Genomic DNA, 52,932 nt, shown 5'->3' with positions numbered 1-52,932 from the left:
GACAGTCTGATTCACATTCTGGGAAACATCCGCCGATTGGGTTGCAATAGCGCTTAACTGCTGCGACGATGCCGCCATATGCTCAATCGCCATGCTTAACTTCTGGAGAAGCGCAGAGAAGGAATTCAACATCTCGTTGATGTTCTGCTGTACGTCACCCATCTCATCCTGCGATTGTACCTTTAACCTTCTGGATAAGTCTCCTCCGGCGATGCGTTTCATCATAGCGGAAATACCGAGAAGAGGCCTCAAAATAAACGTAGACAGCCAGATAGCGGCAGCTACTACAACAATAGCGGATACGAGAACGATTATCTTGGCGACGAAGTTTACCTGATCAACCTGGGAATAAATTTCGTCCGAGTTTCCTGTTACAACTATGCGCCAGCCAGGAACCTTGATTTCTTCGTAAGCCGCGACCTTACTGGTATTATCCTTTTCCTTATAAGCCACTTGTCCCTGCTCTTTAACAAGTACCGTTTTATTGAAGAGCTCCAATCTTTCCGGAGTCGCTATATCCGATAACGGCTTACCGATACGGTCAGTCTGGGGATGAACCAAGTAAATGCCATCTTTGGACATAAGATACGCATATCCGGTCGCGCCAATCTTTACCTTGTTGACCTGATTGATCATCCGGCTCGGATTTATCGCGGTTTGCAGCATACCTGCGAATTCTCCGTTTGCCCCTATGACAGGCGCGCTGACTTTCAAAGAATACTGATTGGAGCTGGAGTCCTTAATAATATCGGACACAACCCGTTTCTTCGTATCTTTAACACTTTTAAACGTCTCGTCATTTGCAAGACTGCTTTTCTTGCCGTTCTGATCGACCGCCTGTCCGTCTTGATCCGCAAACAGAGCAATCTTCACCTCGGTATCGTTTTCCGACATCGTTTTAAGAATCGCGATTTTTTGGGCCTCCGTTTGAGTGCCAATTTCAGTATGATTTTGGATCACACTCTGAACCGTAGATACTTTCTGAACAAGTGTCGAAGATATGTAATCGGCCGTGTACGTTGTTATCTTCACTTGATTCTCCTCTATGCTTTTCCGGAGTACCGATGTGAATTGATTACTGAGAAAATACTCCGAGACAAGCAGCGGAACCAAAGCCAAAATTAATAAAAGAAGCGGAATCTTCACCTTTAGCGAGTTCCGGTTCAATCCTTTAAAACTTTTCGTTAGCATTTGTTTTTTCATCTCTTTAATCCCCCTCTTTCTGTTTAAACGTCTATGTGTATTTACTTAAAAGAGATAACATCCATTTTCTATGTCCTAATCAATTATATCGGTTTAATAGGGTTAAATGTTTTGAACAACGGTCAAAAAATACACATAAAATTTACATCAAATAACATAGAAAGTGAGGTATTTTATACAGAAAAACACTAAAAATCCGATCAATAAATGTATGATAACCCTTTCATAATTCGTTTTAAAAAATATGGAGCTCATCGCTTAAACTTAGATTACGAGGTATATTAAGCACGCCACAGGCTGAGGTAAAGAGGAAACAATAGCATCTTCCAAGAAAAAAGCGTAGATAACAAAAGAAGCGCAGATCCTGTAAGATCTGCGCTTCCTGTGACGTCCCAGGAGGACGTATTAATATGCCGAAAAAGCCTGTTGTATCAAGGTTTTGGCGAATCCTTGTGTAAAATTTGTGTAAAATCATGTTTTTTTGATTCCGATCTCCAGATAATATTTTAGCCTTATGGTTACTTCCGCTTTTACAAGCCGCCAAACCATAGACATCCGTTCTTCGTAGCCCGAAAAGGCGTACATACACCGCAGGCTGTTTTCGTCTTCCGTCACAAAGTAAATTTTAATGCCTATTTCCCGCAGCTGCTTTTTTATCTCCGTCAGATCATGCGTCACCGTATCCATCACTCGATCATAAAACCAGACAAACGCCTCGGGCACTTTGAAGCCGGGCGTGTTTGTCATTATTTTTTTGTTTATCTCCAGCACTGTGAGCACGTACGGGAGGAGTATGTATTCTTTGATCAAGTGTCTTTCTTCGGCGTTAAGTCGCCCGTTAATTTTGTCCATAAATACCACCGCCACCAGTAGTTGAGCCGGAAGCCAGAGCCGCTTTCTTCTCCGGCTTCCTTTCCTCCGACTCAATAATAACTACTTCCGATAGCCGGCGGCCCATAATATAAACGCCCTTCCGCAAGCGGTCCAGCGCGTCAGCCAGCTCAGGAGCAGCTTTTCCAGTCTTCCGCTCCAGTTCTTTCAGGTCCGGCATTCTTCCGTTACTCCTTGAAAAATTAAAAAGTATCCGCAGCACTTTGCGATCCAAATCAGCCAGCATCCTTTATCACCCTTATTGTGCGCGGCTGCGCAGGCTCCCAGTTGATCCGTCCTTTTCGTTTAAGCTGCTTAAGCAGACTGTGAATAGTGCTTGTCGAGCTAATGCCAAGCTCCGCCCCCAGCTCTCGCGTCGAAGGCGCGTATCCGTGTCGGTCTATAAAATGTTGAATCGCATCCAACGTTTCAGTTTGTCTCCTGGTTAACTCCATGTTGTCACGTCCTCTCTCGTTGTGGGCATCGCTGATAAGATATGATCAAGGCGGAAGGTACGCGGGGAATTTTTCCCCAAACAGAACGCTTTTATGCTCTCGCCCTCGATCTCGTTTACCTGGATAGTACGCTTCGTGATTTGCTCTTTGCGGTCCACATAGATAATATCCACCGTTTGGCCGATGTAACGTTGCAAGTTGATAAACATGCTATCGCCTCCGATACGAACGATTGTTCTTATTATAATGCGAACGCTTGTTTGTTTTCAAGACATAAAAAAAACCTCCCTTTCGGGAGATATGAATTAATTTTTCGAAGCTTTAAGGGCCTCGATCAGTCTATCTTGCCGCTTATCGGCTTTGTACTCGTTAACCACCATGAAAGCATGAATAACACCGGGAACGTAAAGACAAAGCGTAAGAATGAAGCTCATAAGGGCTTGACCAGGCTTACCACAAGAAAGAACGGCCAGCGGCGGAATGAAACAGAGTAAATAACGCAATTTTGTATCCCCTTTGAATTGTGATAGCGCGTAGGACCTACGCACCATCATTTTAATACAATAGTCAGGTTTTGGAAATACTTTTTGTGCCATCATTTAACATTTAGTTGGACTTCGAAATTTTCTTTGCAGCGATTCGCAGTGCTGTTTATAAGTCCTCTCCTGCCTCGTGTTCATTCGCCTCTACCCTATAGGAGATGACCTGTTCAATACGAAGCCCATACACCCGGCAAATTGTTTCTAAAACGTCCGAGCGAACCGGGAATTCATCTTTAAATATTTTCGCAACTGTACGCGGGGCAAATCCGCACTCCTCATACATATCCGTCTTTTTCTTTTTTTGGTTGCCGGAACGTTGCCGATCGTACCAAATGCGAAACGGCTCAAATGTAAGCATGTTGTACCATCCTTTTTACGTTTATTATATTCGTTCGAATATTTTTATTCAATATAGTATATTTTTATCTCATAACGTATTGCTTTTATCTTCCCGATCGTGTATATTTATATTAGGAAGTGAAATAAAAGAGCTTCCCGGGAGGAGGAAAAGCATGAAAGATTGGGTACAGCTTATCACGGCGGTCATTCAGGCAATTACAGCAATCGTTCTCCTTCGCCGCGAGAAGCCAAAGAAAAAAGGAACCAAAAAACGTAGAGCTCGCCGCTAAACGTCAAAGTTCCTTAGGAAAGGTCGGGATGCACCCCGGCCTTTCCACCCAATCTTAACATTCCACACGTGCAAAGTAAATATAAGTTAAAATGAAGTGAACGGAGGGAACGGTATGAACGTGATTACCTGGATTGCTGTCCTAGCGGCCCTGGCTCTTTCGGTCGCTGCCCTTGCTAAAATGTTGCGCAGGAAATAACAATGAATAAGGAGCGAGCATAGAAATGAAAATCTATGTCTTTGAAAATGGCAGCAAGAGCAAACTTATAGCTGTTCTTGTTGAGAAAGACGGTTCTAAACGCGAGTTAGTAAAAACCGATAAAGGCAGAGATGATCTACTGAACCAAATCGACGAAATGAACTTGTCTCACCTGACAGTATCATTCAAGTAGGAATCATAATGACCGGCAACTTTACACCTTCCCCGCTGCACCCCTATAATTTGAGTCAGACCTAAGCAGTGGGGAGGTAAACATTTTTGGCGCTCCGTATTGGGAGGAGCCGTTTGCCCGAACTTCTCCGGAGAGCAGATATGACACAAGCAGAACTAGCCCGACGGATTATGCTTTCCGAGTCATTCATAAGCAAAGTAATTGCTGGACAAAAAAGGCTGTCGGTCATCAAAATGAAGATGGCCGCGAACGCTTTGCAATGCAGTATGGATGATTTGTACGAATGGGAAGACGAATAGGCAAACGGTTGTAGCAGGATTCCTGCTCCTTCCGTCGGCGCAAACCTTGACCCATGGAACAATGTTAACTTACAATTACTGTAAATCGGCAAGATTGTAAGGGCGGTTGAACATGAGAAAGAGAAAGAAGTTTGAAGAAGGCGAACTCGGCGGCCATATAATCGCCTTGGCGTTTATGGCTTATATCTATGTATTTATTTTGATTGCTATTTACCGGGCGTTTCCCGATTAGTCAATAAACCGGAGATACCGGTGAGGCACGAAAGGACGAAAAGAATATGAAGAAGAACGAATATGAAAATTTGCTTCGCGTGTTGATGTTTGTAAAAGGGATGATGACAGAGGAAGGCGAGACGGACTTTTCCGAACTACGGCCCCGTGCAAAGAGGGAAATCTTTGACCATGCGGTTAAAGTCCTTGGATGGGATAATTTCGAGACTGACGGGGATTCCGACGGCTGCGCGGCATTTTACGATTGTGAGATTGGACGCCTTATTTTCTTCTCAAACTCCCAGTCCGGATACCAGGAGGACATTCGCCAAGAATTAACATCTTTTTACGTGGATGATGACCAAACGAGCAATCTACTAGAATCAATTGACACGGTTCTGAACGAGATTAACCGGGCCTATGCAGTTTCTACTCCGCTCGCTCTGCTTAATACCTCCATTATCACCGCGGACGGGGATTTCACGCTCCAGACAATCTCCGCCCAGCAGGCAAAAGGTTTTGTAACCCAGGCCGCACGTTTGGATAGCGCCGTTGGGCACGAGTCTACGGCACAAATCATGACTGCGCTGCTTGGCGTAGACGTCCCGGTCAACCGGCAGCAGTTTGTCCAGCAGCCGGGGCAGCAGGCGCTCGTGTTCAAACTCAACGGCCGGCCGCCAGAGGGAAAGATCCTAACGGCTGATGAAATCGAGCAGATCGGATATAAGTGGCAGATACTCTCAATGAAATAAACCAACCGCAAAGCTGCCTATATCGTGATATGATGTAGGCAGCTTATTTTTTGGATAATTATTGCAGGAGGGGACTATGGGGAGAAAATCTATTGGGCAAAGATTAGAGTCTGCAAAATCGACTATTTCGAAAGAAGCTGCAGCATTCGACTGGGCTGCAAGCTGGAAGAGTGAACATGAGGAATTGGTACGTCAGCTTGAACGAGCTGTACGGACCAATGATTATGACCTGCTATGCAAGGTCACCGGACAGCTAAAGGCTGTCCATGAGAAGAAATTTGAGGCACTGCCGAAGGTTCTTGAAAACCTGCTTCACCATCAGCCGGAATAAAAAAAGCCGCGGGATGCTTCCCCAGCGGCTTTTTTTGTAGGTAGATCTGGACTTAATTTTTAACCCTCGCCCTTATGAGGGGCGACATACTTAAATTATAGAGGGGATGGTCGGTTTTGGCAATAGTTGAAAACTTTTTCTAATCGTCCACCTTTTCCTTTTTTTCATTATAACGTGTATGATAGTAAATTTGGCATTTCCGACAGTGTTTTGGCTTTCCCCGGTGCGTTTTCAGAGGCTCAATCCATTCGCCTCCACACTGACGACATTCGCCGTTTCTTGCTCTTTCCTTGCGCCTTAGCTGCTCCCTCTCGCGAAAATAATCTCTACGCCTTTGGTTGGGCGTTAAAGTATGCTCAACTTCCACGGATACAGGTTGATTCTGCTTCTGACGATCCACGCTCATGTGTCGCTCCCCTGAAATCGGCTTTTGAGCCAAGCCGGGCTCTTCCCATACATGGCATCCGGCCGAATCATGGTGCCATTATATCCTGGATTTAGAGCATCCAAGCCGGCTTGTCTGATGTACTGGGGTGTTTTTCCTAGACGTTCGGCCACATATGGGGGCCCTACATATTCGGGCACTGGAGAACCCACAACCTCCGGATCGATCCAGGAGCGGCCTACAAGGTCCATTCCGTCAGGATTAATATAGCCGACCTGGCCGTCGATATCCCGATAAAATTGTATGAATACCAGTTTATCGGAGTATTCTTTGGCCCAGTTCTTGGCTTGCTCTATCGCTTTGTTTCGGGCGGTATGCTCCGAATGCCGGATAGGATAGGGACTCCCTGCCTCATCGGTTACCGTAACGCTGTATTTGTACCTTGCCACTAGATCCACCTCATCAAATAGGAGGGCCGTAGCCCCCCACTCATGTCATTTTTCCTGTTCTGCCTTTGCCGCTAGATAAATCTTTTCCAAGTCGTCAAAACGGAGCGCTAGGGAGTGTATCACTTTTTCATCGTTTAAAACAGAAATTTTCACAGCAACATCAGGTTCGTTACCAGGAAGGACAAATTCACTCACATCGTATACCGCGACTAGGTTTGTCCTTCTTTCAGGCGAACGATTGTAAATTACTTTTTCCATTCTTTATGTCCTTTCACGCCTCGCCCGGTATCTCCGGTTTGTTGGCTCCGTCTATTTTTTAATTTTTCCACTCTAATTTTCCGCCGTATATGTTCATAATTCTGCTGGTTCCATTCGCAACAACTTCAATTGCCATGTTGCCCAGACTTATGTCATAAATGCGGACTTTACGTTGTGTTGCCTTTTCAACGGCTGTCTTGTAGCTACCCAGGTCAGTTCTTTTCACATATTGTTTGCGAGTGTGCAAGTTCATCTCCTGGGATAAGAGATAAACTTGCATACCGTCAATGTTGTTAATGGCAAAGTATAGAGAGCCGTTCAACTTTTTGATGACTGTAAAGCCGAAGTCTTCCGGCTGCTTAATCTCTTTCCACGCCAAGATAAGAGCTTGGGCGAAGTAATCCTTTACCTTGCCGCCGAATTTTGCAGCTGCTTCTTTGGCAATTTCCCAAGCTCTTACCATGACGTTTTTCATACTCATTCTCTCCCTTTATTTGGATTCTTTCTCTGAACTAAATATAACATTTTATATTTCAAATTACAACTCTTTATGTAAAAGTGTTTTGGGAAAAACAAAAAAAGCCCCCGGCCATTAGGCGCGGGGGTGTGTGCTTTATGCACAGGATATTCACATACTGTCGCGAGCTTCAATTTGAGCGTTAACCGTTTTGACTTCTACGGCGGGTTTCTGGCTGCTGTTGTACTGCATCCAGGCGGCCTCAATGGTCGCAAGCAGCTTTTGGCGGTCTACATTGATCCCGCGCCGCTGCAGTTCCTTGGCCGCGTAGTCGATCGCCTCTTCCATCTTCTGTTTTCCGTCGGTAAAGGCTCCTTGCTTTTCTGCAAAGGCAAAAGCTTCCTGTGCAATCTTAGCGATTAGGTCCTGTTGGGCTGCGTTGGTGTGGGCCTGGAGCCACTTAATAGCGCGGTCCTTGATAACGTTAATTGCTACCCCCAAAATGCCTACAACGGCCATTATGACGGCCAGAAGAAGGGGCTTAAGCATGTCGGCAATTTGTTCAGACATCGGAATCATCCTCCTTGGATTAAAGAATATCGGCAATACGTTTAATCAGCAGCGCCGCATACTCGCCATTGACCGTACCGCCGACCCGCGCGTTGGCAGCCCAGAAGTCGGGCGAATCCATCACGCCGGCCGCGTGCAGCTTTGCCAGCGCCCTCTCTAGAGCAGCATCCGGCCCCGTCGCCGCGGGAGCTGCTGGCAGCCCGAAGGCTTCCGCCAAGCCGTCCGCGGTTGCTTTAGCTACTTCATTCAAAAAATTATCATCCTTAAGCAGCGCGGTATCTACAGCCGTGTCGATAAAGCCGTACTCCAGGAGCGCCGCTGGCATTTTAGTTTGACGCAAAACGGCCAGGTCGCCGGTCTTCCGGCCGCGATCCCGCAGGCCACGACGAGCAAACGCTGCAGATACATGCTTATGGATGGTGGACCGTATCGCTCCGGTGTGGCCGCCATCCGTCCCCGTATAAACGAACGATTCAAAGCCGGTGCCACCGCCCGCGTTGATGTGGATGGACAGGTAATAGTCCGCGTTCAGGTTATTTGCAAAGGCGGCCCGCGCCGAAAGGTCCTTCGCTTTGTTGGTGCTGAGGTCCTTGTCCGTTGTCCGGACGTACCGGACTTCCGCCCGATCTCCAATATATGCTCCGATACGCTGTGCAATCTTAAGAGTCAGGTCTTTTTCACGCATCCCGTTACCTACCGCGCCGGGGTCGCTACCGCCGTGGCCGGGGTCGATTACAAAAATCGGTTTTTTCATGTTATTCCCTCCCATAAATAAGAGCCCTCCGGCAAGCACCGGAAAGCCTCACTCTGATTTATTGCCGCCTTTACTCTTAAGCACGGCGATGATGTTCCGGATCGCGTCCGGCATAGGCAGCCCCATCCGGCCGTAATTTTCGGTCAGACTTATGACCTCATTAGCCGCGTAAAAATATGTGGCCGCGGTCAGAATGCTGTTACCGCTGCCGATTAGCATGTCGATCCGGTGGGCCAACATCAAAACAAAAAGGATCAGCCCTTTGCGGGCCAATCCTTTGAATCCGATCTGGCTGCTTAATCCTTTCCCTTCACTGAGAGAGGCGGCAATGCCTGTTAAATAGTCAGCCATCATCGCAAATAGGAGGAAAGTCAAAGCCTCCGACCATCCCCCGTATGCGTATGAGATGAAGGCCCCAAAAGCCGCGGCTATCGCGTTAATAAAGTTCTGATTCACATGGGTTCCTCGCTATTCCTCATTATTGGGACGCTCTCATAAGGCGTCATTAAGGCTTTTGTCTCCTCATATTCCTGCTGATTGATCCAGCCGTTTTGCAAGGCTTCATTTAGGTACTTTGCATCGTAGGTTTCAGCAAAATATTCTTTGACCGGTTCCCTGTAATCCTCCCGGATGCCCTTGCAGCCGTCTCGCTGCGTAAAGCGGTCGGTACCGTATACGTAAATGCTCCGGCAATATGTGTTACGCAAAAAACTCAGTACTGGCTGTTGCATGATATCCCTCCTATGTGGCAATAGATTCGATCAACTCTTGGAGATCCTTATTCATTTGAGCTTGTTGCCCTTTTAGCGCCGCCTGTTCTTGCATAGCGAATTCCATATAAGACTGGAAGTCTTCATTCTGCCGGGCGATTTCCTGCCGAAGTTTCTGGTTTTCCGCTGCCAGTTCGGCCACCGTCGGCGGCTTGGGCGGCTCCGGCTTGCTGCCGACCAGGAGCGCCGCCCCGCGCCGTCCCTCGGCCTCGGCCGTCACCTCGTAGTAGGGGTGTCCGGTCAGCGTAACAGAAGAAACGCCCTCGATCACCGAGAGCGTTTGCTGCTTGCCGTTTATGGTTAGCTGTACGTCCGCATTGTCCGGCACTGGCTCTCCTACATAGTCGTAAATGCTGACGGTTAGGGTAACGGTATCCTGTGCCGTATCCGGCTGCTTGTCAGCGGACAGGCGGACATGGGTCAACATGTCATAAAAGGACTCCCCGAACGGCTCTATGACATAGACAAAATTGTCCTCGATGCGGTAATCACTCATGCCGGGACACCTCCTGCAAAGTCAACGTCCACACTTGTCGCGACGCTTAAGCAGGTCACCTCTACGACTAGTGTAGATTTAGCATAAACAGGCTGTGGTAGTACGGCGTAATATGTGCTTCCCAGTACGCCCGGGCTAGGAAAGTCGTTAGGACGTGCCCACCAGTTGCCGGAGCCGGTTCCCCCAATGCTCCTGGCTTGCGGCCCCGAATCGGGTGCGTAAGTTTTAACATAGCCGCCATCAAAACCGATATCGCTGTTTTGCAGAATACCACCAACCGCCCCCGCAATCACTGTTGTGTCAAGGTACACTGCTCCATCGACAAGTACCCGTAAACGTACAGTATTTGAGTTCGCCAATACTGCAATTTTTGAAAGATAGCATTTGCCCGAAAGATTTATCGCATTGATTGCTTGGTTACCATTTAGCGAGATTGACTGCCTTTTTACAATAGGCTTATATTGCTCCATGCCATTGCCTCCTACCTCCACCCAAGGATACCACGTTGTACTGCCCGCGCTGGATTGTCCCCTTCTTAAGAAAACTTTGTCCGTATAAAAATCATGTGCTATTTGCTTGACCCAATAGGGATCGAGAGAGTGAGTTATCACCTCATAGTAATACCACCCTGTACCCGGCGCATTAGGACAACCTACTCCGTCATAAAATCCCGTCTGCTTGATGTTATTAAGGTCCGTTCCGCTGATTACGGTTGTTTTTCGGGTTAAGAGTTCGTCTCCGTTCCATTTAGCCTGAACCCCTGGCTGGGTGATTAGATTAATACCGCCATCCGTGTATTCGTTGACGATGTGGAGACTATGCTGTCCAGCCCCCGGATAACCGATATAGCCTTTACGCCCCTTAGCCTCTCCCTCGGGATAAAAAGCCTGAAAGACGTGACCGGCCCCTATTAAAGAGAGGGCGTCCCCATCCCCGGTAAACTTCGCTTTGGGGAATTCACTTCTACCCCCACTTCCGGAAGGGGGCATTAAAACTTTCCATGTTGGCGTAAATTCCACCCCTGCGTTCGTTGCAATTCTCCCCGTGTCAAAATACTCGATGTTTCCGAAATTAAGGCGTAATCCCGTTGCGCCTACATTTTGATGCGTATTGGAATACCGATACTTACCGCCCTGATCCACATAACAGTTATTTCCCCATAAGGTTTGCCCGCCGCTGCTTGCGCTCAGGTCCCCCCACATATTGATCGCAAGCTGCCTGCCGGTTTGATTAGATGTATCGATATTTATGGGGCCTTTGACTGTTCCGCCCGTGTTCTTTTCCAAAAATGCGGAGGGGTCCTTACCTTGCAGCTTATCCGCATCGAGTCCGCTACCCGCGCCGTCTACTTTTACGAGCTCCGTTAAAATCTCGGCACCCGTCATCTTGATAACGAGTGACGCGACCTTATCGTCCGTGTACTTTTTTGCCCGCCCCTCGGCGTCCCGGACATCGTCCTGAGTCGCGTAAACGAGAGAGCTGTCTATTGTGGCCGTGACGTTTGTCGCGGTGCCTACGATGACAATGGCGTCGATAGACTTTTCGACCAGATCGGCGCCGCCGGTGGGCGGGATATACTCCGCGTTGGTCCCGGAATTGCCATAGCAAAACAGGATTTCTCCCTCGTCCGGATCTTGCGCAAACACTCCAATCTCCCGAAAATAGAAGCCCGTCGTAATGTCCTGGTTGGACAGCACCGCGCCGATTACGGCCCGGCCTTGCGTCTGGATTCGTAGCTTCGTGATCGGAAGGGACTTTTTCTCCGAAATTAGTTTATTAAGCGTCGGGATCGACTGCCCGGCGAGCTGGCCGTCACCGATCGCCATCCTTGTATAATTCAGGCGGACGCCCGTCTCTGCCTTTGCTTGCAGGTTTCGCCCTTTGTTCGTTAGCACAAATCCGCCGAATGCTCCCACATTCTCACATCCTTACTGTCATTTTTTCTCCGAAGTGAAAGACGCCGGCCACGATCAGCGGCAGCTCCTCTGTCTGGGAGATAATCACCCGTTCAAGCTTTGCGCTGAGTCGCTTAACGGACTCCACCGCCCGGTAAAATTCCTGCGCTCGGTCCTGCGTCACTTCCGGGTTGTTTGTGATAACCTGGAAACGGAACGGCTGCCCGCCGTATTCGAACCATTCCTCGACCTTCCCCTCCCCGAAAAGCGTAGCGACCAACTCCTCCACGGCCGAAGGCGTGCCCTTCCGTTTGTGCCAATGGAACGCGTTTTTTACAAGTTGCCGCTTTTGCTCAATGGGCAAATCCGGACTGTAAAAATCAACGTGATATTGCCAGGCCAGTTCATCCGCCAATCCGTCGCTTACCTCGTCCAGCCTGTCCGGAATGGACAATTTTCGTATTTTCGGAATCAGAGCCTGCAGCTCATTGTCGAAGACCAGCGCAATTGCCGCGAGATCTCTATCCCGCCGTAGATTGGGCGGCAGAATATCGAGCATGCTGGCGTGTTGGATATCAATCATCAGCTAGACCCCCATAGTTGATTTTGACCCGTGAATCCTGGGCGATCTTAAGCGTCGATAACTCGGCGTATGACGGGCTTATCACGTTGAGCCGCAACGCGCCGGCGGATTTAACCCTCATGATTAGCTCCGTTGGATCAATATCCCGGCCCAGCTTGGACTTTTGCCAAATCCGATATCCCTCTACCGCGTCTATGACCGCCGTTTGAATATTCGCAGATTCGGCCGCCCGACTCCTGGATATCCAATAAGTTAACTCAATATCGTACGCCACGGTTTCCGGCACCCGTACTGTGACGTGATCGGTTAGAGGCCGGACGCGCCGGTCATTAACCGAGTTATATACCGCATCGAGTATATCCTGCGTCGGCAACTCGCCTCCTGCCAGCAGGGGGAGGACCGTCACACGCCCCTCTGACGGCGAATAAACTCCAACGTCAATGATTGCGGAACTCGCCGACTTCGCCCAATATTCGTAAGCCCCCTCTGGTCCTGCCGTTGAAAAGGATTCAGGAGCCGTCCGGATACGCTCTCGGAAAGCGTCGTCCGATTCTGCCTCCGCGCCGCCGGCGCTCTCCGTTGTGTTTCGGACGGACTGGATAAACGGCAGCGGATCAATCAAGACATTAAGCTGCCCTGGAAGAAAACCGTTGCCCGCTTCGCCCGGAATGGAACAAAGACCGGTTACGGTGCCGGTTGTTTGCCCCGGAAGGATCTCAGCCACTTCTTCGGAGGAAAAGAATAAAAGCCCGTTCCCACTTTGTGGGCCTATCCGTGTGCCGGCTGGAATGGTTATGGCCGATGTCATGGGGGCCGATAATTTGAATTCAAGCGTGGTCCGGGCGGCCGCGGCTGGCAGTTCCGTTACTCCTGCAAAGGCTCCCATGTGCTGCAGCACCGAACGAGGAGCGTAGCGGAGATAGTTTTGTTTGGCCGTTTGATTGATCAGTACATTTTGCTGTACGACAAAGCTGGCGAGGGATAGTACAAAGAGGCGCCTTGGATCAGCAGGCATAAGCTGCGTATCATTTAGCGCCTCAAACATGGTCATTATATTGTTGACGGTTGTTGTCGGATCGGCATCCGCAAATATTAAATCGGGTAAATCCGAGAGTTTCAAGTGCCTTCCTCCTCCTTAAGCGTGTACCGCACTACGGGCACGAGGCGGCCGCTTGCGGCGCTTTCAAAATCCGTGTGAAAGGTTATGTCCTGGACGGATGCGCGGGGCTCCTGAGTTAATATAGCTGCCATAACTTGCCCCGTTAACCTGGCCTGAGCAACCGGCAACGGTTCGTCAATGATGTTGAGCGGAATGCCGATGTCGCGGGATAGAGGCGCCGCCCCTGCCGGCGTAGAAAGGATCGTCCGTATATTCTGCTCCACCTCGGCGGCCAGACTGGCGGGGGCAAAGTCAATAGGGACCTGCTGCCGCATATCAACGGTGTAAATCATACATATTCCTCCAGTGAGATATTTGCCGTAGCGGTAAGAACATTCCCCTGGTTGTCGATAGTCCCCCATGACTGTTCCAGACTGGTAATGATCCAAAGTCCTACGCCTAGTCCCTTGCCGCCTATAGTGAGAGACATCGCTTTGCCGGAACGCTCGGTGGCGACCAATTTGTCAAGCTCTTTCCGGGGATTTACACCATACCGCACATCAAAGCGCATAACGAACGAGATCGTATCCAGCCCCGGGCCGACCCACTGGGTTTTTGGCTTTTTGCCCAGAATCTCATGCTTGCCCCACCGGCTGGCGCTGCTCCGCTTAAATTCGTCAAAAGTACGTAGCGTCTCGGCTGTTGCGATAAAAACGATGTCTCCTAAGGCGCCTATCACAGCCGATCACCGCCCCTCGTCAAAGTTCCGGTCACTTCGAGGTCGCCCTCGATGCGCACGCGGCCAACCGCCTTTACCGCAAGTACGCCCGAAGAGCGGTCATAATAGACATAACTTCCATCGTCAAACCAGGTCCCGCGCTGATCGGCGTTTCCTGGCGGTGGCCGGTCCATCGTGGAAAAGGTTCCGAGGCAAACCCCTTCCGCCCCCTTTTCCGGGAAGATGCACACCACCATTTCCCCCGGGGCAGGCAGCGAAACACCCGCTGACCATCCAGCTTGCGGGGAGAGCAGCGGCAGCTCATCGGAAACTTGGTCATCAAGATCCGGAAAAGTCACCCGTACAGATCCGGCGGAATCATTTACTGACGAGACGTAGCCAAATTTCACAAAATTCACACTTACCACCCCAAAACTTTCCGGATCTCAATATCTGTTGAATAGCCACCACTGCCAATCTTATGACCGGCACTTATGATCAGGTATTTCCCGTCAAAGCGGCCCCAACCCTCTATATTGATGGTTACGCCTGCAGCAAGCCGAATATCGCCAGCTAATGATAAACTCGCCTTTCCCGCCTCTTTATTCTTCTCGCGGAGACTTTTTTCGGCCGCGCGGAGAGCTTCGGCTTGGGATTTGGCCTGCTCGTTGATTTTAAGGACAGGACCAGTTTTAGGCGCTCCAGGAGGCGAATAAAATGCTTTAATTGTCTTTTTACTCTTGCTAGTGGTATAACTCACTTCGCAGGCTCGATAAGCCGCATAGGCTGTGCTCCAAGCAAATTTATAGCCCGTCACATCGGACTGGTTCCGGATGATGCTTAAGACAGGCGCTTTTCGCTCAAATTCCCGCTCGTCGAAAAGGACAAGCTGCCCTGCTGTGATCTTTAAAGCGATTCCCTCTTTAATGGCCGTGTCGTTCAAAAATGCGAGGTCGGACTGGGACGCTTGGTCCAATCGGTCATACTTCGGGTTTTCCTTAACCTCGTATTTCAATTTGAGTTTGGCCCTCTTGGCAATGTCAGCGGCAATGGTTTTTAGCGTGACCTTTTCCCAGGCTTTCGAGCGTTTTTCCTGGCGCGCCTCGGAATCAATTGGGAGAGAGACTGCCTTGATAGAGACTTTATCCGGCGGTCCGTCAAAGTCGATGGAATCCACCTCAAAAGTCCCGCACGGCAGCCGCTTTATTTCCCCAGCTTTGCCCCAATTGGTCACCTTAATTTCGGCTTTGATCCGGTCCCCCTCGGCAGGCGACCAGTCCTTTTGCCATTTACGACCGCGGTCTTCCAGGCTTATCTGCAGGTCATCGAGCGAGCCCGGCGCGGCATCGTTGTACGAAAAATCTGTGAGAGATTCGGCTAGCTCCCGAGAAATATTTTTCCCGTTGTACGTGATTACGAGCTCCGCCCGGCGGGCGTCTTGTATGTCATTCATCGTCTTCCCCCCTCTTCCACGGCGGCAGTGTGTCGGACTGTTCTGCCGGACGTTCCGGAACGATTAGCTTCACGCCGGCCGAAAAGATTACGGTCGAGGTATGGGCTGGGTTGGCCTCCAGCAGAAGCGTCATGTACCGCTCCGTCCCATAAAGTAAAAAAGAGATACCGTCCCAGGTATCTCCTTGATTTGTGGTGTATGTCATGCTAAACTCACCCGCTGCCTTTGGCGTTTATATTCGTTAAATTCCCGCGAAAAGTCGCTTCTATTTTGTTGGTCCATTTGTCGCAGGGCCGCTTGATCGGCGTTTCCCTGGATAATAAACGTTGGGTTGTATACAAAGTTCCCGCCTCCTGAGGGCTGCGCTGCATCCCCCGTCCCGGTCGGTTGCCCCAACATGCGTCCGGCAGCCTCGTATAGACCTCGGCTCCGCTGAGAGTTGTTAATCGGGATAATGACCTCTCGGTCTCCACCCTCACCGACCCAGGCGATTTCTGGGCTGCTGACGATCCCCCCTTTGGCGTAACCCCCGATTGGCTTAATCTCGGGAATATCTATGCCGAAGCTTTTACCGCCCATGCCTGGCACCCAATCCGGGATATCGACTTTAATTGTTTTAATGGACCTGATCGCCTCATTAATGAGATTGATCACGGCGTTGATAGGAGCAGTCAGGAGAGAGCCCAGCGAGGAAAAAATCCCGCCAAAAATATCTCTTACACCTGTCCAGGCTTTCTCCCAATTGCCGCTAAATACACCCGTCACAAAATCAATAACCCCGCCTATTGTCGTTATGATTCCGGATATGATGCCCCCTATGGCGTCAAAAGCGGCCATAACAACCGCCTTGATAGCCGGAAAAGCGATCTGAAAGGCCATAAATAGGGCGTCTATAATCGGCTTTACAAAATTGAAAATAGAGGTCACGGCTTCACCAATTTTTGAGGTGACGGCCGTTATTTGTGGCAGTACAGCGGTAATAATGCCGGCTATTTTGGGGTAAACCTGGGTTGCAATGAAATTGAACAGCTGCGCGATTACGGGCCAAATCTTACCGGCAATATAAAAAACGACGGGCTGCAGGGCCTTTAAAACCGTACCGGCAACATTCATGAAGGTGAGGCCGATTTTCCCGATAACCGGTAAAACCTGCTTTACAACGCCCATGACAGAACCGAAAATGCTTTTAATGCTCGGCAAGATGTCTTTAAAACCTGCAATCGCGTTGTCTTTGATCGTTGTAAACTTATCAAAAACACCGGCAATCCCACTTGTGATAGCTGCCGCATCTGTCGAGCTTAAGCCGAGCATCTGCGCGTAATTCATGGTGACGCCCTTCATTTCTCCGTCATAACCGTTTTGGAAAAGGTGCATGAGATCCCCGCCGACTTTGCTCATAATAGGACCCACCGTGCTTCCCACTTCCGCGAAACCGCTCTGAATAGCCGGTATCGCCTTGCCAATTAGGCCAGATAGCTTTTGCATGGCTGGCAGAGCCAAATCTCCCAGAGGCATGACAAAACCCGTAAGCAACTGACGGCCGATCCGCTTAAACCCTTCTCCGACGGTGTCGAACTTAATCTCTGTGATCTCGCCCATCGTGTTTTTGGTCATGTCAAATTGCTTTTTGACATTTCCGTATGACTGGACAACCCGGGCTTCCAGGTCCTCGGCCTGCGTACCAAACAAGGCGACGGAGGCGGCGTTTTTCTTGACGGGGTCTTTTATTTCGTTTATCGCCTTGACCGTCGTTAAAAAGGCTTGCTGCGCCTCTTTTCCGCCAGCCGCAAACTGTGCGGTCATCTTGGCTCCGTTGAGGCCGATATCCTTATAAGCTTCCATAGACGATTTGGAACCGTCTTTCGTCCGGATACCGAACTCTTTGATTCCGTCCCCAACCTTATCCAGGTTGAATGCGCCGGCTTCCAGGCCGGAACTCAGGATATCGAACATATCGTTAGCCGCAAACCCAAGCTTGGCAAAATAGGGACTATATTCGTTCGCTGTGTCCAGGAGCTCGTTGGACTTATTGAGGCCCTTCTGCGCCCCTTGCGCGAGCAGGTTGTACGCTTCATCCGTCGTAATCCCAAAGTTTTTCGCCATCGTGTCAGCCGCTTTAATGGATTCCTGAACATCTTCCCCGAATACATCGCGGTAAAGCATGGCGTTTTTCGTGGTATGCTCCAGCTCGGCCCCTTGCTGCTTGGTGACCTGCTTTGCAATGCTCATAGATTGAGAGAGATCGGCCCAGTCTTCTCCGAGCCCTTGATTGTATAGGTTCTTGGCGGCATTTTTTAGCTCGACCATATCCTCTTTGGTGGACCCAGTCGCCGCTTGAATCTGTGCCATCGCCTTTTGATAATCATTGGCGTACGAAAATGCCATACCTCCGGCCACGGCGCCAGCAGCAACGGCGGCGCCAGCGGCGACCGCCGCACCGCCCATTACACCAGCTCCCACGGCTCCGCCTCCACGGCCGCCTCCCCCACCGCTTCCGCCACCTTGCGGCCCACGCATGTTTTCTAGCCCACGCATTCGCCGCTCCATCTCGCGGATTTGGTTTAAATAACGGTCCATGTCGCCGCCAAACTGATCGCTTGGCATGCGAATACGCCGGATTGTTTCCAGCAAGCTTTTGAGCTCGCGGAGCTCCGGCATCATTGCCCGCAGGTCTTGACGCATATCGGTAAATACGCCGGTAGGCCCTTGTATGCTCCGGATGGAGTGGAACTGCTGCGTAAGTCTAGTCAAATCCTGCTGCAGCGGCCGGACCATGTCGCCAGATAGTCGCATTTGATCCATACGGCGGGCTTGCTGCTCCAACTGCTGCATGTCGCGTTGTGCCCGGCTAAAAACCTGGTTGTATGTGCTGTCCATTTTAGCCGCCAGCTCAAACGCGATTTTATACTGTCTTGACATTTGGCTCCCCCTTCCGCATTACCGCCTCTACCGATGCTGCCCAGTCCAGTAACTCGGTCATTGTCATATCAAGGTAAAAGGTGACGGGCGTACTGGACTGTTTAGCAAGGATCGCGACCGACTCGCGGAGCGAATGCAGTCCCTTACCCATCCCTATCCAAACAAAAAATTTTGCGCCCGCTGCGTGACCTTGGAAAAGTCACTCGCCGGAAGTTCCTCGAAAAACTCGTACGGCAGGCCGGACGCTCGGGAAGCTACGATCGCCTGGTATCGGCTATCAACTCCCTTGACCGGAAGAAACTCCTGGGGCCCGATAATGGATTTGAGTTGCTGCTCACAGGAAAGCAGGTCCTTGCCCGTCAGTTTGTCAAAATCCAATATGATCTTGGTGTACTCCTGGCCCTCAAAAGTAAAAGGCCGACTGAGTTTATAAACCCGATCGTCGGCCGCCTCGTTGATACCTTGTTTTTTAGTTTCCATGTTCATTTTTCTCCTTTCGATTATAGGGCCAATTGATCTCTGACGGCTGCCAGGCGATCTTGTCCGTTGACCACAAAAATATAACTGAATTTATCAAGCTCCAGCAGCACTTTCCCGCCGATCGACACTTTTAGGTAAATGACCTCGAATTCCGTCGAACCATCCATAGCAGCGCCAACTTCCAGGCTTCCGAGTTCGCCCGTTTTGGGAATGGCGCGGACCGTGATTTTCGCCCCTTCGGTTGCGTAAACACCCGACGCCGAATTAAAAGATTGCTGAGACGCCCGGAAGTCCAGCGCGTGGGCCTCCGGTGCAAGCAGTTCATACGCAGCTGGGTCCATTGTATTCCAGCTGAGAGAGCAGGTCATGGAGCCGAACTGGCCGATTGTCGGACTTTCCACCTCGCCAGCGATGCCAGCCCCCTTGATGGTCTCCGACAAATACTCCAGGCTGGGGAGTTCGACGGTCGCAACGCCCAGGTATTGACTGCCGTTCCTGTAGACCGTATAACCCACGATTTTGTCTCTGACTTGTTTTGCCACTGTGATTCCTCCTTATGCCGCGATTGCGGCCAAATATTGCGCGTCGTATTCGACCACAAACTCGATTTCTTGTGCAGGGCTCGGCGGCGTTATGAAAATACGAAATTTCAGCTTGCCGTTCATTAGATTTACATTTGGGTTGTCTGAAGCTGAAAACTCGACGCGACCGCCCAGGATGTATCCACTCGCCTGTAGTCCATTCATCCAGATATTAAGGGAATCCGTCACGGCCTCGATAAGACGCTTATTTGTTGGGTCGTCTACGTATTTCCAATAGGTCAGAATCACAGAATTTTGAATCCAGTCGAACATACGACGCACCGCAATAAAGGCGGTTTTGGGATCAGTTTTTTCCGGAAAGGCTGCGGTTCGGTTGCCCCATGTCTTCCAGCCACCTACGAAATTAATCGCGGTCATAATGCCCTGGTTATTGAGATATTCGCCCTCATCTGGACCGAGCGGAACTTCCTGGCCGGAGTCCATAATTGCGCCGTCCGCTTGCATGGTCTTATTGGACGGAGACTTGTAAGGGACGCCGTCGTTTTCCGCGTCGGTTTTGCAAATAACGCCGGCCAGGTGGGTCGAGAAATGATAGACCTTGCCAGCCTTTGTGATTTTGGGATAGGCGTCAATTTGTCGCTCGGACGTATACGCATGGTCCTTTTTCCACACGGCCAGATCCGTGTACAGGATATCCGTCGGGAGGTCCGTCAAAGCAACCGCCTTGAAGTGCCCGTTTATGTTCTCGGCCTTTGCCGTCATAATTGCCCCGACCACTGGGTCGTGCGAAAAGCCAGGGGCGAGCAGCAAGCCCGGGACCTGCTGGAAACGCGGAAATACCTGTTTGATTAGCTCCAAGCCCGTTACTTTCCCGGACATTACATCGGTCCCACCGATCACATCAGCAGAGGTGACCGCGGCACGGTCCAGCCTGTCGTAACCAATTTTAAGCGTCGGCGTTGCGCTGGGAATGGTGCCGCCCGGCTTGACGGTCACGAATAAGCGTCCCGCTTTGTCAAAGAGCAGCGTATAGTCCTTGTCCTTGACGTACGTCGTCGCACCATCGGCAGAGGTAACTGTCACCGTGTCCTTTAAAATCCCTGCGTCGGGCAGCGTCGTCGTCCCTGCGGCCAGCGTAAACGAAGCCAGCGGCACGGCCGCTTTATGCTTCGCCGGGTCCATCACATTGACCAGGACCACGCTCGATAGCTTGTACAACCGGAAGTGGGAATGCATGTACTCGGAGAGCGTGTAGGATTCCCAGTCCTCCGAATAGCCGAAGGCATCGACCGCATCCTCCCAGCTTTTGCAAAGGATCGGCGTATTCACCGGTGCGGCGGCCAGCTTCGAAAGGTGAATGGGAGCTGTACCGAACACAACCGGAATAGTGGCCGACGTTGACACCGCCGTAATAGCGGAGGATTCCGCTTCGCTCGTGGAGATTCCGTGTCTTTCTGTCATGGTTACGCGCCTCCTTTCAGATGGGCCTCAACCGCTATATAAGCGGCATAAAGCGGCTTTCCGGGGTCGGAAACTTCTCTTTGCCGTGTCGCAAACTCAGCCACCGGAATAAAAAGAGCGTCCGCAGCTGGGACGCTCTTAAGATAATCCACAATATGTGCTGGCTTGCCTCCCCGGTATGTCATGTACCGACTCAATCCGATAGGCAGCGTGGGGCCGATGTAAATCAGATGTTCCTCTTCAAAAGCCGTTTGCACCGGCGTATTGACCACCGACTCGCGAAGGTTTGTCTCCTCGGCGGCCCCTGCAGCCGTCTTGTCTTCCTTTTGTCTACTCAAAATCATCTACCTCCCTAATAATTGCAGGCATCGTCCAGGTCGTAAGGATCTCTCCGATCCATTCGGGGTAAGGCTGTTCTTCGAAAAGCTTCCATTTTAGCGGGCGTTGTATCTCAAAGCGTTGGCCGATGATGCCCGATCGGAGCACCCCCAGCCGGATTGTCTCAAAGAGATGGATTATATCGAGATATCCGTCACTGTCCTTGGATTTTGTGCCCACTAAAAATTTGATTTGTGCGGTTCCGTTTCTGTCCAGATCCTCCCCAGCTAGAGCCCGAATGATGATGTATGGGAACTCACTTTCCGGAACGGGAACGGGCGGCACCGGACCTTTCGGCGCCTCTTTTGCCGGGAGCCAGCCCAGATGTACGCTCACCTTCTCATTGGCTTCGCCAAAACTAAGACCCTCCGTCAACCGTTCCGTAAATTTTTTCAGTTCTATAAGCAGTAAAGCGTTCAAGTTGTCACCTTCCCATTATTCGACCGATCTCGTGATCCAGCCGATCGGTCATGCGCCGCTCAGTCTCGTCCATGACATGCCGAACAACCTCACGGGAGCCCAACATGACAGGCACAGCTGGGGCGAAAAGTTCTTCGATCGGAAGTTCAGGACGGTCGCCCTTGGCATTTTTGGGCCGAGCTCTTGTGACGCCTGGAAACTTGCGTTTATACACGCCGACATGGCCGCTTCCGAGGCGAGCGACAAACGCCCGGGAAACTGTCTTGCTTTGACCGAGGCGCACCGCAGCTTTAACAGGCCGCGACCGCCGTCCCGGTGTCGGTTGCCTGGGTGTCACTTTAAATCGGGTCAGAGGGAGGCTACCGCCCTTTGCAGTTACTTCGACTATCCCAGACTGCGGGGAGGATAATGTAATGCGCATGGCTGCCTTGACCTCTTGGGCCTTTATGCTATACATTTCCCTGACTTTCCGCGTTGCCTCCGTAACCACGCCCTGTCCGGTCCGGTTGAGAGCTCGGGAAACGGCCTGCGGCATTTTTTCGGTCTTGACCCGTAAACTTTTGCGCAACTCCCGTATTCCCTCGATATTCATCCGATGTTCGCCTCCAGCGTGATCTTGATAATGCCGGCTAACGGATCACCGTTTACATCCCTTCCCGTCTCCTCTACATCAACGGCCGTAACCTCATATGTCTGGCCGTCCAGCGTACTCATTTGGCCGCGATCGGGGATGTATCCAAGTTCTGTGAGGTCGATGTGAATCACCTTTCGATACACCGAAACCCCTTCCGCATATGGAAGAGGTTCTCCGTCACGAGTATAGTTTTCCACGATCATCCAGAGAGCCCGATCGTCCAGCACATGCACATTCGCAAATTCACGCTGATTCATAAACGTTCGGACATCGGCGGCCATTATGTCTTTAAACCTAGACATTCGAATCATTCGCTTTGTTCGCGAACCACTCGTTATACTGCTTGATTCTTTCCGCTTCCTTGGATGCCGGCTCGATACCGATAGACTCCAAAGTTTCCTTTTGTCCATCAGGCTTCAACTTCGAAAATTCGTCAGGGGACATGATATCGAGCCCGCTGGGATCGTTCCCGGCATCAGGGTTGCCCTTCGTATTCTCCAGGTCATTGGTTAAGGTAATATCCCCGCCCCTTCCCTTGGCTCCATCGGGTTCGTCTGACGCTATGACTTCTCCGCTCGGACCATACTGGCAGATTCCCTCTCTGATTAGCTGCCGCGCTTCCTCTTTCGAAAGGCCCGGAACGGTTTCACCCGTTTTATACACTTTGTTCCCGTCGTCAATTTGCCCATATTTTACGATTACGTTCATTTGCCCGCGCCCCCTTAGTAAACTTTCGCGACAAACCATCCATCAACGTCATCCGGGATCGGAATCGGCCGGGAACTGAGTCGAATCATGAGCGCATCTGCGTTCTGATCTGCCCATTGTTTAGGGACTCTCGCGCCTTCATACGTACGGAATTGACGGTCCCCTTCAAGCTGGGTGACAGCTCCGTAAGCAAATTTGCCCAGTCGCGGACGGGCTAAAATAACGTGGTCATCTGGAATGTATGGCTGCTCAATACCATCATCGTCGATAAACCAATCATCGTACGTGTACAATTCCAGGCCGAGAGCAGGAAGTTTTCCGTAGTAGGTCAAAGCTTCATCGACAATGTTCGGGTTCATAAGCGCCAATGTGGCGTTTTGTTGTTTCAGCATCTCTTGAATTTGCGGATCTGCCATAAACTCCGCCAAAGCACCCCGCCCAAAAATAGCAAAGGTCGGAGCGTATCCTGCGGATTGGATAACGTTCAAGCGCCACTGTTCCAACTGGGCGTATTTTTTCCCTTTGGAATTCTGGCTTTTCCAACTCGCATCCCCTACCAAAGCTACTTTATTGGTGAAACTGAAATCAATTTCATCCTCAATAAAATCAGAATCTTCTTTATCAATATAACCCTTCACAATAATAGGTTTACCGAGAAGGAGTTCGCGGGACATCCACTCGATTCTGCGTGTAATCATATCATCCAGTTCGGATAAATCTTTTCCTAAGAGTTCCAATTGACGTTTCTCAGGCGTTTTCTCACTGATAACACTTTCTCCCATGCCGCGCATAACCAAATCATCGACTGTGAGAATGCGCTGAGGGGCAATCTTAGGAGCCGTGTACTTTTTTGTTTTAAAGCCATCACGGGCCACTGTAATTCCGCCGACGCGCCGGGCTACAAACGGAGCCATCTTCCGTTTGCCTTTCTTGTAATCAAAAAGCACGTCCTCCGTCACGAAGGTTTCAACCCTCGGAAAGAACGTGCTTGTGAAAAACTTTCTGAGTGGCAGCATTTTTTGTACTGCCTGTAGCATTGTAGTTGTTTTATAGATATCCATATTCATCGTGGCATCAACCCCTGTTTAATAGTCTAAAACGTCTTTCATGAAGATACCGAGGGCGCGAAGATGCGTCTCGTGCTTGTCCGCCGTGTCAGTGCCGCCAAATTTCAGCGCCTTTCGGTTGAAAGAGCCGCTGGAGTATGCGGTTGCGACGACGTTCTTTGTTGCCCCGGTTGCGCCGGTGTCAATGCTGTCGGTCAGGATAGAGTCAGCCTGCTCGCTTCCGTCCGTGGCCGTGCTGTTAACCGGAACAGCGAGTCCGGACGCCGTAATCACTCCGACCACCGTCCCCCACTCCAAAACGCCTTGTCCGGCTTTGAGCGTGACGGACTTGACGTCGGTCGGGTGGGTCGTGTCAAAAAACAAGTTTCTTGGCGTTGTCGAGCCGTAATTATCGTTGAATAAATTTGCCATGTTATCGAGCCTCCATTCCGCGGACCGCATTGGCTGCAGCTGCGATAAAATCAATATTCTGGGCCTCTGTTTCCTTTTGATGTTCTTCCTTCGATTTGTTCGTTTCCGGCTGAATACCTGTATTGAGTTGCAACTCCTTCTGGCGGTTCTCCAGATGCTTCAAACCGTTTTGACCATCATGTTTCATCGCCTTAAATGCCAGGTCGGCAGCGGAAATAGGCTCGTCATATTTAGCCGAAGCTACCAGCTCGTCCGCGATGCTGTTAGAGATTTCGTCAATTGACTTCATCCGCTCGCGTTCTTCTTGCTTCGCAGTCGCTACAACTTGATTGTAGATATCCGGAAAACCAGTCTTGAAGTCGTCAATATTTTTAATTTCCAAGGTGCGTACACTCTCCTTTGATTTATTGGATAATAGCGGGATCGTTGGGAAGGAAACGGTCGGCTCTTTGTTCAGGTTCGGACGGCTTAAGAACTGCGTCATGTCATGAGCAACGGAGTTCACCACCATGAACCGGTTATCGTTCGTCAGCGACGCCTCGACCTTCTCCTCAAACAAAATTTCATCGACAAATCCCTCGGCCTTTGCCTCTTCCGCGGTCATCCATTTTTCTTGTGTCATCATGGCGGAAAGTTCTTCTCGATCCCGCCCGGTCTTGTTGATGTAGGCGTTCATGATGCTGTTCTTGGAGGTCTCTAGAATCGCCTTCATCTTGTCCATGTCCTCCGCGTTGTACATGCCGTACAGCATGAGCAGGGGATCATGAATCATGACCTGCGCCGCCGCCGGAGCCTTCACGACATCGCCGGCCATCATAATGATGGTTGCAGCGCTTGCGGCCATGCCTTCGACGATAATGGTTACAACGGCCGCATGACTTTTCAGCCTCGTATAAATGGCTGTCGCTGCGGAGACGTCACCGCCCCTTGAATTGATCCGGACAGTAATTTTTTCAACGTTTCCCAGGCTGCTCAGATCGTTACTGAATTGGCGCGGGTAAACACCGTCATCACCTTCACTCCACCAGGGTTTTTCTGAGCGAATATCCCCGTATAAAATGAGTTCCCCCTCTAAAGGGCTTAAGCTATTGAACTGCCAGAAGTTATTGGTCTTCTTCATCTTCTTTTTTCACCTCCTTCTCAGGGTCTACCGATTTGGGGATGTTTTCATTTTTTGAAAGACCAGCTTTTCGCATGGCGCGTTCCTCAATCTCCAAGTGCTGGACGTTCGTCCAATAATCACTCCCATTTGTTTCAATCGCTTCGCGCTCCCGAGTACTTAATCCCAGTGCTATCTTGCGTTCGGAAGCCTCCACCTCTTTAACAGGATCAAGCTGCCCCGGAGCCGGCCCGTTCCATTCTGCTTGTGACCAGGATTTTCGAATAATAGGATCGCTAAAAAACCCGGGCGCCTTAATGCGGCCGAGTGCGATCGCTTCCGCGAGCCATTCTTCATAGATGGGCTGGCAAAATTCTTTAGCCGTCCATTGCCGGCGCATGCGGAACATCTTCCATGCTTCCAGTAGCGCGGCTCTCGACGCGGAGTATGATGACTGAAAGGATTTCAGGAGCAATTCGACCGGAATTTCTAGCGCCGCGCCAATGTACCGGCAAAGCGCGCTGACGAATGGATCGAAATTCGCGTTTGGCCGTCCCGGGTTGGCGATCTCGATTTCTTCTCCGGGCTCCAGCACGTTAATAGCGCCGGCGCCCATTTCGTAGGAGGTCGGATCGGTTGACGCGACTTGCTGTTCCAGCGGAATCATACTACCGAGCGGATTTTCATTCGTTGCTCCTTTTGTTTTGACAAAGACGGTGAACAAACCCGCGACAACCGCCGCTTGCAGCTCCGCCTCTGTATAGCGTGTGATCTGCTTCAACGTTTCAATGACAGGCGCCAGCATAGGGACCCCGCGCCGCTGTTCTGCCCGCTCCGTATCCATCAGGTGCAGAATATTGGGCCGCCCTGTTTGCTCGCCGTACGCTTCGATACGAACCCATTCACGAATTTTCCCGGTGTTATACTCCCGGGCGTAGGAGTTCGCGACATGATAGGCGACTAATGCCCCTGTATCGTCAATTTCGACCCCTGAAATGATCCGGTTCCCATTCTTGTATGTGCCTTCGACTGTATCACCTAGAGTTCCGGAAGAGAACGGCGTACAAACGCGATCCGCTTCGAATAAATGCAGTCTTAAGGAATAGGGCATCCAGGGTGTACGTTTCCCTTGCCTGAACGCCGCGAAGGAATCGCCGTTCATCAGCATGCCGAGGAAGGCGACACCCTGTTGATCGTAAAAATCATTCATCCTGAGCGCGTCCGAATGCTTGGATTCCGCCCACAACGCAAATTCTTTCTCAACGATCCCGCTCCACTTGTCTGCCTGTTCCGGCGTCAAGCCCAGTGTCTCCGCGTCAATTCGAGGTTTTAGCCTGAGTCCCAACCCGATTACGTTTGTCCGAGTAGTTTTCAGGGCCGCGGTGCCGATCGGTCCATTCATGTAAAGGTCCCGTGATCTCCCCCGAAGGGTATCAAGGGAAGGGTCGATGTCGTCTTTCGGGCTGAGAGCACTTGCTATCCAGCCGCGCATACTCCTTTTTTGATGACTGGCGCCGCCCTGCTCATATCCGTTTAACACTTTGGTTACTTCTCGCGCAGCTATGCGCCGCATCCCGGCTTCCGGATTGAAAAACGTAACAACGTGATCAACGATATTAATCATTTTCACCTCCCCTCAGAAGCAAGAAATTAAAGGTCACGCGGGATGACGCCGAAAACCTTGTTCCGGCCGCCGCCGAGAGCTTTGGCGTTCTCCGCGGCGATTTCTTTCTCCAAATACTCGATCATTTTCGAGATTTCGGATAAATTTGCCCGCGTAAGAGACCTTCCAGCGATGGAATAAGACTGGGCCCCGTCTAAAATGGCCGCTTCCGCCGTGATATAGAGCTCCAATCGAGCTATTAAGCCTTCCAGCCTGTTCACAGATAGATCACTCCTTTCATCAAACTTCGATGCCACGACTCGCAACGCCGACGCGTTTACGCCGCTGCGCCTCCACGGAGACGGCCGGGTCCTCGTTCATACAAAACGGCTGCATATTGTCGAGGTCCGTCTGCAGGATTTCAATGGCGGCGCGGTTATAAACCGCCAAATCAAGTGGTTCGTTCCGGGCCCGGACCTTGACCCAAACCTGATAAGGAACGCCCATTTTCATTCGGGTATGGAGGGCTTCGGCCGTCAGCCCTTCGAAGTACTCCCGCCGCTCATAACCGCGCTGTTTTCCTGGGGTGTCGATCGGAAAGTGACAGTAACCGCGGGATTTCTCTCCGAATTCATTGACCATCGGGATTTTTAATGCGCTTGTGACTTTGGTTTTGCCCTCGTTAACGCCCAGGCGGAACACTGTAGCCTTATAGATATTGTTGGTCGAAGTCCCGGCATACAACGGAAGGTATGTCCCGTCACCCGGGGATTCACCCTTAATAGGGAATATCCGGCGGGACATCCGAGCCTTGCAGAACTTGTACACTTCGTTGGTAAAGTGGCCTCCGGAATCCATGCACGTCATGGCAATCGGAAATTTTTTACCCTCGGCATCCTCCCATGTCCGGGAAAGAAATTCGTCGAGGTCCTTCCAGACCTGTAGCTGCTTAAGATCGCCGTAAATCACGTGATATTGAATGCGCCAATTCTCGTGACCCTCACCCCAGCCTTGGACCTCTACCTCGAACCGGTTATCCTGGGTATCCACGGCGGCCGTTAGGATCTTCACGCCGTCCGGGACGTCGGCATGATACATTTCCCGCCGGTTGAATAGGACCTCTTCGTCCAGCTGCTCGCCTTTTTCTTCCCACGTCTCCCCAAGTGTCGTGTTAACCCAGACTTTCAGGGTTTCCGGACCATCGCGTTTCGCCTTCTTAAATTCCTCGATAATGGTTTTCCAGCGCTTCCAAGGGCTCGCCATCTCGTTCAAGTGGAAGCCGCGGACCTTCCGATTCGGGTTCCGTGCAAACCATTTCCCTGCCCCGGACTTCCACTGAATTTCACCATTGAGGGAGCCGCAAAACTTGCAGGCCATAGTCGCATCTTCGAACTTGATTTGTTCCCAGGATAAGGGCTGATATTCTCCGCAATCCGGGCAAGGAAGGCACCACTGTTCCATGCTGCTATCATTGTAGGCTTTCTCGATTCGGGAGGTTCCCTTAATGGTTGGTGTGCTGACCAGTACCCTTTTTCGGTTGTGGAAAGTGGTCGTCCGCTTCGACACAAGCGTTACGGGGTCGCCCTCCGTGCCAGCAGATACAGGATACCGGTCCACTTCATCAAGCAGAACAACGCGTATCGGACGGGATGCCAAAGAGGCCGGCGAGTTGGCGCCGGCCATTGTGATATGTCCTCCTGGGAACGTCTTGTGCAGCATCGTATTCCCGCTGTCTCGGCTCTTTGCGCTCGCCATGCGTCTTTTCAATTCAGGACAATCCCGAATCATCGGCGACAACCGGTCCTTTGAAAAGGTTTGGGCCATATCAAGCGTAGGCTGAACCAACATCATCGGGCTAGGATCTTGATGAATATAGTAGGCGATAATATTCAGAATGATTTCTGTCTTTCCCACCTGAGCGGAAGACATGACAACAACGGTTTCCGTGTCGTCGTCGTTCAGAGCGTCCATGATTTCGCGTTGAAATGGAGCCCTATCCGTCCTCCATTGTCCTGGTTCCGATGAAGCTTCAGAGGAGAGGCGCCGATAAAGATCCGCCCAATTTGAGACAGTCAGGCTTGGCGGAGGCGCCACAACTTGGGATATCTTCCGGAAGAGAGCTTCGGTTTTCAAAAAACTAGGAATCGCCATTAGAAACCACCCTCACCTGCTCCTTCCGGAATTTTTCAGGATCATAATCCGCCAGTTCCGTCAATGCCTCGTCCGTCGCCTCGATTATTCGGGCCTTTATCACGTTCAGATCCTCGACTCCAACCAATTCAGGAGCCAAGCGCATCGGAATGGCCCTGATCCGCTGCCGGAAGGCGCCCAGCATATCGTTCATGACGGCCTCGACATCCTCGGACCGGTGTAAATCCCCCTGCATTTCGGCCAGTTCCAGCGCTGCCTTTTCCTTCTTGATGCGCTCATGCTCTGTCTTCTCGTCAATGAATCGGGGCCTTTTGTCGTCCTCCCGCCCCCCGGCCGCATGTTCGCAATAGGCTTGGACCGCCTCGCCAAGCACATATTTACCGCGCCCGGACTGTTTCAGCACGCCGTCGCGGGTCAATTGGCGTACCCATTGCGGCGTTTTGCCGATAATCGCGGATAGTTCCGAGGTGATGATCTCTTTTTCCTGCAGCGCTTCGGCTTTCGCCTTGGGTTTCGCCAATATCCCCGCCTCCGTTTCGTTTGTGGCCGCTTCTCTGCCGCTTTGATTTTTGACCCTTAATTCGAAGGGAAAAATAAAAAAGCTCTCGTTCGGCTGCCTGCCAAGCGAAAGCGAAAGTATTTTTTGAAAATAAAATCTAGCGCGATTTCGGGCTCACGCGCACCCGCACTTTATTTTTTTCCCCAGAGGGACCCATAGGCCACATTTGGCCGAAGCTTTGGCCCCTTCCTGCCCTTTTCATGCCCATTGTCGAGTTCATACATGCCGAAACGCTCTATGACCCCATTAACTCGCTCTGATTACGTGCTCTTAAAAGTATAGTTCCTTGCCTAGTCTTTCCCTTGTAGTCAAATCTGTTCCAACTGTGTACTGGATTCGATGCCGAGCCATCATTGAGATAAGCACCGGCATAGATGCAGCCAGTAGATGCTTTGCCGTCCTCTCGTCGAACTCTTTGTTAAGCTCTGTATACAATTCCCTGGCAGCCTGGGCGATGTCCTTGTTTACATCCCTCTGTTCTTCCATTTCAATCACGCTCCTTGTCCAAATAAAAAAAGGCCACCCGTTAGAGTGACAGCCTTCGAAACTCTTGTTTTATGTTCCCGCACATTTCCAGCAGCATATAATCAAGATGGTTAGATGGATTAACCTCAATTTCGGTAGGTTCCAATAACTTATAGATAGAGTACCCTCCATGTTCCAGGTCGGTATAAATAGTTATTCGGACTTTTAATGCTTTTCCATCCCTTGCATCCTCACGAGACAATCTGATATCACGGTGACTTTCACCTCTCAGTTTGGGCAAGTATTCATCCAACTTTTCCATTAACTTAAAAACGTCCATTCTTCATCCCTCCGTTTATTCGTCAGGCTCTTTACAAACGATCGCGCTTCACCAGGTATAGCGGGGGCCGTTTCTCTTTAACACACGGAAATCGTGGGCAGTATAGACTCTTGCCCGTGAACGTGCCCCATTCGCAACCGATGCACTTGGCGGGTGGCTGCGGCTTGACCGGTTCGGGGATCGGCTTTGGTTTCTTCCTGCGCTTTTGCACCATGAGCGGGTGCCTCCTTTGCTTAAGTAACAGCTTTGTAGCGCCTGAATCCCTTGCGTGACGGGCGTTTCCGGCACCCTCTACATGAGCAAGGTAACAGAACAAGAACGCTGCTATCATCGAAATCTTTAAAGACGGATGGATAAATAAAAAAGCCGCCCAGATTGGACGACTTTGGTTTGATATATTCGGTTGGTCGTGCTTTGAGCTGCGTTTAAACAATGGCGGCCGTAGCCGTCCGCTGCAAAAACGCTTCGCTCTTTGCCTTAAGAGCATACGCACTTTGTTACAAGAGAGGAAGAACAAGGCCATTATAACGAGCTGCTGAAAAGCGTGTCAAAGTGATCGGATGATAAATTCCCTATCTTTAATCCGTCATCCTCCATCAACCTTTAAATTGCTTACTATTTTTATTTTTCGAAATATATTTGCTTATCTTCCCAACAATCGCAGGAACACCGAAACAGATAACGGCGATAATCACGAAAAAAGAAATGCTAAAGGTATTTTCAACAAAAGAGGAGGCTATCGTTATAAGAATTGCGATTACCATTGCGGTTATTACGTCTTTCACGATCACAAAACCTCCTTGCGTATCGAATCAATTAGCCCAACCCATGAACTCAGTCTGTACATGGGTTGGAGTCGTATAGCTGGAGTCTGTATACGATACTTTCGTTGCATAATAAGCATACCTATTATCGGGGCTAGTGTATACTTTTCTGGTCAACATTGTGCAGTATTCGATTTGCCTGTTTTTTAACCGAGCAATTACATCACTTAAAAAAGCTTGAGTAACTGTAGTTACCCAGTGATTTCCGATTCTCGTCGTTACTAGTCCTGATACACCACGGATAGAAACTTCTATGGCGAATTTAGTTACAGAACTATCAAATGCATGCTTTGTCGGCCCTTCAATAACATCACCGTCCCCGAGGTCTGGTAAAGGAATTCCATTGGGTGAAGCAAAATTCGAAAAAGTTGCTTTTTCCTCTTCGCTAAGAGAGTGACGATCGGTGACCGTTATTTCTATACCATTCTCCGTCCAAGATGTTTCAACTCTCTCATCCGTATTTTGACTTTGTGTATTGTTATTGGCATATAGCGGACTTACCGACGTCAAAAAGATACTTGCGGACAACACTCCAACAAACAATTTTTTCATAAAAGCCTCCCTTTCGAATGTCCTTCACATAAATTTTACCATATATGTTAACGAGGAACAATTTTTCAGGTAGAGAGGTTTATAGCAGAAAGGCGAGAAGAGATCCGCCCGTGTTTACCGCACGTTTGCGCCGGGGTTCTCGTTCTCGCCATTTCTACAATTTCATATTACCACGGAAAAGCGGTCATATGAGGTTCAACTTTGGGTCATGTTTGGTTCAGGTTACGGTCACTTTAGGTTCAAAAATCGAAGACGTCTTTTTCGAAGAAGCCCCAGAGCTTCAACGTATTCGCGATTTTGGCCGTTCCTTCCGCGATCTTCCGTTTGACGGTGCTTTCGCTATATGCGGAGCGCTGGAAAAACTGCATCGTCTCCGAATACGAGTACCCGTCTATAAATCTTCGTTCGATCGCCCTTTTGGCTTCCGGATCGCGGATAAGTCCGTAGGCCCTGAAAATCGACCGCGTGTAAAACTTGTACTGCTCATATACCAGGCGTTGCTTTTCGATTAAAATCACGGCGTTGGCCGTTTTATCCGCGTGGAGATCGTCCTGATCAATACGCCGGGCGACTTCGCCGTCCACGGCCACCATCGCGAGTTCCTTCTCATACGCTTCATAATCAGCCATTAAAATCAGCATGTCCTTATATTTATCGAGCAGGAATTTAGTCCGTTGGACCTCGCTGTCATTGGCTTCCGGAAACAGCTCGCTTTGTCCCCATATCATCGCCATTCCCCTTCATCCCCTCGCGTGCTATATTGATAACGAGAGGTTTGTCCTTGCCCCCGGAGCCCGTTCCCCAACGATGCCGAGGGCTTTTATTATGCCTATTACCAGAAAGCAGTCCATTCATAGATCATCTTCCCCGGCATCTTCTTCGCCGAAAATGTCAGCGAAAACCTTGTCCATCATTTCATCCCGCGCTCTGAGCTGCTCGTCGCTCATTTTCCAATCAAGTAGAGAAAAATATCTCGGTTGATATCTCTCCTCGACCTTATCCGGCTCTGCAGCTGCTCCTTCCGTCGCCCTGATGTGGGCCTTCATGCTGTCCAAAGTAATGTTCGCCTTCGCATTGCAAGTAACTGCGCGGGCGAGTGCCTCACCTATTCGTTCCGTAGGAATCTTGTCCATGTTTCCTCCCCTAGTTGATGTTTAAACGGCGCCCACCTGCTGCCGCACTATTTGGGCGACGGTCGGGTGCATTATCAAGGTGCTGCCCATCACAAAAATTCCTTTCTTCGGAATCACATTGAATCCGTAACGCTTCGCCCATTTCTTATTGATTCGACGCTTCCGATGTGTTCGGATTTGTTTTCTTTCAACCATATTTTCATTTTCGATAATTCTGTATCCGCGAAGCATATAAACCCTCCCTTAGTTGATTTTTAGCCGGTTTTCACACTCGTTGGATACTGCAATCATATCTAAGATTATAAATTTCGTGTTTGTTCAACGCCTTTAAATTGGTACGCAGATCATATGAATCAACTTCAAAGCTTGTTTTGTCTTCTACATGGTCAATGACTTCATCCACGTAGCGGAAGAATCTTTCTTCCCCCTCGATCAGGGTCCGATATTTATCGCTTCGATTTGGTTTTTCCATCGGTCTAAACCCTCCCCTAGTCGATGTTTGCAGGGTTACTTGTCAATCCTGAGAGCTTCCTGCGCCCGTTTCCCACCGTCCTGGTCGATCAGAATATGTCCATACTTGTCCAGATGCTCAGTGCTGTAGTTGTAGGGAGTTGCGTACCACTCTAATGCTTCTCTCAAATGATCAATCTCTTGGAAAAGCTCGTCAATGACCGAATCGTAGCTTATGACAACATCTTTAACCCCATAGACAATGCGGTAAAGTTTTGCCGTCGATCCTTCGACAAGCGCGGTCCTTACGTTGCTCAGAAACAGTTCGAGTAGAGGCTTCGACTGCAGGTGCAAATCTTTCAGTTCTTCAATTCGGTTCATATAAAACCCTCCCATTTTTTTACGTGGTATAATAGATGCAATATACAAATCGAATCGAGGTACATCGTGACTAAATCAGATACAACGACCAGTTTTAGATTCGACGATGATTTTATTGAGCTTCTGAATACTTGGTCTTTTATGACCAAGAAAGATAAGGGCGCTCTCCTGCAGGACGCTTTCCGAGAATACGCCCGGCTGGAACAGAACTCGGACGTTGCCAAAAAAGTGAATAGTATCTCGGAAATTTTGAAAAAGGATTGAGTCGCCGGGGGCGGCCCTTTCTTTTTTCAAGGTCCAACCGCCTTCATTTTCGTTTGTCCTTTGTTTCCCCGCTGTATGGAACATACTGACTTGACGGCTGCCACACCCATTTTTCCGTGTACTCGTCGAACATAAGGAATTGCGTCAGGCCGTTTTCAAGCTGCTGGACGGAATAAACCGTCCGTATGACTGTGGTGTTGTAAACTAGCGTCACTTTGAACATGCAAACCCTCCTTTGTGATCTTCCTATTCATTGATTTACAGCCTCGCGGAATTCAAGGACGCTTCCCGCCCAAAGTCTTCCCAGTATTCTCGTTCCATTTCAGATATAATTTTGTGAGCCTTGGCTGACGCCTGAGCATAATTCATCCCATCTTTTAAGATGAACTTGTCAATCAGCTCCGTTCGTTGTTCGGAAAACATCCCGTGTACACCGTCCTTACATTGAGAGCTGCAGCTGCCCGACCTGCTCGCTGTAGCGTTCAAAAGTCATTCTGTTTTTCGATCCTGTACAATGCTCGGGCATGTTCGCCCTTACGAGGGCTTCCGAAAACACCGGCGGAACCGAATTGCCGCAGCGTGCCACCTGGTCGGCCTTTGTGACCGGCTTGCCGTTTACGTTGTAGCCGCTGATGATGTAGTCTTTCGGGAACCCCTGCGCCGCAAACAGCTCGTGTGGCTCCAGCATACGCATTCCGATATCCACGATTTGATATTCCACGCCTTCAACCCTTACCAAACCGAAGCGTTCCTTTGTCGTGACCGTATGGAGCGGGTCGTCCAGCGCCTGGCCGTTGGTGGAGCTGCCGTAGTATTTCAGAAGGAATGATCGGACTTCACCAACGTGTAATCCGCCGGCGGTGATCGTCGGCATCGGCTCCGTGACAGGCTGCCCGTCTTTGCAGGTCCCGCGGAATTTAACAAGGTGCGATGTCACAAGGGCGCTCTTTCCGCCCCCACCTGCTGTCACCGTTCCGATTGGTTCGGGCATTACACTCCCTACCGATTCGCCAAAATGGCGGGCGATGTGTGCCGTCACCAATGCGTTATGATCAATGGTTGTTACCGTGGAGAGTGGATCGTCCAGGCTCGATCCGGGCCCCTTGTAGTTCCCGCCGTAATGCTTCGCCATAAACGCAGTGACAAGCGCGTGCTTGCGGCCTCCAGCGACAACCGTCCCCAGGGGTTTCTGTAATCCTGGCGCTCGCGGACTCTGCCCCGGCCCCTCACCGTAGCCGATCTCTATCAATGTCGGACTGACCATAGTCCACCCGTTTACGGCCGTCACCGTCTGAAAGGGCTTGTCTATTTCTTGTCCTCGGAACTGATCGTACTTATGATTCACCTTGATCACAAACGGCTTTGGATTGTTGATCACGAAGCGCTCAATCCCGCGAGCGATCCGGCGCAAAGTATTCTCGGCCAGCGGTTTCTTCCGTTCGAAGATTGATGGGCAAGGAATCGACCAGTCTATTACCTCCGCAGCTGTCCGCCAGGGTTTCCGCTCTCCATTCAAAACTTCCCGACTGTCCGGCGCTCCGTGTGAGGGCTCCGGCCATGCGATCGGCTGCCCGTCACAGCGGGCGATCAGGAAGAAGCGTTTCCGGATCGTTGGCGCGCCGTAGTCGCACGCTCTCAGCTCGCGCCATTCGACCTCATATCCTTGCCGGCGAAGCGCGTTAACGAACACTCTAAAGGTCCGACCCATCTGGGATTTTATCGGCTTGCCTTCGCCATCGAGCGGCCCCCAATCCTTGAACTCCTCGACGTTTTCGAGCATGATCACACGCGGCCGCCGTGTGGCAGCCCACCGAAGCGCCACCCATGCAAGACCGCGGATCTTCTTTTCACGCGGCTTTCCACCGCGCGCCTTGGAATGGTGGGTACAGTCCGGAGAGAACCACGCCAGGCCAACGGGTTTTCCTGGCATAACCGTTCGCGGGTCAATCGCCCAGATGTCCTCACAGTAATGCCTGGTGTTCTTATGGTTTGCATCATGCATGGCGACCGCGCCCGGGTCGTGATTGCTCGCAACCTCAACGCTCCGGCCGGTCGCCTTCTCAATGCCAGCTGACGCCCCACCGCCACCTGCAAAATTATCGACCATGATTTCATTTTTCCAGTAGGGCTCCCCGGAGTTCAAAACCTTAAGCCAAGTCCTCCGCATTTCACCAACGGCCATTTGCAGCTGCCGTTCACGACGCCATTTTCGTCTTCTCAAAACTCCATCACCTCACCGTCACCGGATTAATAGCCGGTAGCAAGCCGGTCATAGTTGGCTTTGTTCTTGGCGACGTAGGCGGCTGTGATCTGATCGTATGAAAAACCAAACTTATCTCCGAGAGCGTAAAAGGTTGATAGCGCAAACCGGAAATTTATAATGCGGTCATTTTCAGGTTCGAGCAAAATCAATCCTACGTAATACAACAGTTCAACGAACAGTTTTGTCGTCTCCTTGGGTTCAAAATCATCTGGAACAAACAGAACCTTTTCCGGTAAATCCAGCTGCCGGGCGATAGAGAGGAAAAAGTGTAGGCAATCGGCGTATTCTTCGAGCAGGGGGTTTCTCGGTTCTAATTCTCCTGTTCCATCGCATTCGTCGCATTTTTCATACTCCAATCCTTCCTGTCCTTCTAAGAGAAAGTCCACACTTGCCGGCCAGTTGTAATCCCCACTACCTTCACAAACTGAACATTCATTTTTAGCGGAAATTCGCGGTTCTTGATTCTTGCTCCAATGCTTAAACCCGCGCCACTCGTTCGCGAGCTCCGCGATTTCCACCTGCAGCGCCAGGACGGTATTCGGGAGCAGGTCCACTCCCTGCAGGCCCTTTTGTTCGATAATCCGCGCATCGAGCGCCTTCTGCATTTCGTACAATTCAGCTATTTTCACGGCTTCCCGCCTCCGTTTCTCTATTTATTCGTTCTTCCCCGGTCCGGGCTTCGATAATTTCGACATGTTCGGGTTCACGTTCAATCCCGACAAACCCGAATCCCTCGCGCTTTGCCGCTGCAAGGGTCGTGCCACTCCCGGCATATGGATCAAGGGTTGTCCCTCCGGGGGGGCGTAACAAGCCGCACAAGCCATGCCATAAGCTCCAACGGCTTAACGGTGGGATGGGTGTTCTTTACTAGTGATTCTGCCCCTCGCCAATCTAAGTTACGATCTATGCTGCTCGCCTTTTTGCATATTACCTGCGGAGTGACATTAAAATATGGTGAAAAGAAGGCGTCGGGTTCTGTGGTGATACAATTCGCTGGAAATCTGCCGCTATACTCCTTAGCGTTTCGCTTCACGGGTGAAAAGGTATTTGACGTAGCATCATATCCGTCTGAAGCAACCTGAACAAAATGCTTGTCGCCGATCCGACACCCATCAATATTAAGGGCGCCAGTGCTATACTTCTCGACCGTATTGGCAACCGTCCCGGCAAGCGGCTTCCGGGCCACGATAATAGGTTCATGAGCAGGCTTAAGCGCGGTTCCCCATCCGTCCCATTGTTTTGCCAGATCGGAAGCGGGTGCGGTAATAGTATGGGTGAATGATCTGGCATCGCTTTTTATCCATGATCCTGTTTTCTCTTGCTCGGCTCCTGGGACCATGCGCTTTACGGTTGGTCCCTCCATTAGAATCTCCCGTTCGATGCCTGCGCGTTTATCGAAAGCCTTTCCCACATCCATCGACTTCGGAAAGCCGCTAAAGTAAAGCCACTCGATGACATCCCGGATTTCAAATCCGCCGAGCCGGATTGATGTTGCCATTAGATCCTGCGTGCGCGTTCCGGCGAACACAAGGGCGTGGCCGCCTGGCTTAAGGACTCGGTAAACCTCTTTCCAAACATCCGGATGCGGGACGAATGAATCCCATCTTTTCCCCATGAATCCACCGTGTTTATGGTCGTAAGGTTCCCCGGCTATCCACTTGGACAGCACTTCCGTAATGTCGGGTTCCTTTGAGAGCCCGTAAGGCGGATCTGTCACAACCGAATCAATTGAATTGTCAGGCATTCTTTTCAGCTCGTGGAGACAATCCCCGTTGTAAATCTTGTATGTCTTCCCCATGTCGCCACCCATCCCCCATTAAAATGTTTCTTCCAGCGCGAGCATATTTCCGATGCAGCTGGCGCAAACGTTCGATCTTTCGTATTCCGGATATACCTCCGGAGATTCCGCGAACTCTTGAACAACGAGCTGTACGCATTCTCGCTGCTCCCCGCAGCGATTGCATTCACCCAGAACAAGTACCATGATTCCCGCCCTCGCTTTCCGGCCCGCAGGCCGTCATATGGTCATCCAGTATTTCAAAATCCGGGAAGCCCCCGCCACAGTAGGGGCATTCCATCGGATCGTTAGGCCAAAGTGCCGGCATTCATTTCCCTCCGACTTCCGGATTCACTTCTTTATCTGCTCTGAAAAAGTTGCCGTATGAATCCCGGAACGGTAATCCTGTCGAAGTATCGAGAACCGGGTTGGCCGGGCGGACTTTAAGAATGGTCCCGCATTCGTGGCATTCCGTCGTTTTATCTTCTTTTAAAATGTACTGGTTACTGCTGCACTTACATTCTGGGTTGGGGCACCAGTAGCGGCACCGATAATGCGGTACACCGTTCTTGTATTTGATTCCGGATTCGTACCAGTTCGAATGTTCTCCAAGCGCTTGACCCAGTTTTTCCCCCAGATTAGTCGCAAGCGTACGCTCACTGTTTAATAGCTGAGTTTGCCGAACCGGTCGGGAGTCAGGTTGCGGCTCCTTGGATGCCACTGGGGCAATTGGGGAATGCGCTGACGGATTCAGCCTCGGTGCGTTTGCCCCTTGACTCGGCCGGATGGTTACACGGTCAAAAATTCCATCGAATGAGGCACTGAGAATTTGCCTAGCTAGCTGATCAGAAGCATTTAAAACATTGAATTGCAACTTTTTCATTCCGTTGCCTATCGACACTTTTATATCAGTCATGAATGTCACCCTTTTGAAAGGAACAGCTTACGCCGCCCCGTTCCCTTTCCGAATTTCTTCCTTCACGAGATCCTTAAATTTCTTGTATTCCGACTGAATTTTCGAGGAGGAGGCACCTTCTTCTTTAGCCAGTTCCATCCAGCTCATATTTTTCTCCTGTTTCTTCTGGATCAGATCACGGAAGTCGAAGGAAAAGCCGTCGTACTGCGGATCATGCAGCAGGATGTACGCTTCAACTTCCTTCGTTGTGATCTCCTTTTCCTCCGGTTGCTGGCCGGCATCAGCCGCCGTTTGTTCTTCTGCAGCAGACTCTACTGGCTCCTCCCGGACCAGGTGCTCCGATGGAACACCTTGCAACCATTCCGGCAGAACGTCTTCGGCCCCCGTATTTTCGTTCTGAGGCTCGTTTCCTTCGCTCGGCTCCGTTTGTCCGTTTGCTTCCTGTTCGCCGCTCTGAGGGGCCTCCACCTCGTTCAAATCGCTATCCGCAGACGAAGCCTTGTCTTCGGTTTGGTCTTTGGCAGGAATTTGGCCGGCTGCCGGGTTGTTTTTACGCCATTCGTCCCAAGCAGCAGCACTTGGCGCAACGCGCTCTCTGTATTTGTCCAAAGCCATCGTGAACAGCATCGTCGGCATTTCTTCATCGGCAGCTAATTTGATATAACTCTCACCTTCCGCCAGGCGTTGGGTGATCTTAACAAAATCCTGCGGCAAATCTTCGTATTTTGGAGCAAACCCGCTGAGGATAAAGTCGTTAATTACTTCGAGTTCGATTTCGTCGTCCTCTTTCTTCACGTTGACCTTTTCAGGAGCTATTCCAAGTGCTGCATCGGCAGTTAATTGCTCGCCTTCTTCCGTTACCTGGGAAACCACGCCCTTAGCGATATCAACCTTGTATTGGATAAGCGGCTTTTTTGACTGGGCATTAATCAGTTTCGTAAAGCGGATAATTTGGGAATCTAGGCCGCCAAGCACTTCGCAGTCAATCATTTCTGCCAGGGTTTCAAATTGTCCCTTAAGCTCGCTATTCGTAATTTCCAGAACTACAACAACGGTATTTCCTTTTTTTAATTTGGCGTCTTTGACAAGCCCTTTGAAATTGATGTAACTCATATCTATCACTTTCCTCTCGGTTTTTTAGTCTAAAGTGACAATCTTGACTTCGATCCGCGGGCGGTTGCTATACCGCTTACGAACAAAAGCATCGACAACTTGACTGTCATCCTTCCACATGATGCCTTTGAGGGCATCCTTCACGCCTTTAAGATAGTTATCCGCGTCGGGCTTAGATGTCGGCATTATCAGGCCGCTCTCCGCATCCGCGCTTTTCTTTTTGCTGAAGCTTTTGGGGATTGGCCGATAAGCCGTAATGGCAAGTCCGAGCGCTCCTTCAAGGAGAGCAGGTGGGGCATATTTTTCAGCTGCTAGCCGAACATAATCTTTATAGTCACGGGATTTTTTCGGGTCATATGCTCTTGTAAAGCCGCCGACCGTACTAAATTTTGGTCTTCCTTGTGCGACCGGTTCCCCATAGATTGTGAATTGAATCAATTTTCGCTAGCCTCCTATCACATGTAATCCGCTGGCTGTTCCGTCCTGTGATGATGTGCCTTGGATCAAGCACATACACACTTCCAAGGATGTTCCCGCCTTTTTCCGTAATCCAGTACTGTAAAGCTGTCTGAAAATAGGGGTCGAGTTCTTCCGTTTCAGGACTCACCGCGGGTACACCGCCTTTTTGTGATAGTTCACCCGTCGGTGCTGTTTGCGATTGCGGCGTTTAATTTCCTCGGCGGCCGCCTGCCGGTGATGGATCGGCGCCTGTACGTCGTTATAAGCGATCTCGTACAGCTGCGCGCGGGTAGCCTGCCGCCAGTCCAGTTTTTCGCTCATGACGACATCCTCCTCATGTCCGGTACTCGCCGGCCGCCTGGAGGCGGTGCCTGTCCCTGGTGATCCCGCTGGATGTTGGCGAACTTGTTAAAGCTTTTGAGGAATGCCAGTTCCACTGTGCCGACCGGGCCGTTCCGCTGTTTAGCTATGATGATCTCGATGATATTTTTCTTTTCGGATTCTTTGTCGTAGTAGTCATCCCGGTAAAGGAACGCCACAATGTCCGCATCCTGCTCGATGGAGCCGGATTCCCGTAGATCGGACATCATCGGTCGTTTGTCCTGGCGCTGCTCGACGCTCCTGGAGAGTTGGGAAAGCGCGATGACTGGCACGTCCAGTTCCCGGGCGATCTGCTTCAACGTGCGGGAAATTTCGGATACTTCCTGCTGACGGTTGTCTCCCTTACCCCTGCCCTGGATAAGCTGCAGGTAGTCGATAAGGATCAAGCCGAGCCCGTGGTCCTTTTTCAAGCGCCGGCACTTCGTCCGGATCTCTCCAACGGTGATGCTTGCGGAGTCGTCAATGTAAATCGGAGCCTCGGAAAGAAGGCTGATAGCCGTGGTGACCTTCTCCCAGTCGTCGCCTTCGAGGAAACCGGATCTGAGCCGGTTTGCATCAACGTTCGCCTCCGCGCATATCATGCGCTGTACAAGCTGCGACGCGCCCATTTCAAGCGAGAAGACTGCAACGACCTCGTTCTTGCGGATGCCGACGTTCTGGGCGATGTTCAGGGCAAAGGCAGTTTTACCAACGGAGGGCCGAGCAGCCACAATGATCAAGTCGGAGTTTTGAAATCCGTTGGTCAGCTTGTCCAGGTCGGTAAACCCGGACGGCAGCCCCATAGCCGACCCGTTCCCACGGTTGTTGTATGTCCGCTCGATCGTATCGAAACATCCCATTGCTACATCGCTAATCATGTGAAAAGGTTGCTTTTTAAAGCCCTTGTCCGTGAGCTTGTCCGCGCTGGCCTGCATCGTTTGCAGCAACTTCCCCGTGTCTTCGCTTTCCTCGGCCTGACGGAGCTGGCGCCGCAACTCCAAGATTGCCTCCCGGTGCGTAGCCTTGTCCTTTACGATCTCGGCATAATGCCCCATGTTGGCCGATGTCGGTACTGCCTCGATCAACTGATTGAGGTAGCCGATACTGCCGACCGCGCTTAACTGCCCCTTGCTCTGCAGCCGTTCGGCTAAGGAAACGACATCAATGGTCGTTCCGCTTTCGTGTAACTCCTGCATCGTTTCGAAAATCTGGCCGTGCTGCGGGCTGAAAAACTCGTCGCCACTCAAAAGGTCCATAGCAAGATCCATCGTTTCAGGGTCCAACAGCACCGCGCCGAGTACGGCCTGTTCGGCCTCGATGTTTTGCGGAAGTGGTTTAATCTCGTCGTGCTGCAATGCGCTTCACCTCTTCCCGAAACCTTTCGCTCGGCGGCGCCGGTTGCAGCGCGCGCCGCTGGCCGTTTTCCTCGACCATGTGCATGTTTTCCAGCATGAGCCGGGTTTCTGCAGCGTCCGGTATGGCTCGGCCCTCTGCGGCCTGTGCTGGCCGTTTGGCGAGCTGGCCGGGAGTCGGCGGAAATTTGTTCCCAGGGTCCCGCGTGTAGCTATAAAAATTTGCCTCTGCGAGTGTATGGGGTACGTCTTCCAGAATTCGCAACCAGAGCTTCACCTTGAAGTCGTCATATGAGAATCCGGTAAAGACATTATCAATGAGCATGAAGATTTTACGGATTTCTACTTCGTTCACGTTCTTCCGCCTCCCGTATTTCTTGGATAGCTTTTTCGTTCTTCGACAACTGGCGGTTGTTGCTCTTGCGCTGCCTTGGTGAAACAGGTTTATTAGCTGCTTCAATCGCGGCCTTAAAATCATCCCAGCATCCGAAGATTACCGCCTTGCAGTATGAAAATGTTCTGATCGTGTCAGACTCTCTTTTCCGAGTCTTCTTTTTCCGAGCGACTGCCAGGTCGATCCCAAAGTGAATGAACTCGATTGGCATAGGCTCTTTAGCTACCTCCTCGACATGATTCCAATCGGAAGCGTTTGAAAAGGTCCGTCTGGTTTGCTGGAGATAGTAACCTTCGATCTCGGAAAAACGGTTCTCGGATTCTTCCGGATTAAAATCTGTTGGAAAGGTATTAATCGCATTTCTGAGAACTTCGGTTCTCGATTTGAGGAATTCGGAATCTGTTTCAGATAAGTCCTTAATCCATCTATCTATTAATATCTTTATAATATCTTTATTAGATCGGACATTTTTGTCCGGGAGATCGGACATATCTGTCTGATCTCTATTGGAGAGAACGGACATTTTTGTCTGATCTGTTTCGAGAGATCGGACATTTTTGTCCGTTCTCCCGGAAGCCCACTTTTTGGACCTCTTGACCGATAAAATGAGTCCGTATGGAGCCCGAGTAATCCTGATGTAATCATGCCTTTCCAACGACTCCAGCCAGCGGCTCACCGTCTTTTCGTTAACGTCGAATATCTCCGCCAACTGTGACAGCTTCATTGGCTTGTTCCCAAGGACGATGCCCCAGACTATCCCGTCTTTTTCCTTCTCCGTTGTCGTGGAGCTGATGCACCAGAGAAAAAGCCAGATCGCGCTGCCTATTTGCTTGTAGTGGACTGGTTGCAGTAGGCCGGAGTAGGTCGGAAAGGGATAACTGTTTTCGGGCATTTTGATCATCCCCTATACTGCTATGACTTTCTCGGCCTCCGTCTGCCGGTGAACCAGGTACAGCCTGCCGGGCGGCGCCTTGGTTACGAGCCAGTTCGCCGGATCTTCGCCGGCCGCCTTGATTGCCTGCTTTTGCTTAAGAGTCGGATTTTTGCCTTTCATGCCTGCCTCCTATCGGTCCGCGATTCGGACCACTTTCCCAGTGATTTTCTGAATCTCATTTTTGAAAAACTCGGCGTCGCTGTTGGCGTCGCTCAGATGGAGCAGCCAAATTTCCTGAACGCGGCTCATATCGTTGGCCCGAATGAAGTCCTTTACATGATCAAGGCCGAAGTGCGAGCGAAGGAGCCGACTTTTCATAACGGCCGGGATGCGCCCGGCCGCTATGTTGGCGTTTAATATGTCGATAGAATAATTGCACTCGACCATGATGTGTGTGAGGCCAGGGAACCGATACCGGACGTAATAGGTATCTGTGACAAAGAGCAGCTTGTCCCCGGACCGGTTGGCGAGCAGGAAGCCCAGCGGCTCCGCTGCGTCGTGCTCAATTTCAAAGGGAAGAATCGTCCAGCTTCCGACCGTGAACTCCTCGCGGGCTTGAACAACTCGCAGGCGGTGTCCGGACAGCCCGAGAGCTTCCGCCGTGCCGCGCGCGGTGAACACCGGAATGCCGGCGCGCATGACGTCCGCCGCGGCTCGGCTATGGTCGCCGTGCTCGTGAGTGATCAGGCAGGCAGCGACTTCGGACATCCGGAAGCCGACGCCCCGCTGAATCTCCTTGTACTTGATACCGGCCTCCAATAGCAGGGCCGTGTGACCGTCCGTGATCCGGTAGGCGTTGCCGGCACTGCTGGAGCCGAGCGGTTGAATCTCAACCATCAGAACGGGTCCATTCTCGGCGGCTCTGCTGCCTGTGCCCGGTCGGGCTCCACCTGCAGGTCGCCTTCCGGCGGTGCATCCGCGGCGGCTCCGTTCTCTTCCGGCGCTTCCGGTTGGGGTGGGGTCGGGTTGATGTCAATAACCTTGCGATTTGCGTTTCGGCTGATTTCCTCGTTCACTTCCGCCTCGGAAAACTCGCTTTCCAAGCGCAGTAAACGAAGATAATCGTCGTCGATTTTTTGGCTATCGATTGCGATATCGCTATAAGCCGCGCGAAAAATAGTTTTCCAGCACATTCTTTCGGGCCAGCCCGTCACAGTTTCCGTGCCTACTTTCTGACCTTTGTCCCATTTGTCTTTTTCGCCTCCCCAGAACTCAGGGCTGGCTTTTTCGGGCTTGCGCTTCTCAATATCGCTTAATGAAAAAAGAGCAAGCTTATTTTTTTCTGGCATATCAACGTAAATGTGATAGTAGAAGCCGCCTATAATTTCGCCACGATTAAAAGGATTCTCAATGCTGAAAGTGTAATTTTCGATAGGATTTTGGGCGTCCTTTTTAAGCGGGACAAACTTGTCATTGGAGTAAACAAGCTCGACGATAACCTTATCCGGCGGATTGAGGCCATACTTCGTAGCCTTTAGTTCAATCCCGCGGTAACCTTCGATAAATGTAATGTCATACTTGTTGGTGTTGTTATTCTTGAAAGGAATGGGGTTGATATGGTTCGGCTGTGACGGATCGAATCCAACACGCGCCAGCGATACAACATCCAAAGCCAATTTGTCCATGTTCACATTTGCCCAGGTTACCGGCAGAGCATCGCGGTACTTTTCGGATTTTTTCAATCGTTTTTCTTCGGTTGAACGAAGAATGGAATCGAGCGCTACAAAATAGTTTTGTGCAAGGCGCTTCTGGAATTGAGTCAGCGCGACCTCGCCGACACTGGTCCCAAACTCCGTGACAACTTTCTGCATAAACCTTTCGGAATGTGTCAGTTCCTTTTTTGCGACCGCATTCTGTTTTTCTGTTGACATTCAAATCGCCTCCACATCGTATTGACCAAATTCGTCGTTGATTACCTTAAGCAGTTCCGCATGGACCCGCTCTTTGTCTTCCAGCTGCTCAACCGCTAGGTAAAGAATTTCCCAGGCTTTCAACTTGGAGCAATGCGGGTTTGTCTCCGAGGGGACATCCTCACTGAACTGACCGTTCACCTCGATAAGAAATAATTTCACCTGGCCGGCGGTCGCCGGTGCCGTCAATCGTGCCATCAGACCGCCTCCTGTTTGCTGTTGTTTGACGTAACGACCCAAAGTTTCTTGTTTCTGCTTTCCCAGATGCTGCTTGCCTTTTTAGAGCTACCGTGCAATTTAACTAGTTCTTCCCTGGTCTCAATTGGTAAGCTTTCAAATGTCGGCGGCACTATCAATTTGATTACTTGCGAATTGACGTCAATCATTTTCGTAACAGCTTCCGCGTTGTCTACAAAGATCGGTGCGGAGAATCCGTAGTGCTCGCCCAGCGTGTTGATGATGTCCAGGCCGACATTGATCCGCGCAGCGTTATTGAGGCCGCCGCCATATGGCACGCCGTCGAAAAGCGTCTCGCAGCACTCTTCCAGGCCGCCGTTGATCTGCTCCCGGAACAACCGGAACCGGGCGCGCTTGAATTTGCTGTTAATACGAGATTCCAGCATTGAGACTTTGGCCCGTGTGAACTCGTCCATCAGGTAGAGCTCACCTTCCAGCCGTTCAAAATCCGCGGCCAAGCGGCGCTCCTCCTCCTGCAGCTCCTCAATCCGCCGGGTGATCCGGTCCACTTGTTCAAACTGTGCGAGCTGGCGCTCGAGCGTGGCCACGTCGATCCGGAGTTTGGACAATTCCTTTCGCTGCTGCTCAACGGAGCCCTGATTGGACGAGCGAAGCGCCACTATGCGGGCCTGAATGTCTTTGGCCTCCTGCTGCTTTGCTACATAATCCGGATCGAGCGCCGGCACTTCCGCGCCTCCCCGCAGTTCCGCGAGCTTTGTTTCTGCCACGAGTACCGCCGCGCGCTTGGCATCGAGGATTTCCGTCTGTTCGACCAACTCACGGTTGAGTCGGTCCGCGGTGGCTTCAAGGGTCACGATATCCAATTTCGCCGCTGTGCCCACTGAAAGTAGTTCTTCCAGGCGTGAGCTTTTCTTACGGTTGAAATCTTCTAGGGCCTTATCGTGCGCGGCCTGGATCTGCTCCGCCGGCAAACTCTGTCCGCAGGTTGGGCACTCGCTCTCGTGTGGTGGTGTGAAGGTTTGGGCTTCGGTCTCGCGGTATTCAGTTAAAAGCTTTTGTCGCGCTTCATTGCGACCAGTTAACCGAAGGTTGTTCTGTTCGATCTGATATTTTAAATCTTCAATCTTCCGGATTACGTCGCTGCATTCGTCCTGCAGCTGCTCGATTTTGTCCCGTTGGCCCCGGGCTCGATCAAACGCGGCCGAATCCTGTCGATTTTGGATCTGCGTCAGATGCGCCTCGATGCTGCGCAGATGCTTCTCCAAAGCTGCGATTTCCCCGCCTTCCTGGATACGGACGAGCTTCTCCTCACCTTCACGGATGCGATCCCGTAGCGTCTGAATATCGTCCTGGATAACCTCCGCATCCAGGTCCGTCGTATCCGGCTTACTCCGTTCGGCCTCGTTGATCCGGACCGGGATTTTATCAAGCTCCTTTTTGATCTCGGAGCGCTTGGCCGCGATGACCTTCTTGTGATTTTCAATGCTCCGGCCCTCCAAAATTTCAGGGAGACGGGAGAGCGCTTGGCTGCTGTCGATAACCTCTTCATCCGTAACGTTGCCGCTGATCTCAAAAAGGATTTTCCGGCGCTCTTCCCATTTCAGCTGCTCATTGAAAAAGGCGGGATTGGTGAGGAGTTTGAAGACGCTCTCCTCGATGATGCTGTCTACCTCGGCCTTGTACTCGGTCTGCTTGACTGGTACGCCGTCAACAAAGTACTCCGTTTTGTGGCCGTCGAATTTCGGTGTGGCCTGGCCGCGGGTAGTCACCCATTTTTCAGTGAGCACCCGCCGGAGAGTTCGCGGCCGGGCGTCGATCGAGAACACTGTTTCGACCTCGTGCTGCAGGTGCCGGTCCTTAACATTTCCCTGCTCGTCCAATGCTTTTATCTCAAAATCCGTACGGTTTTGGCTGTCTTTCCCGAAAAGAAGCCATACAAAGGCGTCGAACAAAGTCGTCTTGCCCGTTGCGTTATTGCCGTATATGGAGACGCTGCCGCCGGCCGTATTGAGAACAAATTCCTTGAAACCTTTAAAGTTGCGGAGCGTAATACGCTCCAGGATGATATTTTTCATGGCTCCTCCTTCGGCGTATTCGCTGCATTATGTTTTTTTTGCTTTAGATCCTGGTAAAGTGTAAATTTACGCCGAGTGTTAAAGGTGAAAACTGGTGTACCATCTGATTGAAAGGTGATTGAGCCGCCGACCTGTGTCAGCAAGACCTGGTCCTGCAATCGCTCGCTATATGGCAACGTGTACCGCATGGGGTCACCTCCTGGCGGGTTTAAGCTGGCGAGCCTGCGGCGACTTTCTTAAGGTCGCGGAGGCAACTTTTACAAACGGCCTTATCGCGGAAGGATTGAAGCCCCTCCGTGTTACCGCAAAGGAAGCAACCGGGAGCGTATTTTTTAAGAATGATTCGGTCTTCCGTAACGAAGATTTCCAGCGGGTCCTTTTCAGCTACTCCAAGCGTGCGACGGATTTCAACTGGAATTACGATCCGACCGAGTTCATCAACCTTGCGTACCATACCTGTGGCTTTAATCATGAGAAGTACCTCCAAATATTTTTTTGTGGTATACTAGCGACATAAGTTTTTTCAAAGTGCGCGACCTGTTCCGGCTCCTACCCCGGACGGGTCGTTTTTCGTTTTCGGGCATCGCCCCCTTTCATGATTTGCCGGCGCTGATCTTCTTGGCGCCGATCGCCTCCGCAAAACATTGAATATTGCAACAAACCCCGCTGCCGTACTTCCAAGCTTGCTGCCCCGGTTTAATTAGCTTGGAGCAATTTTTGTTCAAGCACCGGTGTTTCAACTCGTTTTCGTCTGGCCCTAACACCAGAACCCATTTCGGGCTGCTGATCATGCATCCACGCCTCCCATGTTCCATCAAGATTTTTTTTAACAAATCGTTCGAAAGTCAGCAGGTATTTCTCGGCAATACGGTGATATTCGAAATAGACACCGAGCTTGTCTAATACCTCGTCAGACACGGCCTTTTCCCTCCTTCCGCCGCCGAATCTCCCGGAGAATGACGGCATGTTGCGCCGGACTCCGGTCGAACCAGATACGGGCCAGTTCTTCGAGTGTCAGGTTAATCATGTATAAACTGCCTCCTATTCGTTAAGACTTGAAAATATCCCCGAAGCGTTTATCCAGAAACTCGGCCATTTTGGCAGCTTGAAAGGACCAATTGTGGCCTTGTGCCTTTGGATAAAAGACAAAACCCCCATTTTGAACATCCAGAATTTTTTTGAAACGGGGCTGTAAGAGAATGTTTTCTTTGATCCAAGCCTGCCCCTTATTCAATCTTCGTTCTAAATCCTGCATGGACCAATAAACCCCAGCAAGTTCCATCTGCTTCAATTCCTCGAATTCGATCTTTCTGATTATCACGTGATCTTCTGGAACTGGAATCGAAAGCTGCACGGTTATATTTTGCATGCCGTCTCGCTCCTTCTATGCTGTGTTATGTTTCTTTTTTGAAACCTCGGGATAAATGAAATACTCATCCGCACTTATTTCAAATGCGGCGCAAATTTTTCTGATCTCGGTTATCGTGAAATCTCCACCAGTACCATTCAAATTTTGATTGATTGCTGATTTCGACTTGCCAAGCAATTCACCGAGTTTACCCTGGCTCACGCCATACTCATCCAAGAATGCTTTAAACTTTGTGTATGGCGTATGACGTCGCTTGATGTCTTTCAAGATGTCCTTCAAGAGGATTCACCTCCTCTCAGTGCTTGTTTCACTTTTGAAACCTTGTGATACGAGTATACACACACAAAAGTTTCAAAGTCAATAACATTTTAAGCGATCATCTAATAAAAGTTGCATTTTCGAAACACGTGTTATACTATGGTATTAGATCAGTCTAAACGTTCGGAGGTAAAAGACCGTGTATTCTTTTGGTGACAAATTGAAAGAACTTAGAACAAATCGAGGCCACACCTTAGATGAACTTGCTGACAAAGTAAATGCCCAGTATGGAACTGCAATAAATAAAGGAATGTTATCAAAATGGGAAAACAATCATGGAGAGCCGAGACTTGATACAGCTAGAGTACTTGCAAGTTTTTTTAAAGTTTCATTAGACGAACTTTTGGAGCTTGATAAGTCCAATAGCAAGAATGAAATTGAGACTATCGCGGCTCACCATGATGGCGAGGATTGGACCGAAGAAGAAATGAAGGAAATTGAAATATTCAAGCAGTTTGTTCGGTCGAAACGAGGACAAAAGGAAGGCTAACTTCATGATGGATTTTGACACAGTTCTAAAGTATGCCTCATTATACGTTGAAGTTTATGAACACCCTATGACGTCCAGAAACAAAGGACTTTATATGGACGGGATTGTCTGGCTAAATAAGGGTTTAACCAGTGTCGATAAAGCATGCGTCCTCGCTGAAGAATTGGGACACCACAACACATCAGTAGGCAATATCCTAGATCAATCTTTGATCCAGAATAGAAAGCAGGAACAATTAGCCAGACAATGGGCATACGAATTCATGATTCCTCTCGAAAAAATCGTGCAGGCTTATCATTCGCACATTCAAGACAGATTCCAACTTGCGGAGTTTTTAGGTGTTACCGAGGAATTTTTGCAAGCGACTATTGACAGATATACCGAGAAATACGGGCTATTTGCTCAAGTAAATGAACGTTACACTGTTTGTTTTAATCCTCTTGGCGTTATTGAAATAGTTTAATTAACTTCGCGTGTAACTGCCGCGAGGCGGTTTTGGCGTACCCAAAATCAGAACATATATTCCTAAAAGGAGTGATAACAATGGCGTCATATTTAAAACGAGGAAAGACCTGGCAATATACTATTAGCCGCATGGTGAATGGAAAGCCTGCTCCAATTAGAAAGGGGGGATTCGCTTCAAAAGCCGAAGCGAGAGCTGCTGCTGCTGAAAAGATGTACGAGCTCCAAAAAGGCTTAGTCCCAATAGCGGAAGCAAAACCGCAACCCTTTCACCAATACTTCGCGGAGTGGGTCAAAGTGTACAAATCCACAAAGCACAAGAATACTATTGCAAGATATGAAACTACACGTCACACCATTGAGGAGCTATTCGAAGAACAGACAATACAGGAAATCACAAAACGAACATATCAGGAAAAATTAAATATTTATGCTGAAAAACATGCAAAAGAAGGAACCCGAAAATTGAACACTCATATAAGAGCATGTGTGAAAGATGCCATCGACGAAGGTGTGATTAAAGTAGATTTCACCCGCGGGGCTGTTATTTCAGGTTCTGTGGAAGCAAAACGCCCAGAAGAAAAGCACATGAATTTTTTCGAAAGCAAACGTTTATTGAAAGAGCTGGAGAGGCCAGAAGCGCTATCCCATTATCTAATTCTTTTAGGTATCACATCAGGTATGCGATTTGGAGAATTAGTCGGGCTGACAAGACAGGACTTTAATTTTGAAAAAAGTGAAATCACCATTAATAAAACTTGGGGATACACAAATAAAATGCATGATGGATGGGGGCCAACAAAAAACGACCAGTCAGTCCGCACAATTAAAATGGATAGGAAGACAATGAATATTTTTAAAACATGGTTTGAAAATCAACCCGATAATATCCATAAGCTTGTTTTCTATAGTCCTACATCTAAATATAAAGTTCTCAGTAACAATGGTGCCAATAAGGCTTTGGATGCTCTAATGACGAGGTTAAATATCGAATCAATAGCTTTTCATGGTTTACGGCATACTCATGCAAGTATTTTGCTTTATAAAAAGGTCTCTATTTACTACGTTTCCGAAAGATTGGGACACCGTGATATAGATACAACCATGAAACATTACGCCCATATCGTTAAAGAACTAAGAGAACAAGATGAAAAAAGCACCATGAAAATATTCGATGAGATGGTGGGGTAAAAGCGATATCGGTTTTGGTGTAAAATCGTGTGTAAAAAAAATCTAAAACATATGCTATTCTATGCTATTCTCAAACAACAAAAAAACCGCCCAACCCTTGATACACAAGGATTTAGACGGTTTTTACGGCATCTAATATTAATTAGATTACGTCCCAGGAGGGATTCGAACCCCCGACACACGGCTTAGAAGGCCGTTGCTCTATCCAACTGAGCTACTGGGACAGACGTATCGGGACGACACGATTTGAACATGCGACCCCCTGGTCCCAAACCAGGTGCTCTACCAAGCTGAGCTACGTCCCGAAAGTAATAATGGCGTGCCCTGAGAGATTCGAACTCCCGGCCTTTTGATTCGTAGTCAAACGCTCTATCCAGCTGAGCTAAGGGCACGTATGAAATTATGGAGCGGAAGACGGGAATCGAACCCGCGACCCTCGCCTTGGCAAGGCGATGCTCTACCGCTGAGCCACTTCCGCATAAATCTGGTGCGCGTGGAGGGACTTGAACCCCCACGTCAAAGACGCTAGATCCTAAGTCTAGTGCGTCTGCCAATTCCGCCACACGCGCACATAAAACAATCATGGTGAGCCATGAAGGACTCGAACCTTCGACACCCTGATTAAAAGTCAGGTGCTCTACCAACTGAGCTAATGGCTCATAACTAAATGGCTGGGGGTATAGGATTTGAACCTATGCATGACGGAGTCAAAGTCCGTTGCCTTACCGCTTGGCTAACCCCCAATATTTAAAACTCATATCAAGGTAATGGGGCGGACGAGGGGAATTGAACCCCCGAATGTCGGATCCACAAACCGATGCGTTAACCACTTCGCCACGACCGCCACAAAAACTAGCGTTGTTAAAAATGGCGGAGCTGACGGGATTCGAACCCGCGGTCTCCTGCGTGACAGGCAGGCATGTTAGGCCTCTACACCACAG

At 50.2% G+C, this 52,932-nt stretch carries 77 protein-coding genes and 8 tRNA genes (1 of these 85 only partly in view); 8 read left to right on the top strand and 77 right to left on the bottom strand.

What is annotated here, in order from left to right; translation table 11 throughout:
* The 7 genes from KVT34_RS26780 to KVT34_RS26750 form a co-directional block, all read right to left on the bottom strand.
* On the bottom strand, positions 1–1,203 hold the 5' portion of the coding sequence (locus tag KVT34_RS26780) for a methyl-accepting chemotaxis protein (protein ID WP_217562838.1). 963 nt of this gene lie to the left of the window's left edge; the window shows 1,203 of its 2,166 coding nt (coding positions 1–1,203); it begins with the start codon at positions 1,201–1,203; its stop codon lies off the left edge, out of view.
* Between the two features lie 471 nt (positions 1,204–1,674).
* Entirely contained in the window at positions 1,675–2,055 is a 381-nt protein-coding gene (locus tag KVT34_RS26775; RefSeq protein ID WP_217562837.1) for a YhjD family protein, read from the bottom strand.
* On the bottom strand, positions 2,042–2,320 hold the full coding sequence (locus KVT34_RS26770) for a hypothetical protein (RefSeq protein ID WP_217562836.1): 279 nt from the start codon (positions 2,318–2,320) through the stop codon (positions 2,042–2,044). The genes KVT34_RS26775 and KVT34_RS26770 overlap by 14 nt, the downstream gene beginning before the upstream one ends.
* Positions 2,310–2,528, bottom strand: coding sequence for a LexA family protein (locus KVT34_RS26765; RefSeq protein WP_217562834.1), 219 nt, complete (start codon positions 2,526–2,528; stop codon positions 2,310–2,312). Before KVT34_RS26765 ends, KVT34_RS26770 begins: the two co-directional genes overlap by 11 nt.
* Complete coding sequence (locus KVT34_RS26760; RefSeq protein WP_217562832.1) at positions 2,519–2,737, bottom strand: hypothetical protein; 219 nt, start codon at positions 2,735–2,737, stop codon at positions 2,519–2,521. Before KVT34_RS26760 ends, KVT34_RS26765 begins: the two co-directional genes overlap by 10 nt.
* Positions 2,738–2,833: 96 nt before the next feature.
* Positions 2,834–3,079, bottom strand: coding sequence for a YqaE/Pmp3 family membrane protein (locus KVT34_RS26755; RefSeq protein ID WP_217562880.1), 246 nt, complete (start codon positions 3,077–3,079; stop codon positions 2,834–2,836).
* Positions 3,080–3,179: 100 nt separating this feature from the next.
* The gene (locus KVT34_RS26750; RefSeq protein ID WP_217562830.1) at positions 3,180–3,428 is read right to left on the bottom strand and encodes a helix-turn-helix domain-containing protein; all 249 of its coding nucleotides are present in this window, start codon (positions 3,426–3,428) and stop codon (positions 3,180–3,182) included.
* Positions 3,429–3,922: 494 nt separating this feature from the next.
* Here KVT34_RS26750 and KVT34_RS26745 point away from each other — a divergent pair, with 494 nt between their 5' ends.
* The 4 genes from KVT34_RS26745 to KVT34_RS26730 all read left to right on the top strand — a co-directional run bounded on the left by KVT34_RS26745 (position 3,923) and on the right by KVT34_RS26730 (position 5,682).
* Positions 3,923–4,090: a hypothetical protein gene (locus tag KVT34_RS26745; RefSeq protein WP_217562828.1), complete on the top strand. Its 168-nt coding sequence runs from the start codon at positions 3,923–3,925 to the stop codon at positions 4,088–4,090.
* A gap of 86 nt (positions 4,091–4,176) precedes the next feature.
* Complete coding sequence (locus KVT34_RS32780; protein WP_369016296.1) at positions 4,177–4,389, top strand: helix-turn-helix transcriptional regulator; 213 nt, start codon at positions 4,177–4,179, stop codon at positions 4,387–4,389.
* A 278-nt stretch (positions 4,390–4,667) separates the two neighbouring features.
* A complete protein-coding gene (locus tag KVT34_RS26735) occupies positions 4,668–5,351 on the top strand; it encodes an STIV orfB116 family protein (RefSeq protein ID WP_217562824.1) in 684 nt (227 codons plus the stop codon).
* 76 nt (positions 5,352–5,427) lie between these two features.
* Positions 5,428–5,682 carry a hypothetical protein gene (locus KVT34_RS26730; protein WP_217562823.1) on the top strand — a complete coding sequence of 85 codons (255 nt, stop codon included), beginning with the start codon at positions 5,428–5,430 and terminating at the stop codon, positions 5,680–5,682.
* 402 nt (positions 5,683–6,084) lie between these two features.
* Here the strand turns inward: KVT34_RS26730 and KVT34_RS26725 are convergent, their stop codons facing one another.
* From KVT34_RS26725 to KVT34_RS26525, 41 genes are all read right to left on the bottom strand, one after another.
* Entirely contained in the window at positions 6,085–6,516 is a 432-nt protein-coding gene (locus KVT34_RS26725) for a hypothetical protein (RefSeq protein ID WP_217562821.1), read from the bottom strand.
* A 45-nt stretch (positions 6,517–6,561) separates the two neighbouring features.
* Positions 6,562–6,774, bottom strand: a complete 213-nt coding sequence (locus KVT34_RS26720; RefSeq protein ID WP_217562819.1) for a hypothetical protein — start codon at positions 6,772–6,774, stop codon at positions 6,562–6,564.
* Between the two features lie 58 nt (positions 6,775–6,832).
* Positions 6,833–7,249 (bottom strand): hypothetical protein, encoded by a 417-nt coding sequence (locus KVT34_RS26715; protein WP_217562817.1) that lies wholly within the window; start codon positions 7,247–7,249, stop codon positions 6,833–6,835.
* Positions 7,250–7,402: 153 nt separating this feature from the next.
* Entirely contained in the window at positions 7,403–7,801 is a 399-nt protein-coding gene (locus KVT34_RS26710) for a phage holin, LLH family (protein ID WP_217562815.1), read from the bottom strand.
* Between the two features lie 19 nt (positions 7,802–7,820).
* Positions 7,821–8,555 carry an N-acetylmuramoyl-L-alanine amidase family protein gene (locus tag KVT34_RS26705; protein ID WP_217562813.1) on the bottom strand — a complete coding sequence of 245 codons (735 nt, stop codon included), beginning with the start codon at positions 8,553–8,555 and terminating at the stop codon, positions 7,821–7,823.
* Positions 8,556–8,603: 48 nt separating this feature from the next.
* Positions 8,604–9,011 carry a phage holin family protein gene (locus tag KVT34_RS26700; protein WP_217562811.1) on the bottom strand — a complete coding sequence of 136 codons (408 nt, stop codon included), beginning with the start codon at positions 9,009–9,011 and terminating at the stop codon, positions 8,604–8,606.
* Positions 9,008–9,286 carry a hypothetical protein gene (locus KVT34_RS26695; protein ID WP_217562809.1) on the bottom strand — a complete coding sequence of 93 codons (279 nt, stop codon included), beginning with the start codon at positions 9,284–9,286 and terminating at the stop codon, positions 9,008–9,010. The genes KVT34_RS26700 and KVT34_RS26695 overlap by 4 nt, the downstream gene beginning before the upstream one ends.
* A 10-nt stretch (positions 9,287–9,296) precedes the next feature.
* Entirely contained in the window at positions 9,297–9,821 is a 525-nt protein-coding gene (locus tag KVT34_RS26690) for a hypothetical protein (RefSeq protein WP_217562807.1), read from the bottom strand.
* Complete coding sequence (locus KVT34_RS26685) at positions 9,818–11,737, bottom strand: phage tail-collar fiber domain-containing protein (protein ID WP_217562805.1); 1,920 nt, start codon at positions 11,735–11,737, stop codon at positions 9,818–9,820. Before KVT34_RS26685 ends, KVT34_RS26690 begins: the two co-directional genes overlap by 4 nt.
* A 4-nt stretch (positions 11,738–11,741) precedes the next feature.
* A complete protein-coding gene (locus KVT34_RS26680) occupies positions 11,742–12,299 on the bottom strand; it encodes a phage tail protein I (RefSeq protein WP_217562803.1) in 558 nt (185 codons plus the stop codon).
* On the bottom strand, positions 12,292–13,419 hold the full coding sequence (locus KVT34_RS26675; RefSeq protein ID WP_254635176.1) for a baseplate assembly protein: 1,128 nt from the start codon (positions 13,417–13,419) through the stop codon (positions 12,292–12,294). The genes KVT34_RS26680 and KVT34_RS26675 overlap by 8 nt, the downstream gene beginning before the upstream one ends.
* A complete protein-coding gene (locus KVT34_RS26670; RefSeq protein ID WP_217562801.1) occupies positions 13,416–13,751 on the bottom strand; it encodes a GPW/gp25 family protein in 336 nt (111 codons plus the stop codon). The genes KVT34_RS26675 and KVT34_RS26670 overlap by 4 nt, the downstream gene beginning before the upstream one ends.
* Positions 13,748–14,137, bottom strand: a complete 390-nt coding sequence (locus KVT34_RS26665; RefSeq protein WP_217562799.1) for a phage tail protein — start codon at positions 14,135–14,137, stop codon at positions 13,748–13,750. The genes KVT34_RS26670 and KVT34_RS26665 overlap by 4 nt, the downstream gene beginning before the upstream one ends.
* Positions 14,134–14,535 carry a phage baseplate assembly protein V gene (locus KVT34_RS26660; protein WP_217562797.1) on the bottom strand — a complete coding sequence of 134 codons (402 nt, stop codon included), beginning with the start codon at positions 14,533–14,535 and terminating at the stop codon, positions 14,134–14,136. Before KVT34_RS26660 ends, KVT34_RS26665 begins: the two co-directional genes overlap by 4 nt.
* A 2-nt stretch (positions 14,536–14,537) precedes the next feature.
* Positions 14,538–15,569 (bottom strand): phage late control D family protein, encoded by a 1,032-nt coding sequence (locus KVT34_RS26655; RefSeq protein ID WP_217562795.1) that lies wholly within the window; start codon positions 15,567–15,569, stop codon positions 14,538–14,540.
* On the bottom strand, positions 15,562–15,774 hold the full coding sequence (locus KVT34_RS26650; RefSeq protein WP_217562793.1) for a tail protein X: 213 nt from the start codon (positions 15,772–15,774) through the stop codon (positions 15,562–15,564). Before KVT34_RS26650 ends, KVT34_RS26655 begins: the two co-directional genes overlap by 8 nt.
* Positions 15,771–18,446, bottom strand: a complete 2,676-nt coding sequence (locus tag KVT34_RS26645) for a phage tail tape measure protein (protein ID WP_217562791.1) — start codon at positions 18,444–18,446, stop codon at positions 15,771–15,773. The genes KVT34_RS26650 and KVT34_RS26645 overlap by 4 nt, the downstream gene beginning before the upstream one ends.
* 195 nt (positions 18,447–18,641) lie before the next feature.
* On the bottom strand, positions 18,642–18,968 hold the full coding sequence (locus tag KVT34_RS26640) for a phage tail assembly protein (RefSeq protein ID WP_217562789.1): 327 nt from the start codon (positions 18,966–18,968) through the stop codon (positions 18,642–18,644).
* Positions 18,969–18,988: 20 nt separating this feature from the next.
* Positions 18,989–19,510, bottom strand: a complete 522-nt coding sequence (locus tag KVT34_RS26635) for a phage major tail tube protein (protein ID WP_217562787.1) — start codon at positions 19,508–19,510, stop codon at positions 18,989–18,991.
* 12 nt (positions 19,511–19,522) lie between these two features.
* Positions 19,523–20,971, bottom strand: coding sequence for a phage tail sheath family protein (locus KVT34_RS26630; RefSeq protein WP_217562785.1), 1,449 nt, complete (start codon positions 20,969–20,971; stop codon positions 19,523–19,525).
* Between the two features lie 2 nt (positions 20,972–20,973).
* Positions 20,974–21,309, bottom strand: a complete 336-nt coding sequence (locus KVT34_RS26625) for a hypothetical protein (RefSeq protein WP_217562783.1) — start codon at positions 21,307–21,309, stop codon at positions 20,974–20,976.
* The gene (locus tag KVT34_RS26620) at positions 21,302–21,769 is read right to left on the bottom strand and encodes a hypothetical protein (RefSeq protein ID WP_217562781.1); all 468 of its coding nucleotides are present in this window, start codon (positions 21,767–21,769) and stop codon (positions 21,302–21,304) included. The genes KVT34_RS26625 and KVT34_RS26620 overlap by 8 nt, the downstream gene beginning before the upstream one ends.
* Positions 21,770–21,773: 4 nt before the next feature.
* Complete coding sequence (locus KVT34_RS26615) at positions 21,774–22,361, bottom strand: phage tail protein (RefSeq protein WP_217562779.1); 588 nt, start codon at positions 22,359–22,361, stop codon at positions 21,774–21,776.
* Positions 22,358–22,705: a hypothetical protein gene (locus KVT34_RS26610; RefSeq protein ID WP_217562777.1), complete on the bottom strand. Its 348-nt coding sequence runs from the start codon at positions 22,703–22,705 to the stop codon at positions 22,358–22,360. The genes KVT34_RS26615 and KVT34_RS26610 overlap by 4 nt, the downstream gene beginning before the upstream one ends.
* The gene (locus KVT34_RS26605) at positions 22,698–23,111 is read right to left on the bottom strand and encodes a hypothetical protein (protein ID WP_217562775.1); all 414 of its coding nucleotides are present in this window, start codon (positions 23,109–23,111) and stop codon (positions 22,698–22,700) included. Before KVT34_RS26605 ends, KVT34_RS26610 begins: the two co-directional genes overlap by 8 nt.
* Positions 23,112–23,125: 14 nt before the next feature.
* Complete coding sequence (locus KVT34_RS26600; RefSeq protein WP_217562773.1) at positions 23,126–24,178, bottom strand: major capsid protein; 1,053 nt, start codon at positions 24,176–24,178, stop codon at positions 23,126–23,128.
* Positions 24,179–24,196: 18 nt separating this feature from the next.
* On the bottom strand, positions 24,197–24,589 hold the full coding sequence (locus KVT34_RS26595; RefSeq protein WP_217562771.1) for a head decoration protein: 393 nt from the start codon (positions 24,587–24,589) through the stop codon (positions 24,197–24,199).
* 1 nt (position 24,590) lies between these two features.
* The gene (locus KVT34_RS26590) at positions 24,591–25,709 is read right to left on the bottom strand and encodes a head maturation protease, ClpP-related (protein WP_217562769.1); all 1,119 of its coding nucleotides are present in this window, start codon (positions 25,707–25,709) and stop codon (positions 24,591–24,593) included.
* Positions 25,693–27,312 (bottom strand): phage portal protein, encoded by a 1,620-nt coding sequence (locus KVT34_RS26585; protein WP_254635175.1) that lies wholly within the window; start codon positions 27,310–27,312, stop codon positions 25,693–25,695. The genes KVT34_RS26590 and KVT34_RS26585 overlap by 17 nt, the downstream gene beginning before the upstream one ends.
* A gap of 26 nt (positions 27,313–27,338) precedes the next feature.
* Entirely contained in the window at positions 27,339–27,572 is a 234-nt protein-coding gene (locus tag KVT34_RS26580) for a DUF6148 family protein (protein WP_217562767.1), read from the bottom strand.
* 19 nt (positions 27,573–27,591) lie between these two features.
* Positions 27,592–29,442 (bottom strand): phage terminase large subunit family protein, encoded by a 1,851-nt coding sequence (locus tag KVT34_RS26575; protein WP_217562765.1) that lies wholly within the window; start codon positions 29,440–29,442, stop codon positions 27,592–27,594.
* Entirely contained in the window at positions 29,429–29,962 is a 534-nt protein-coding gene (locus KVT34_RS26570) for a hypothetical protein (RefSeq protein ID WP_217562763.1), read from the bottom strand. The genes KVT34_RS26575 and KVT34_RS26570 overlap by 14 nt, the downstream gene beginning before the upstream one ends.
* 309 nt (positions 29,963–30,271) lie before the next feature.
* Complete coding sequence (locus KVT34_RS26565) at positions 30,272–30,487, bottom strand: hypothetical protein (RefSeq protein ID WP_217562761.1); 216 nt, start codon at positions 30,485–30,487, stop codon at positions 30,272–30,274.
* Positions 30,488–30,527: 40 nt separating this feature from the next.
* The gene (locus KVT34_RS26560) at positions 30,528–30,806 is read right to left on the bottom strand and encodes a hypothetical protein (protein WP_217562759.1); all 279 of its coding nucleotides are present in this window, start codon (positions 30,804–30,806) and stop codon (positions 30,528–30,530) included.
* A gap of 596 nt (positions 30,807–31,402) precedes the next feature.
* A complete protein-coding gene (locus KVT34_RS26555) occupies positions 31,403–31,591 on the bottom strand; it encodes a hypothetical protein (RefSeq protein WP_217562757.1) in 189 nt (62 codons plus the stop codon).
* A gap of 27 nt (positions 31,592–31,618) precedes the next feature.
* Positions 31,619–32,182: a hypothetical protein gene (locus KVT34_RS26550; RefSeq protein WP_217562755.1), complete on the bottom strand. Its 564-nt coding sequence runs from the start codon at positions 32,180–32,182 to the stop codon at positions 31,619–31,621.
* 239 nt (positions 32,183–32,421) lie between these two features.
* Positions 32,422–32,916: a hypothetical protein gene (locus KVT34_RS26545; RefSeq protein WP_217562753.1), complete on the bottom strand. Its 495-nt coding sequence runs from the start codon at positions 32,914–32,916 to the stop codon at positions 32,422–32,424.
* A gap of 117 nt (positions 32,917–33,033) precedes the next feature.
* Positions 33,034–33,315 carry a hypothetical protein gene (locus tag KVT34_RS26540; protein ID WP_217562751.1) on the bottom strand — a complete coding sequence of 94 codons (282 nt, stop codon included), beginning with the start codon at positions 33,313–33,315 and terminating at the stop codon, positions 33,034–33,036.
* Between the two features lie 21 nt (positions 33,316–33,336).
* Entirely contained in the window at positions 33,337–33,546 is a 210-nt protein-coding gene (locus KVT34_RS26535) for a hypothetical protein (RefSeq protein WP_217562749.1), read from the bottom strand.
* Between the two features lie 34 nt (positions 33,547–33,580).
* On the bottom strand, positions 33,581–33,787 hold the full coding sequence (locus KVT34_RS26530) for a hypothetical protein (RefSeq protein ID WP_217562747.1): 207 nt from the start codon (positions 33,785–33,787) through the stop codon (positions 33,581–33,583).
* Between the two features lie 35 nt (positions 33,788–33,822).
* Positions 33,823–34,146: a hypothetical protein gene (locus KVT34_RS26525; RefSeq protein WP_217562745.1), complete on the bottom strand. Its 324-nt coding sequence runs from the start codon at positions 34,144–34,146 to the stop codon at positions 33,823–33,825.
* 66 nt (positions 34,147–34,212) lie between these two features.
* Here KVT34_RS26525 and KVT34_RS26520 point away from each other — a divergent pair, with 66 nt between their 5' ends.
* Complete coding sequence (locus KVT34_RS26520) at positions 34,213–34,410, top strand: hypothetical protein (protein ID WP_217562743.1); 198 nt, start codon at positions 34,213–34,215, stop codon at positions 34,408–34,410.
* Positions 34,411–34,453: 43 nt separating this feature from the next.
* On the opposite strand, the gene KVT34_RS26515 is transcribed toward KVT34_RS26520, so the two are convergent.
* The 21 genes from KVT34_RS26515 to KVT34_RS26420 form a co-directional block, all read right to left on the bottom strand.
* On the bottom strand, positions 34,454–34,633 hold the full coding sequence (locus tag KVT34_RS26515) for a hypothetical protein (protein WP_217562741.1): 180 nt from the start codon (positions 34,631–34,633) through the stop codon (positions 34,454–34,456).
* A gap of 216 nt (positions 34,634–34,849) precedes the next feature.
* On the bottom strand, positions 34,850–36,577 hold the full coding sequence (locus tag KVT34_RS26510; protein WP_217562877.1) for a DNA cytosine methyltransferase: 1,728 nt from the start codon (positions 36,575–36,577) through the stop codon (positions 34,850–34,852).
* Positions 36,578–36,657: 80 nt separating this feature from the next.
* On the bottom strand, positions 36,658–37,302 hold the full coding sequence (locus KVT34_RS26505; RefSeq protein ID WP_217562739.1) for a dUTP diphosphatase: 645 nt from the start codon (positions 37,300–37,302) through the stop codon (positions 36,658–36,660).
* Positions 37,289–37,483 (bottom strand): DNA methyltransferase, encoded by a 195-nt coding sequence (locus tag KVT34_RS32060; RefSeq protein ID WP_254635178.1) that lies wholly within the window; start codon positions 37,481–37,483, stop codon positions 37,289–37,291. Before KVT34_RS32060 ends, KVT34_RS26505 begins: the two co-directional genes overlap by 14 nt.
* Positions 37,452–38,471 carry a DNA methyltransferase gene (locus tag KVT34_RS32055; protein WP_254635174.1) on the bottom strand — a complete coding sequence of 340 codons (1,020 nt, stop codon included), beginning with the start codon at positions 38,469–38,471 and terminating at the stop codon, positions 37,452–37,454. The genes KVT34_RS32060 and KVT34_RS32055 overlap by 32 nt, the downstream gene beginning before the upstream one ends.
* A gap of 307 nt (positions 38,472–38,778) precedes the next feature.
* Positions 38,779–39,366, bottom strand: a complete 588-nt coding sequence (locus KVT34_RS26495; protein WP_217562737.1) for a hypothetical protein — start codon at positions 39,364–39,366, stop codon at positions 38,779–38,781.
* 27 nt (positions 39,367–39,393) lie between these two features.
* A complete protein-coding gene (locus KVT34_RS26490) occupies positions 39,394–40,479 on the bottom strand; it encodes a hypothetical protein (protein ID WP_217562735.1) in 1,086 nt (361 codons plus the stop codon).
* Between the two features lie 24 nt (positions 40,480–40,503).
* Entirely contained in the window at positions 40,504–40,917 is a 414-nt protein-coding gene (locus tag KVT34_RS26485) for a RusA family crossover junction endodeoxyribonuclease (RefSeq protein WP_217562733.1), read from the bottom strand.
* A gap of 165 nt (positions 40,918–41,082) precedes the next feature.
* Positions 41,083–41,259 carry a hypothetical protein gene (locus KVT34_RS26480; RefSeq protein WP_217562732.1) on the bottom strand — a complete coding sequence of 59 codons (177 nt, stop codon included), beginning with the start codon at positions 41,257–41,259 and terminating at the stop codon, positions 41,083–41,085.
* Positions 41,256–42,653, bottom strand: a complete 1,398-nt coding sequence (gene dnaB, locus KVT34_RS26475) for a replicative DNA helicase (protein WP_217562730.1) — start codon at positions 42,651–42,653, stop codon at positions 41,256–41,258. The genes KVT34_RS26480 and dnaB overlap by 4 nt, the downstream gene beginning before the upstream one ends.
* Complete coding sequence (locus KVT34_RS26470) at positions 42,634–43,005, bottom strand: hypothetical protein (protein WP_217562728.1); 372 nt, start codon at positions 43,003–43,005, stop codon at positions 42,634–42,636. Before KVT34_RS26470 ends, dnaB begins: the two co-directional genes overlap by 20 nt.
* Positions 42,983–43,936 (bottom strand): helix-turn-helix domain-containing protein, encoded by a 954-nt coding sequence (locus KVT34_RS26465; RefSeq protein WP_217562726.1) that lies wholly within the window; start codon positions 43,934–43,936, stop codon positions 42,983–42,985. The genes KVT34_RS26470 and KVT34_RS26465 overlap by 23 nt, the downstream gene beginning before the upstream one ends.
* Before the next feature lie 12 nt (positions 43,937–43,948).
* Positions 43,949–44,098: a DUF6906 family protein gene (locus KVT34_RS26460; protein WP_217562724.1), complete on the bottom strand. Its 150-nt coding sequence runs from the start codon at positions 44,096–44,098 to the stop codon at positions 43,949–43,951.
* A gap of 9 nt (positions 44,099–44,107) precedes the next feature.
* On the bottom strand, positions 44,108–44,815 hold the full coding sequence (locus KVT34_RS26455; RefSeq protein ID WP_217562722.1) for an MBL fold metallo-hydrolase: 708 nt from the start codon (positions 44,813–44,815) through the stop codon (positions 44,108–44,110).
* Positions 44,815–45,849: a recombinase RecT gene (locus KVT34_RS26450; protein WP_217562720.1), complete on the bottom strand. Its 1,035-nt coding sequence runs from the start codon at positions 45,847–45,849 to the stop codon at positions 44,815–44,817. The genes KVT34_RS26455 and KVT34_RS26450 overlap by 1 nt, the downstream gene beginning before the upstream one ends.
* A complete protein-coding gene (locus KVT34_RS26445) occupies positions 45,850–46,086 on the bottom strand; it encodes a hypothetical protein (protein ID WP_217562718.1) in 237 nt (78 codons plus the stop codon).
* Positions 46,086–48,161, bottom strand: coding sequence for an AAA family ATPase (locus KVT34_RS26440; protein ID WP_217562716.1), 2,076 nt, complete (start codon positions 48,159–48,161; stop codon positions 46,086–46,088). Before KVT34_RS26440 ends, KVT34_RS26445 begins: the two co-directional genes overlap by 1 nt.
* Positions 48,162–48,369: 208 nt before the next feature.
* A complete protein-coding gene (locus KVT34_RS26435) occupies positions 48,370–48,633 on the bottom strand; it encodes an AbrB/MazE/SpoVT family DNA-binding domain-containing protein (RefSeq protein WP_217562714.1) in 264 nt (87 codons plus the stop codon).
* A gap of 224 nt (positions 48,634–48,857) precedes the next feature.
* Positions 48,858–49,079: a hypothetical protein gene (locus KVT34_RS26430; protein WP_217562712.1), complete on the bottom strand. Its 222-nt coding sequence runs from the start codon at positions 49,077–49,079 to the stop codon at positions 48,858–48,860.
* 130 nt (positions 49,080–49,209) lie between these two features.
* Positions 49,210–49,530, bottom strand: a complete 321-nt coding sequence (locus tag KVT34_RS26425) for a DUF771 domain-containing protein (RefSeq protein ID WP_217562710.1) — start codon at positions 49,528–49,530, stop codon at positions 49,210–49,212.
* A gap of 15 nt (positions 49,531–49,545) precedes the next feature.
* The gene (locus KVT34_RS26420) at positions 49,546–49,809 is read right to left on the bottom strand and encodes a helix-turn-helix domain-containing protein (protein ID WP_217562707.1); all 264 of its coding nucleotides are present in this window, start codon (positions 49,807–49,809) and stop codon (positions 49,546–49,548) included.
* Between the two features lie 178 nt (positions 49,810–49,987).
* Between KVT34_RS26420 and KVT34_RS26415 the strand changes: the two genes are divergently transcribed.
* The 3 genes from KVT34_RS26415 (at position 49,988) to KVT34_RS26405 (ending at position 51,991) form a co-directional block, all read left to right on the top strand.
* Positions 49,988–50,338 (top strand): helix-turn-helix domain-containing protein, encoded by a 351-nt coding sequence (locus KVT34_RS26415; protein WP_309244139.1) that lies wholly within the window; start codon positions 49,988–49,990, stop codon positions 50,336–50,338.
* 4 nt (positions 50,339–50,342) lie between these two features.
* The gene (locus KVT34_RS26410; protein ID WP_309244138.1) at positions 50,343–50,801 is read left to right on the top strand and encodes an ImmA/IrrE family metallo-endopeptidase; all 459 of its coding nucleotides are present in this window, start codon (positions 50,343–50,345) and stop codon (positions 50,799–50,801) included.
* 80 nt (positions 50,802–50,881) lie between these two features.
* Positions 50,882–51,991, top strand: a complete 1,110-nt coding sequence (locus KVT34_RS26405; RefSeq protein ID WP_217562705.1) for a tyrosine-type recombinase/integrase — start codon at positions 50,882–50,884, stop codon at positions 51,989–51,991.
* A gap of 150 nt (positions 51,992–52,141) precedes the next feature.
* On the opposite strand, the gene KVT34_RS26400 is transcribed toward KVT34_RS26405, so the two are convergent.
* The 8 genes from KVT34_RS26400 to KVT34_RS26365 all read right to left on the bottom strand — a co-directional run bounded on the left by KVT34_RS26400 (position 52,142) and on the right by KVT34_RS26365 (position 52,835).
* Positions 52,142–52,215 (bottom strand) — tRNA-Arg (locus tag KVT34_RS26400).
* A 7-nt stretch (positions 52,216–52,222) separates the two neighbouring features.
* Positions 52,223–52,296: transfer RNA gene (locus tag KVT34_RS26395), tRNA-Pro, on the bottom strand.
* Positions 52,297–52,306: 10 nt separating this feature from the next.
* Positions 52,307–52,383: transfer RNA gene (locus KVT34_RS26390), tRNA-Arg, on the bottom strand.
* Positions 52,384–52,394: 11 nt separating this feature from the next.
* Positions 52,395–52,469 (bottom strand) — tRNA-Gly (locus tag KVT34_RS26385).
* Positions 52,470–52,476: 7 nt separating this feature from the next.
* Positions 52,477–52,560: transfer RNA gene (locus KVT34_RS26380), tRNA-Leu, on the bottom strand.
* Positions 52,561–52,574: 14 nt separating this feature from the next.
* Positions 52,575–52,650, bottom strand: a tRNA-Lys gene (locus KVT34_RS26375).
* A gap of 9 nt (positions 52,651–52,659) precedes the next feature.
* Positions 52,660–52,734: transfer RNA gene (locus tag KVT34_RS26370), tRNA-Gln, on the bottom strand.
* A 25-nt stretch (positions 52,735–52,759) separates the two neighbouring features.
* Positions 52,760–52,835 (bottom strand) — tRNA-His (locus tag KVT34_RS26365).
* Positions 52,836–52,932 lie beyond the last annotated feature (97 nt).

The organism is Paenibacillus sp. GbtcB18 (assembly GCF_019091125.1).
GTDB classification, from domain to species: domain Bacteria; phylum Bacillota; class Bacilli; order Paenibacillales; family NBRC-103111; genus Paenibacillus_F; species Paenibacillus_F chitinolyticus.
This window is presented reverse-complemented; position numbering and strand designations above follow the sequence as displayed.

Coding starts and splice junctions, on each gene's coding strand:
- KVT34_RS26610 (WP_217562777.1), bottom strand. CDS start 22,705: ATGTCTAGGTTTAAAGACATAATGGCCGCCGATGTCCGAACGTTTATG.
- KVT34_RS26530 (WP_217562747.1), bottom strand. CDS start 33,787: ATGGAAAAACCAAATCGAAGCGATAAATATCGGACCCTGATCGAGGGG.
- KVT34_RS26440 (WP_217562716.1), bottom strand. CDS start 48,161: ATGAAAAATATCATCCTGGAGCGTATTACGCTCCGCAACTTTAAAGGT.
- KVT34_RS26600 (WP_217562773.1), bottom strand. CDS start 24,178: ATGAATATGGATATCTATAAAACAACTACAATGCTACAGGCAGTACAA.
- KVT34_RS26590 (WP_217562769.1), bottom strand. CDS start 25,709: ATGAAGAAGACCAATAACTTCTGGCAGTTCAATAGCTTAAGCCCTTTA.
- KVT34_RS26445 (WP_217562718.1), bottom strand. CDS start 46,086: ATGGCACGATTGACGGCACCGGCGACCGCCGGCCAGGTGAAATTATTT.
- KVT34_RS26770 (WP_217562836.1), bottom strand. CDS start 2,320: ATGCTGGCTGATTTGGATCGCAAAGTGCTGCGGATACTTTTTAATTTT.
- KVT34_RS26670 (WP_217562801.1), bottom strand. CDS start 13,751: ATGATTTACACCGTTGATATGCGGCAGCAGGTCCCTATTGACTTTGCC.
- KVT34_RS26585 (WP_254635175.1), bottom strand. CDS start 27,312: ATGATTAATATCGTTGATCACGTTGTTACGTTTTTCAATCCGGAAGCC.
- KVT34_RS26680 (WP_217562803.1), bottom strand. CDS start 12,299: ATGATTGATATCCAACACGCCAGCATGCTCGATATTCTGCCGCCCAAT.
- KVT34_RS26720 (WP_217562819.1), bottom strand. CDS start 6,774: ATGGAAAAAGTAATTTACAATCGTTCGCCTGAAAGAAGGACAAACCTA.
- KVT34_RS26425 (WP_217562710.1), bottom strand. CDS start 49,530: ATGCAAAATATAACCGTGCAGCTTTCGATTCCAGTTCCAGAAGATCAC.
- KVT34_RS26565 (WP_217562761.1), bottom strand. CDS start 30,487: ATGGAAGAACAGAGGGATGTAAACAAGGACATCGCCCAGGCTGCCAGG.
- KVT34_RS26695 (WP_217562809.1), bottom strand. CDS start 9,286: ATGCAACAGCCAGTACTGAGTTTTTTGCGTAACACATATTGCCGGAGC.
- KVT34_RS26525 (WP_217562745.1), bottom strand. CDS start 34,146: ATGAACCGAATTGAAGAACTGAAAGATTTGCACCTGCAGTCGAAGCCT.
- KVT34_RS26460 (WP_217562724.1), bottom strand. CDS start 44,098: ATGAAAGGCAAAAATCCGACTCTTAAGCAAAAGCAGGCAATCAAGGCG.
- KVT34_RS26615 (WP_217562779.1), bottom strand. CDS start 22,361: ATGAATATCGAGGGAATACGGGAGTTGCGCAAAAGTTTACGGGTCAAG.
- KVT34_RS26655 (WP_217562795.1), bottom strand. CDS start 15,569: ATGAATGACATACAAGACGCCCGCCGGGCGGAGCTCGTAATCACGTAC.
- KVT34_RS26760 (WP_217562832.1), bottom strand. CDS start 2,737: ATGTTTATCAACTTGCAACGTTACATCGGCCAAACGGTGGATATTATC.
- KVT34_RS26715 (WP_217562817.1), bottom strand. CDS start 7,249: ATGAAAAACGTCATGGTAAGAGCTTGGGAAATTGCCAAAGAAGCAGCT.
- KVT34_RS26465 (WP_217562726.1), bottom strand. CDS start 43,936: ATGCCCGAAAACAGTTATCCCTTTCCGACCTACTCCGGCCTACTGCAA.
- KVT34_RS26645 (WP_217562791.1), bottom strand. CDS start 18,446: ATGGACAGCACATACAACCAGGTTTTTAGCCGGGCACAACGCGACATG.
- KVT34_RS26605 (WP_217562775.1), bottom strand. CDS start 23,111: ATGAACGTAATCGTAAAATATGGGCAAATTGACGACGGGAACAAAGTG.
- KVT34_RS26515 (WP_217562741.1), bottom strand. CDS start 34,633: ATGTTCAAAGTGACGCTAGTTTACAACACCACAGTCATACGGACGGTT.
- KVT34_RS26480 (WP_217562732.1), bottom strand. CDS start 41,259: ATGAGCGAAAAACTGGACTGGCGGCAGGCTACCCGCGCGCAGCTGTAC.
- KVT34_RS26710 (WP_217562815.1), bottom strand. CDS start 7,801: ATGTCTGAACAAATTGCCGACATGCTTAAGCCCCTTCTTCTGGCCGTC.
- KVT34_RS26410 (WP_309244138.1), top strand. CDS start 50,343: ATGATGGATTTTGACACAGTTCTAAAGTATGCCTCATTATACGTTGAA.
- KVT34_RS26560 (WP_217562759.1), bottom strand. CDS start 30,806: ATGGACGTTTTTAAGTTAATGGAAAAGTTGGATGAATACTTGCCCAAA.
- KVT34_RS26490 (WP_217562735.1), bottom strand. CDS start 40,479: ATGAGTTACATCAATTTCAAAGGGCTTGTCAAAGACGCCAAATTAAAA.
- KVT34_RS32055 (WP_254635174.1), bottom strand. CDS start 38,471: ATGGGGAAGACATACAAGATTTACAACGGGGATTGTCTCCACGAGCTG.
- KVT34_RS26765 (WP_217562834.1), bottom strand. CDS start 2,528: ATGGAGTTAACCAGGAGACAAACTGAAACGTTGGATGCGATTCAACAT.
- KVT34_RS26755 (WP_217562880.1), bottom strand. CDS start 3,079: ATGGTGCGTAGGTCCTACGCGCTATCACAATTCAAAGGGGATACAAAA.
- KVT34_RS26640 (WP_217562789.1), bottom strand. CDS start 18,968: ATGGAAACTAAAAAACAAGGTATCAACGAGGCGGCCGACGATCGGGTT.
- KVT34_RS26750 (WP_217562830.1), bottom strand. CDS start 3,428: ATGCTTACATTTGAGCCGTTTCGCATTTGGTACGATCGGCAACGTTCC.
- KVT34_RS26510 (WP_217562877.1), bottom strand. CDS start 36,577: ATGCGGAGGACTTGGCTTAAGGTTTTGAACTCCGGGGAGCCCTACTGG.
- KVT34_RS26545 (WP_217562753.1), bottom strand. CDS start 32,916: ATGGCGATGATATGGGGACAAAGCGAGCTGTTTCCGGAAGCCAATGAC.
- KVT34_RS26495 (WP_217562737.1), bottom strand. CDS start 39,366: ATGACTGATATAAAAGTGTCGATAGGCAACGGAATGAAAAAGTTGCAA.
- KVT34_RS26450 (WP_217562720.1), bottom strand. CDS start 45,849: ATGTCAACAGAAAAACAGAATGCGGTCGCAAAAAAGGAACTGACACAT.
- KVT34_RS26745 (WP_217562828.1), top strand. CDS start 3,923: ATGAAAATCTATGTCTTTGAAAATGGCAGCAAGAGCAAACTTATAGCT.
- KVT34_RS26595 (WP_217562771.1), bottom strand. CDS start 24,589: ATGGCAAATTTATTCAACGATAATTACGGCTCGACAACGCCAAGAAAC.
- KVT34_RS26455 (WP_217562722.1), bottom strand. CDS start 44,815: ATGGTTGAGATTCAACCGCTCGGCTCCAGCAGTGCCGGCAACGCCTAC.
- KVT34_RS26535 (WP_217562749.1), bottom strand. CDS start 33,546: ATGCTTCGCGGATACAGAATTATCGAAAATGAAAATATGGTTGAAAGA.
- KVT34_RS26690 (WP_217562807.1), bottom strand. CDS start 9,821: ATGAGTGATTACCGCATCGAGGACAATTTTGTCTATGTCATAGAGCCG.
- KVT34_RS26730 (WP_217562823.1), top strand. CDS start 5,428: ATGGGGAGAAAATCTATTGGGCAAAGATTAGAGTCTGCAAAATCGACT.
- KVT34_RS26575 (WP_217562765.1), bottom strand. CDS start 29,442: ATGGCGATTCCTAGTTTTTTGAAAACCGAAGCTCTCTTCCGGAAGATA.
- KVT34_RS26735 (WP_217562824.1), top strand. CDS start 4,668: ATGAAGAAGAACGAATATGAAAATTTGCTTCGCGTGTTGATGTTTGTA.
- KVT34_RS26650 (WP_217562793.1), bottom strand. CDS start 15,774: ATGACATACACCACAAATCAAGGAGATACCTGGGACGGTATCTCTTTT.
- KVT34_RS26540 (WP_217562751.1), bottom strand. CDS start 33,315: ATGGACAAGATTCCTACGGAACGAATAGGTGAGGCACTCGCCCGCGCA.
- KVT34_RS26630 (WP_217562785.1), bottom strand. CDS start 20,971: ATGACAGAAAGACACGGAATCTCCACGAGCGAAGCGGAATCCTCCGCT.
- KVT34_RS26705 (WP_217562813.1), bottom strand. CDS start 8,555: ATGAAAAAACCGATTTTTGTAATCGACCCCGGCCACGGCGGTAGCGAC.
- KVT34_RS26435 (WP_217562714.1), bottom strand. CDS start 48,633: ATGATTAAAGCCACAGGTATGGTACGCAAGGTTGATGAACTCGGTCGG.
- KVT34_RS26775 (WP_217562837.1), bottom strand. CDS start 2,055: ATGGACAAAATTAACGGGCGACTTAACGCCGAAGAAAGACACTTGATC.
- KVT34_RS26405 (WP_217562705.1), top strand. CDS start 50,882: ATGGCGTCATATTTAAAACGAGGAAAGACCTGGCAATATACTATTAGC.
- KVT34_RS26550 (WP_217562755.1), bottom strand. CDS start 32,182: ATGAAAAAATTGTTTGTTGGAGTGTTGTCCGCAAGTATCTTTTTGACG.